The organism is Mariniphaga sp. (assembly GCF_041687215.1).
Classification (GTDB): domain Bacteria; phylum Bacteroidota; class Bacteroidia; order Bacteroidales; family Prolixibacteraceae; genus Mariniphaga.
The window spans coordinates 57,672-115,342 of record NZ_JAWLCI010000002.1; the positions used below are offsets into that span (position 1 = coordinate 57,672).

The following is a 57,671-nucleotide window of genomic DNA, read 5'->3' on the forward strand; positions in this document are numbered from 1 at the left end:
GCTTTTTCAGGATGTGAACCTGAAATTTACCGCAGGAAACTGCTACGGTATTATTGGCGCAAACGGGGCAGGAAAATCAACTTTTTTAAAAGCCATTTCAGGGGAAATCGATTCTACGTCGGGAAATGTCAGTTTGGGCCCCGGCGAGCGGCTCTCTGTGTTGAGCCAGAACCATTTTGCGTTTGATGAAGATTTGGTTATTCACGCCGTTATGAAAGGCCACTCCCAACTTTGGGAAATTATGCATGAAAAGGAAGCTTTGTATTCCAAACCCGACTTTTCGGATGAAGATGGAATGAAAGCCGCCGACCTCGAACAGAAATTTGGTGAAATGGACGGCTGGAATGCAGAAAGTGATGCTGCCATTTTGTTAAGCAACCTGGGAATAAGCGAGGAGTTTCATCACACGCTGATGAAGGACATGAGCGGGAAACAGAAGGTGCGGATTTTATTGGCCCAGGCACTTTTTGGAAAACCGGACAACCTGCTGCTTGATGAACCCACCAACGATCTTGATTTGGAAACGGTGTCGTGGCTGGAGAATTATCTTTCGGAATATGAAAATACCGTGCTGGTGGTTTCGCACGACCGTCACTTTCTGGATGCCATCAGCACACACATTGTAGATATCGATTTCGGTAAGATAAAATTATTTGCCGGAAATTACAGTTTCTGGTACCAGAGCAGCCAGTTGGCGCTGCGGCAACAAAAAGCACAGAACAAAAAAGCGGAAGAGAAAAAGGCCGAACTGCAGGAGTTCATTTCCCGGTTTAGTGCAAACGTGAAAAAATCGAAGCAGGCCACCAGCCGTAAAAAAATGATTGAGAAACTCAATATTGAAGAAATTGAGCCGTCAACACGGAAATACCCCGGCATTATTTTCACCCCGGAACGTGAAGCGGGCGATAAAATTCTCGATGTGCATGGTTTGAGTGCCAGTTTTGATGGCACCGTGCTTTTTAAAGATGTGGAATTTGTGGCAAACAAAGGAGATAAAATCATTTTTCTGTCGAAAGATCCCCGGGCAATGACAACACTTTTCGAAATCATCAACGGAAAACAACAGGCCGATTCAGGAACGTTTCAATGGGGGCAAACCATTACATCAGCCTATTTACCTTTGGATAATGCTGAATATTTCCGAAGCGAATTGAGCCTTTTTGACTGGTTCTGCCAGTTTACAACCGATACCACGGATTATTACATCATGAGCTACTTGGGAAAAATGTTATTTGCCCGCGATGAGGTGCATAAAAAAGTGGAAGTATTGTCGGGTGGTGAAAAAATGCGCTGTATGATTTCAAAAATGATGCTGCTCAATCCAAATGTTTTAATCCTTGACACTCCGACCAATCACCTCGATTTGGAATCGATTCAGGCATTTAACAACAACCTGGTAAAATACCCGGGAAATGTCTTCATGTCGTCGCACGACCACGAATTTATTCAATCTACCTGCAACCGCATCATCGAACTCACGCCAAACGGCATCATCGACAAACTGATGGATTACGACGATTATGTTTCAGATGACAGAATTAAGGAACTGAGGGAGAAAATGTACAGGTAAAACAGTTTTTCTGTCCATGTTCTGGCGTAATCCCAACCGGTACAGGGAATATTTTGAGGGTAATAAAACATTCCTGAATGAGGTCTTCCACTTCACTTTCGTTTGGCACAAACAGTTTACAATACCCCTTTAACCGTGGATAGAGTAAACGGAAAACCTCTTTATAAGCTTCCGGATTTCCTTTTTGGAGTTCTCTCTTTGTTTCAATGCTGAACATCAATTCAAAATTAGAAGAAAATCCGGTAAAAAAAATAAGTGTGGAGCTGGCGGGGTCCTATCCGGGTCCAAACAAGGAAGCAAAAAACTTTCTATATGATTAGCCCCAGAATTAATTTTCGTGCACCGGTTTGATCATCGCCAGCGAATTGTGGTAAGTTTCCTGAAAACCATCGCAAAAGGAAGTATTGAAAGATTTTCATCTAGTAAATTGTTCAATAAACGTAAATATGTTCTGAAAAATACAGTCATTTGGTTGGGATTCGGCTTAATTAAACCAACATTTTTCAAAATATTTCCCCATATTTGAATTCAATAAGAACAACTTCAATCTGAAATTTATGAAAACCCAATTAATTTTCATTTTAACAATTAGTTTTATGGCAATAGCATGTACCCCGCAAAAAAGCAAAACACCCGACCAATGGAGTGAAAAAGAACTCAATGAATGGTTTACTCAAGGAGAATGGAAACAGGGTTGGGAAGCCCGGCCCGATAAATCGGTGAATCAGAAAGAGTTTGCCCGTTTGTATTATGAAAATCAGTACCGCTGGAATAAAGCATTTCAGTTTTTGAGCGAACAAAATCTGGCAGAACTTGAAAAAGGAAGGTACGAACTGGAAGGCGCTGACTTGTTCGTAAATGTTGACGAATATGTTACGCGAAACGAGGAAGATGTTTTGTTTGAAGCGCACAAAAAATATGCTGATATTCAGGTTTTAATTTCCGGAGAAGAAAAAATTGGTGTTCTGCCACTGGAAAGCACTACTGTTTCCATTCCGTATGACGAAGAAAAAGACATCATGTTTTTAACTGCGGAGGATGAAAACTACCGAATTGCAGAGCCTGGAAAGTTTTTCCTGTTTTTCCCGCAGGATGCGCACCGGCCAACGGTGAAATCAACCGAAAATATCCCGGTCAGGAAAATTGTGGTGAAAGTCAGGATAAACTGAAAAACCGACTGCCATGAATCCGGAAGAATTTTACTGGATTAACCCGTCGCAGAAATTCACGCTGAATGATGGTGTTTTGAAAATTCAAACTGCACCCGAAACGGATTTCTGGCAGCGAACGCATTACGGATTCAGCAAAACAAATGCCCCGGCCTTTCTGAGAAAGATTGAAGGCGATTTTACATTCAGCGTTAAAACAAGTTTTTACACCCAAAACCGTTACGACCAATGTGGCGTGTTACTTTTCATTGATAACGAAAACTGGGTGAAAGTTTCGGTGGAGTACGAAAACGAACAATTTGCCCGGCTGGGGTCGGTTGTCACCAACCTGGGTTTTTCCGACTGGGCAACCACCGACATCCCCCTTCCTGTTAACGAAATGAGCTACAGACTCAGCCTCAAAGGGCAGGATGTTTATATTGAATATGCTGAAAAAGATGCCGTTTTTAAACAGATGCGGATTTTACATATACACCAGCCGGCTCAGAATCCGGGAATTGGCGTTTACGCCTGCAGCCCGTTGAAATCAAGTTTTGAAGCCGTATTTACCCATCTTAAAATAGAACCCTGTATGTGGATTGGGCAAAACGAAGAATAGATTATTCTATTATTTACAATGTCAGGCAGACGCCAGTTTTTTGTTGTCAGAAGAATTAATATCGTGTATTTTATTTTCGTTCCGGGATTTTATGTTCTCCATCATTTTTTGGGCCTTCCTGTTCAGTATTTCACGTGCCTGGGCAAATGAAGATAGGTTCCGGTAAATTTTCAAAATATTTATTTTCGGATCAGGTTTATCAACCGACTCGTTAAAAACAGGTGTATTTACTTTTGGCTTATCGTGCGGAATAAGTTTATCATTTTCAAAATCATACGAAAATTCATTATGTTCGGCAAACACGTATTCGAGATAAGTACGATCGTATTTAACTTCATAAAAGCGGGTGTAAATCAAATAGACTTTCCCATCAGGTAATCCGTAAAACTGCACCGGGGTTTTAGATGGAAGATATGTCATGCTGGATTGGTGGATTAATTTGACAAACATTTCCATAGTAACCAAATTTAAGGTTTATAAACACGTTCCTTCTCTCTTAAAAAGCGTTCTAAAATAATACTTTTTTTTGTTGAAACATCAAAAAAAATGAATTTCAGCAATTTAGCAATTCAGATCAGCATATTTCCCGAAACGATTCAGCAAAAATCTCACTTGTCATTTTATTTACCCAATTGGTATTCAATACTTTAATTTCAAAATATCAAAATCCGGATTTTTTATGGTTTTGCTTTCCATACTTTATCAGAGTACTGTAAATATTCTGGTAAAGCGGCCGAGCCATACCAATTGTACAATTCCACATCGAGCAATCCTGATTTTATGGCCGGATCGGTTTGCAGGATTTCATTTGCCTCTTCAAAACCTGCCACATTATTCAAAATAAAAATGCCACGGTAATTATTTTCATTTTTGCCCAGCGGGCCGGCAACTATCAGCTTATTTTGCTCTACCAACCTGTTTATATTGTCCATATGTCCCCGGAAACTTTCGCTGATAAACTCCTTATCCGTTGCTTTGTTTGTTCCTGTTTTAAGAATTACCAGCACGTAACTTTTCATTCCGTAATCGTCAGCTCCCAGTTTTTCAGCCAGTGCCCTGTCATAATTCGGATTGGCAATGGTGCTGTCTTTTAAAGTAAATTCTTCATGCTGCTTTTTCATTTTATATTCAAAACTATTTTGGTTGCCACCGGAAATCTGAACCAGCATATCCGTTTCAGATTGTTTTCTGTAAACAATTCTTTGGGGAAAATCATGGTCTGGATTTTCAAATACATAAATGCTGTCCGATTTTGTTAATTTAAAATCAATGCCTTTCCCCTGGTTTTGATTTATTACAGTAGCGGTATAAATTACATTATCATCAGTTCCTGTAATATCCAGGTATTCTGAAACGATCATTTCACCGTTTTTTATTTTATAGGAAAATCCTTTCAACGTTTGGTTATTTAACAAATTCCAATGCTCGCAAACCTCGCTGTTTTCAGATTTCCATGTACTTTCAAGAAACTTTGGAATGCCCGATTGACCGGAAACAAAATAAGCCGGTATCATCAATAATACAGTTATCCATTTTTTCATTTTTTAATTTTTTTAATTACAAGGTTAATTCAAACTCAGGAATCACCTCAACTTTGGTTATCGATGTAAATATCGTATTTTTCCAAAAGCCCCGGAAGACCGGAAACAGAGAATTTTGCTTTTTTTACCCGGTTCAATTCCGGGTTGATGGAATAATTGTAAGAAGTTCTCAAATCAGCGTTTTCAATATTGGTGCGTTCAAATTGTGCTCTTGCCAAATCGCACCTTTCAAACAAAGCGCCAGTCAGGTCGCATTCGGCAAAATCTGTTTCATGCAATTGTGTGTTTATAAAAACGGTCTTTTTTATTTTTGTTTTGAAAAAAGATGCATGATTCAAATTACAGTTTTCGAATGAGAATGCAAGCCCGAATTCATTGCAGGTTTCGAACCGGAGGCCAAGCATTTTACAATCTTTAAATTTAATGTCGCGAAAAGCTGTTTTGTCCAGGCGGGCCAGGCTCAGATTGCACCCTATAAAATCGCAATCAATGAATTGAAATCCGGAAAGTATGCAATTATTAAAATTGCAGTTGCTGAAAACGCAATGTTCATATTCTCCTTTTGCCAGCGATTTATCAGTGAAATCGTTGTTATTAAAAGTTTCGTCGTGAATGTAAACTTCAGTCATGTAATCTGTTTTTAAAGAGCAGAAATATAAAAAAATGTATCGGGATAATTTTAATTGTTGTAAATTAAACCCAAAAATCAAAATTATGAAACGAACTGTATTACTCATTCTGGTAAGGCACCGCCAGGAAACCGCAGAAAAGGTGCAGAAAATTTTAACCGGCTGGGGATGTTTTATCAAAACCCGACTGGGCATTCACGACGGCGTGCTTGAAAACTGTTCCGACAGTGGGCTGATATTCCTCGAACTTACAGGTGAAGAAATTAGCAAACACGAAGAAATTACGCGCAAACTCAACCTCGTAAAAGGAGTAGATGCAAAACTGGTAAGTTTGGAGGTGTAAAATAATCAATTCTGCCGGTTACATTTCACCAACATTTTTACCACTGTGCCTACCATAAATTGCAATGCTTTCGATCTGAAGGAGAAGTCGTTGAAAGTGCCGATAATAATGGATTCGGTTTTGGGATGGTAAAACATAAACGCACCGGTTGCGCCCACACATCCCCAGCAAACATATTTTTCGGGCATCAGCACCGGAATGGTTTTGAATTTCCAGATGGAATACCCGTAATTAAAACCGGGAGTGGGAAAACCCATGGGTATGTCGTCGGTTAACATCTGGTCCAATGTTTCTTTTTTTACCAGTTGATTGTTTACCAACTCTTTCATCAAAAACGAAAAATTCTTCACCCATGATGTTGCATTTTTGAATAGCCAGTTGAAACAGATTCCTTTTTTTACCCGGTGATGTTCTCAGGCGGAAGAAAAATCTGTGAAAATATTCTTCAAATTGAATTTAACAGGGCTACTTGCAACAAAATCTCTATTTTTACGGAACTAAAAGTTGAACCGTATGTTATCCGTTTTCAATAATCTAAAATCCCAATTGGAGGGCGATTTATTTACCGACAATGTTCAGCGCGTGCTCTACTCCACCGATGCATCGCAATACAAAGAACTGCCGCTGGCGGTTACCCGCCCGAAAAACAAAGAAGATATTCAGAAAATAATTGCCTTTGCCCGCGAAAACGGAACCTCGGTTATTCCGCGTGGCGGAGGCACATCACTGGCAGGTCAGGTTGTGGGTCCCGGAATTGTGGTGGATATATCAAAATACATGAACAAAATTCTGGAGTTGAATGTGGATAAACATTATGTGATTGTGGAACCAGGCGTGGTGCTGGCCGAACTCAACCAGGCGCTGGCACAGCACGGACTGCAATTTGGCCCCGAAACGTCAACTGCCAATCGTTGTGTAATTGGCGGTATGCTGGGAAACAACTCCTGCGGACTCCATTCACTCATTTATGGCAGCGTGCGCGAACATATTCTTGAAGTGGACGCCATTCTCTCCGATGGTTCGGAAACCACATTCAAACCGCTTACAAAAAAAGAATTTCAGCAAAAAATGAATGGCAATCCCAACCAATTGGAGAAAGCCATTTACCAGAATATTTTCGGTATTCTTTCCAATCCTGAAAACCAGAAGGAAATTCGCGACAATTTCCCTGACCCGAAACTTACACGCCGGAATATGGGTTATGCCATTGATGTACTGCTTGATTCAGAAATGTTTACCAAAGGAGATGAACAATTTAACTTTTGCAAACTCCTGGCTGGTTCGGAGGGCACTTTGGCATTTTCGCACCGTATAAAACTGAACCTGATTCCACTTCCGCCCAAATACAAAGGGTTGGTTTGCGCCCATTTTGAAACACTGGAAGAATCGCTCGAAGGAAATTTAATTGCACTGAAACATAAACCCGGCGCCATAGAACTGATGGACGACACGGTAATGCAGGCGGCCAAACAGAACATTGAACAAAACAAAAACCGTTTTTTCGTGAAAGGTGACCCAGGTGCGATGCTGATGATTGAATTTGCCTGCGAAACCGAAGAGGAACTGAAAAGGAAAGCCGCAGCATTGGAAAACGATTTACGTATTGCCAGACTGGGCTACCACTTTCCGTTGGTCACCGGAGCCGACAACATTAAACGGGTTTGGTCGCTTCGCACAGCCGGACTTGGTTTGCTGGCCAACATTCCCGGCGACCGGAAAGGCGTTCCGGGTATTGAAGACACCGCCGTTCATCCGGAATATTTGCCTGATTATGTTGCCGATATTAAAAAAGTGCTTAAAAAGCTGGGATTGAACAGTGTTTTTTACGCCCACATTGCCACCGGAGAAATTCACTTCCGTCCGCTCATCAATTTCAAAGACCCGGAGGATGTTAAACTTTTCGACACGTTAATGAACGAAACAGCAGAGCTGGTGAAAAAATACCGCGGCTCCATGAGCGGCGAACATGGCGACGGAAGGGTGCGCGGAAAATTTATTCCCTACATGCTGGGCGAACATAATTACAAATTGCTGAAAAGTCTGAAAAAAACCTGGGATCCTGAAAATGTTCTGAATCCCGGAAAAATTGTGGACACCCCGCCTATTACAGAAAGTCTTCGTGTAATTCCGGGAAAACCCACTCCTGAATATGATACGGTTTTCGATTTTTCAAGATACAACGGTTTCTTCAGAAGTATTGAAAAATGTAACGGCTCAGGCGACTGCCGTAAAAGCGAAGTGATTGGCGGCACCATGTGTCCCACTTTTATGGCTACCCGCGACGAGGACAAAACTACCCGCGGAAGGGCAAATATTCTTCGGGAATTTCTTTATTCCAACGAAAAAGAAAATCCGTTTGACCACCGGGAAATTTACGATATCCTCGATTTGTGTATTTCCTGCAAAGCGTGCAAAGCTGAATGCCCCTCGAACGTGGACATGGCTAAAATGAAAGCTGAATTCCTTCAGCATTACTATGATATTCATGGCATTCCGCTGCGATCACGAATGGTGGCTTATCTTCCCAGGCTAAACCCGTTGGCCATGCTGGTTCGGCCACTTTCCAATTTTATGATGAAAACACCGGTTTTCAAAAAAATGATTGGAATTGAAACGCGCCGCAATTTGCCTTCCCTTTCCAAAATTACACTAAACCGCTGGACTGTTAACGGAATTCCAGTGCCCGAAACGATAACCAAAGCAAAGGTTTTTCTTTTTAACGATGAGTTTACCAATTATAACGAAAGCGATATTGGGATTAAAGCCATCTTGTTGCTTACCAAACTGGGCTATGAAGTAAAAATTCCAATACACAAAGAAAGCGGACGTACTTTCCTGTCGAAAGGTTTGGTGCGGACTTCCATAAAAATTGCCACCGAAAATGTAAATCTTTTAAAGGATATTATTTCGGAAAAAACGCCACTTATTGGCATCGAACCATCAGCAATTCTGGCCTTCCGCGACGAGTACCCGGAACTGGTGGATAAAGATTTACAGCCGGCTGCCGCAAAACTTGGGCAAAATGCACTTCTGTTCGAGGAATTTATTTCAGCAGAAATTGAAAAAGGGAACATAACTGAAGAACAGTTTAGTACAGAAGAAAAACAGATTTTGCTGCACGGACACTGCCAGCAAAAAGCAGTTGCCAGCACCGAACCAACAAAAAAAATGCTTTCGCTACCCAAAAATTATTCGGTAAAAGAAATTCCATCGGGTTGTTGTGGCATGGCAGGTTCGTTTGGGTACGAAAAGGAACATTACGATTTGTCCATGAAAATCGGGGAAATGGTGTTATTCCCTGCCGTTCGCGAAGCAGAGGAAAAGGTAATTATTTCGGCTCCCGGAACCTCGTGCCGCCATCAGATTAAAGACGGCACAGGAAAAAAAGCCAAACACCCCGTAGAAATATTGTATGAAGCGCTCAAATGAATAAACTGCAATTATTTCCGGGTCAGACTTTCAAAAAAGGTCACAATTTTTGGTAATTATTGCCAATTATTACTTTTTACGAAAATGTGACATTTACATTTGGCACCGGCTCCAGTTTATTATTCCAGGGAAAATTCGACCAAAAGATTTTTATCGCTTCTGATAAAAGCAGTGCTAACTTTATACGTCAGGCTTTTTTGGTCAACAGGCGCAGTAATAACTTGCGCGGTTTGCGGGAAAAGGGTTACTTTTTCAGTTCCGTTGCCCGATTCCAGCTCCAGTTCAAAATACAAGTCGCTATTATTTTGAATTTCGAAATACTTTCTTTCTCCTTTTGTATGAAAAGAAGTTCCCAAATCAACACAAGCGTTGAAAAGATTACGCACATGTTCTTCTTTTCCGGCAATGTATTTACTAGCCCAGGCAACAGTTCGACCGGCATCGAGCGCTTCCCGCACCGATTCGGCAGTGCGATCTTTGGCAAAAACCAACGTCACAGTGCGGTGCACATAATCACCCAAATTGTAATCGTGAACAACCAGGTTGTGAATATCGAAAGTTCCCATTACGGTGAGGTTATTATCCACTGCCCAGTCCAGTGCTTTTTTGTGAAAACCAAATCCGTTAAACACCTCAATGCCATGCAGATTATTTTCCTTTTTCAGTTCGTCAATAAAATCAATCCATTCATACGAACCTTCAATGGAATTCACTTTCCAGCCGGGATGGTTCCAGAATATAAACGCATCTTGCTCAACGGCTTTCATCACAGCCTGTTTGTCCATTTCATTTCCCCTGTCTTCAATATACTCCGCAGCATCGCCAATAAAAAGTGCATTAAAATGCCCGGGCGGCGTATTTCGTGTTATTTCTGTTCCTTTAATAAAGACCAGATTATTTTCTACAGCCATATCTTTTGCCAGTTCCCAGGCTCGGTTGTGATTAACTTTTACATCTTCTGAATGCGGTGTGTATTCAATATGATCGGTAATTGCCATCACATCAAGTCCTTCCTGCCAGGCTTCCTGAACCCGCACACTTGGCCATACATGCCCGTCGGAAAAAACGGTGTGCATGTGCAAATCGCATTTTAAAGTTTGAAAGCCATCAATGTTGGGAATCTGAATTATCTGACGTTTCTTGGGATTCCTGAATTCATTCATCCGTAAAACGCCATCGTCTGTTTGAGCCTGTGATAAAATTGCTGTTCCAAGAAAAATCAGCAGGAATAATTTTAATTTTGACATTTGATTGATTTTTAACAATTAAAAAATTTTGACCAAATTAATCATTTTTAGTTTTCAATTTCATTACAGTTTTATAAAAAAGCAATAAATCTTTTTTCTTATTTTCACCGAAAAAATGAAATACACATCACTTTTTTTGCTTGTATTATTTTCATTTACAGCATTATTCTGTACTATTAATCAAGAAAAGGAAAAGGAGGAAAATTTGAGGCAGGGTGAATCGGAAAAAGATGAATCAACCAGTGAGCATGCAAAAACCTACCTTGCGTTGGGCGATTCTTATACCATTGGTGAAAGTGTGGATACGGATAAACGCTTTCCCATCCAGCTAACAAAAATGCTGAATGAAAGTGGACAATATGTTGCAGAACCAACCATAATAGCCCGCACTGGATGGACAACAGACGAATTGGAAACTGCAATTATCAGCCGCAATCTTGAGCCACCTTACGATTTGGTTACGCTTTTAGTTGGCGTAAACAATCAATACCGCGGAAGGGATACTGCAGAATATCGAGAACAATTTGTGCGGTTGCTGGAAAAATCAATTTATTTTGCAGGTTCAAAAAAAAACGTCATGGTAATATCCATACCAGACTACGGAGTTACTCCTTTTGGCCAGCAACAAAACCCGGAAAAAATTGCTTCAGAAATAGATGCATTCAATCAAATAAATTTTGAAGAAACCAGCCAGGCAGGTGCGTTTTACGTGAATATTACCCCAATCTCAAGAAGTGCAAAAAACAATTCCGGTTTGGTGGCAACCGACGGGTTACATCCTTCGGCAGAAATGTACCGGTTGTGGGTAAATGAAATTTTCCCTGTGGCTAAAAATATTCTTGAAAAAAATTACTGAAATGAATTTCAAATTTGATACTTCGGCAGAATTTGCCCTGAAAACAGATGAAAATGATTCGTTTAAACAATTTCGGGAGCGTTTTTTCATTCCGGATAAAAATACCATTTACCTGGATGGAAATTCACTGGGCAGACTTCCATTAAAAACAAAAACTTTAATTACAGAAATTACTGAAAAGCAGTGGGGTTCTGAACTCATTGAAAGCTGGAACAAACACTGGTATGAAATGCCTTCCCGGTTGGGCGATAAAATTGCACAGATTATTGGGGCTGACCCTGGTGAGGTAATCGTTTCAGACAGCACGTCAGTAAACCTTTACAAACTGGTTCATGCAGCATTAAATTATCAAAAGGAAAAAACCACAGTTGTCAGCGATGTTTTCAATTTTCCTACTGACTTGTATATTCTTCAGGGCATTTTAAAAGAAAAAGGACCGGATTACAAACTTGTACTGGCAGAATCGAAAGATGAGATTTCGATTGATATGCAGGATTTGAAAGAAAAAATAACCAAAAACACAGCATTGGTAGTCCTTTCACTGGTCGCGTTTAAAAGCTCGTTTTTATATCAGGCTGAACAAGTGGCCCAATGGGCGCACCAAAAAGGAGCTCTGGTATTATGGGATTTAAGTCATGCTGCAGGAGCACTTCCGGTGGAGCTGAATAATACCGGCATTGACCTGGCTGTGGGTTGTTCGTATAAATATTTAAACGGCGGACCCGGAGCACCTGCATTTTTATTTGTACGGAAAGAACTTCAGGAAAAGTTGTTTTCACCCATTCAAGGCTGGTTTGGACACCATCAACCTTTTCAGTTTAGCCTGAATTTTTCACCGGCACAAGGCATCAAAAAATATCTGACCGGGACGCCGCCTGTTTTAAGCTTAATGGCAATAGAGCCCGGACTTGATTTACTGCTGGAAGCTGGCATGGAAAAATTGCGGGTTAAAAGCATCAAACAAACTGAATATTTTCTTTTTCTTTTCCGGGAAAAGCTCGCAAAATATGGTTTTGTTTCAGGAACTCCCTCCGATTTTCAAAACAGAGGCTCGCATGTTTCGCTAAAACATCCGGAAGGTTACCGCATTTGTCAGGCTCTGATTCATCCTAAAAATAACGGAATAAAAGTCATCCCCGATTTTCGGGAACCAGACAACATCCGATTTGGAATCACACCCCTTTATACCACTTTTACTGAAATTTGGGAAACCGTTAACCGAACAAAAAAAATTATGGAATCAAATGAATTTCAACTCTTTTCAGACATCAGAAAACCAGTAACCTGAACTATTTTTTTCGGAATTTGGTCACCACTTTTGTGTTGTAAAAGTCATTAGACAGGGTAAGTTCCAGAATATTATCATCAAGCTTGTAGATGTATGGTAATAAAGAAGTTATTGTATCAAAATCAAGCTCAATTTTTAATGAATCTTCAATGGTTTCCCAGGTCCCCTTTTCAGATTCCATGGTCATATCGCGCTGCCGCATGTTAAAATCCTGGCTGAATTTTCCGTTTTTCGCGAATTTCATTTCCCAAACGGCTCCGGCATCTTTTAAAACCTTTTCGTTACTAACCGGATCGCCCCCTGTACCTATCAGTTTAAATTCAATAATTTCCCAGGTTCCCACCAACTCTTTGCTGCCCGTGGTTGCACATCCCATTAACGCTACAAATCCAAATAACACTAAAGTTTTTAAATTCATCTTAACCAATTTTATAAGGTTTGTTAAAGCGAACAAAGTTAAAAGAATTTTGAATTTATAAACCGAAAGAAAATCACGGAATTTACATTTGAGTGTGTCCAAAAAGAAGGATTAGTCCAGCTTTCGAAAAAAACCGAAAAATATAATTTTCCCCAATGTATCTTTTTTAAGTAATTTCAGGTTATTGTTTACAATTGCAAACTGAAACTCTTCGTTTTTTCTGAAATCAGCCGGATGCATAAACGTGATAAAATTTTTGGACAAACTCCATTGGTTGGCTTCGGTATTTTCAATAAAGCCAAATAGAGAATTGGTTTGCTGGCTAAACGTTCCTTTTTCATCAAATTCAATTTCCCAAAAAATATCCTGTTGCTTTAACTGAGCCTCTTTTATATTGACCAACTCACCACTCTTTTCGGTATAGTATTCAAAAAGCCACCATTTGCCAGGCAACTGCTTCGATGGCCGCATAAACAATTCAGTCGTTTTCAGCCAATGAATAACCGAAGAAAAGATAGCTCGTAGTCTCATAATTTTTGTTGCAACCGTTATTCGACCAAAATTATGCTTCTGCGTTTAATTCAAAAACAAATTTTGTTGTAAGATCAGCTTAAATTTTAGGTAATGTTTAAATCTTTAAAAGAAATCCCTGCAACAGCCTGACACATTTGGGTAGTGCCTCATTTTTTTATATACTAATGAAAAATGTAAACAGATTACGATGGAAAAATTATTTACAAATGAATTTTGGGAAACAGTTATTGCAAATCTGCAAGGTTGGTTAATAAACGAATTACCAGGGGTTTTAATTTTAATTCTGGTTTTATTGGTGGTCCTTCGCCTTGTGTCTTTCTCATTAAAACGATTAAAGAAGACCTTGGTTTCCAGGTCGCAAAAATCGGAAAAAGGAGATGCTGCAGAAGTTGAAAAACGAATTATTACCCTAGTTGGAATAATAAATGGTTTGGTTAAAATTGTGCTTTGGGTTATTGTCATAATGATTCTTCTGAAAAAATTTGGTGTTGATATTGGCCCTATTCTGGCAAGTGCAGGGATTATTGGAGTAGCCATTGGTTTTGGTTCTCAGGAATTGGTGCGTGATTTTATTTCAGGTTTTTTTATTTTACTCGAAAACCAGGTTAGAACAGGCGATGTGGCCGTAATTAACGGAACCGGAGGGTTGGTTGAAAAAATTGAAATGAGAACCATTACGTTGCGTGATTTTTCAGGAGTTGTGCACATTTTCCAGAATGGGAAAATCAATACATTGTCTAACATGACCAAAGAATGGTCGGCCATGGTTTTTGACATTGGAGTAGCTTATAAGGAAAATGTGGACACCGTAATAGAAGTTATGCGCGAAGTGGGTAACAGCATGCAAAACGACGAAAATTTCAAAAATGACATTTTGGAACCCATTGAAATTTTTGGGCTCGACCAGTTTGGCGACAGTGCTTTGGTTATAAAGGCAAGAATTAAAACGAAACCCATTCAGCAGTGGACCATTGGCCGCGAATACCGGAAAAGGCTAAAAGTAGCTTTTGACAAACGGAATATTGAAATACCATTTCCACATACTACTATTTACTGGGGCGAAGAAATCAGTCCGTTAAAATTGAATGTTTCCGATTCGCCGCTAGTGAAAACTAAGGAAAATTAATGTAACTTGTGGTTTTTAAACGACAATTCCATGGAACAAAACAGACGTGAATTTGTAAAAACCACCCTGAAAGCAGGAATGAGTGTTTCACTCGCTCCTGCTTTTTTGTTACCTGACAGCCAAAATTTTACAGCTCAGGTATTGAATCCGCGAAATCGGGTGCCGGTAAGTTTAATCATTGATGATTCAACCTGCCTGGTTAATATGGCACATTTTGGAATTCCGCAGTTTGCAGAAGTTTTTCCTGAGAATTACAAACAAGACTGGCGAAAACTTCCACGGGAAATTCCCGATAGTTTTGTCCGCGAATTCGGGGAATGGAGCATCGAACACGGTGTAAAAGGAAAATACAGCATCGTTCCGTATCCTGCTTGCACGGGTTGGGTCAACCGTTTTATACCGGGCTGGACAAAAAAAGAACTGGAAAACAGCCTGAACGTGGTTCGGGAAGTTATTCTCTCCAACTGGGATATCCACCCTGAAATGGTAAGCCATACACGTGTAATTGACATAAAAACCGGAAAACCTTACGAAAAGGCCATTCCTGAATTTATGGAAAACTGGGAATGGAGCCAGAATAAAAGTGCCGACGAATTGGCTGTTTACCAGGCTTATGCCTTGCAAATTTTAAAAGATGCCGGCCTTCCCTGCGAAGGAATTACCACGCCGGGAGGTTACGGCAGCCGAAATCATGAGAATCTGGCCATCAGTGCATTCCAATCTGTACGGGATGTTTACGGTTCAGAAATTCCCCATTACTTCCGCGATTTATTCACCGAAAAAGAGAAAAGTGTTGCTCCAAAAGTGATTTTTCCTGATAATGGAAATAAATCAGATTGTGTAGTTTCCATCATTGGTTGTACCGGCGATTGGTTTGGAGGCTGGGATGGCTTGGTTCGCGGTGATGCTGATAAATTTATTACCGAAGATTTGCAAAACGGACGGATGGTGGAAGTTATTGAAAGTGGTGAACCGGCCATTATGGTTTGCCACTGGCCGGGAATATATTTCAACGGTGAAAAGGTGGGTTTCAACATTCTGAAAACTATTGTGAGCCGGTTGAATCAGAAATACAATCATTTAACCTGGATGAAACTGAGTGAAATATCAAGGTACTGGGCGGCAAAAGAAACAACAGAAATCGCTGTTTCCGAAAATGCTCTTCAACTGAATGCTCTTTTTTCCTGCCATGATTTTACACTGAAAATTGATAAACCTATTCAGAAGTTGAAGTTAAAAACCGGTCAAGCATTCAATAAAATTTCAAACCCGGGAGAATTAAAAACCAATACCTTTTTTTCAGATGAAACATCAACCATTTTGTGTTTTAATCTGGAAAAAGGGGAAATGAAAATTGCAATGGATCAGAGTTGATTTTTTTTCACAAAAAAACAGGAGCAACTTCTCACTCCTGTTTTTCTAACCTAACCAAATCTATTCTCTATGAAAAAACACTTTTACTTTTTCTTGTTGAAACAAAAGTACGAACAAAAACAGTTAACTAATTTCAATCTAAGTTAAAGAATGTTAACTCTTCATAATCAAAAAGATAAACAATGATTCTAAATCTTGAACTTAGGCTTAATTTTATATATTTGCATTGCATTAAAAAGAATTGAAAACATAAAGAATGGAACATAAAAAAAGAAAATTCAAAAATTCAACAACAGGTACTTCAGATTATTTTAACATACCACCTCCCATCTCTAATATTTTCAGGCACATAGCCACTTGTAATCATCAACTCTAATTTGGCTTATTTATTACATTCTAAAAAAATAGAGTTATTTTTGCAATCCAAAATTTAAAGATTTCTTTTTATTAATAATTATAAAAACACTATTTATGGCAAAACATGTATATACTTTTGGAGCTGGAAAAGCCGAAGGTAAAGCTGACATGAAAAACCTTCTGGGTGGCAAGGGTGCTAACCTGGCAGAAATGAACCTGATTGGGGTTCCTGTTCCTCCGGGATTTACCATTACTACCGAAGTTTGTACCATGTATAACGAAGAGGGTCAGGAAAAAACGTTTAACCGGATTAAACCGGAAGTTGAAGCAGCAGTTGCATTGGTTGAAGAACTTACCGGAACTACATTTGGTGATAAAGACAATCCCTGCTTGTTATCAGTTCGTTCAGGCGCCCGTGCTTCCATGCCGGGAATGATGGACACTGTTCTTAACCTGGGTATGAACGACGATGCAGTGGAAGGCATTGCAAAAAAATCTGGCAATCCTCGTTTTGCATGGGATTCATACCGCCGGTTTGTACAAATGTATGGCGATGTGGTTATGGATATGAAACCGGCCAGCAAAGAAGAACATGATCCTTTTGAAGAGATTATCGATGAGTTAAAAGAAGAAAAAGGCATTCAACTGGATACAGATTTTACTACTGAAGATTTAAAGGAATTGGTAAGACGCTTTAAAGCGGCCGTAAAAAAAGTTACCGGCAAAGATTTCCCAACCGATCCGTGGGAACAACTTTGGGGTTCTGTTGCTGCCGTTTTTAACAGTTGGGAAAATCCGCGTGCCATATTTTACCGCAGGATGGAACAAATCCCTGACGAATGGGGAACTGCAGTTAACGTTCAGGCCATGGTATTTGGTAACATGGGCGAATCTTCCGGCACTGGCGTTGCCTTTACCCGCGACGCAGGAACAGGCGAAGATGTATTCAACGGAGAATACCTGATTAACGCGCAGGGAGAAGATGTAGTTGCAGGTATCCGTACTCCTCAGGAAATTACCCTTTCCGGTTCAAGAAAATGGGCTGAATTACAAGGCGTAAGTGAAGAAGAAAGGGCATCGAAATATCCTTCACTGGAAGAAGCCATGCCCGAAATTTATAAACAACTGGAAGAAACCCAGCAAAAACTGGAAGACCATTATAAAGATATGCAAGACCTCGAGTTTACCATTCAGGAAGGTAAATTATGGTTGCTGCAAACCCGTAACGGAAAACGTACCGGGGCTGCCATGGTAAAAATTGCAGTTGATTTGCTGGAACAAGGTGTAATTGATGATAAAACTGCCTTAAAACGCATTGATGCCAATAAACTGGATGAATTGCTTCACCCGGTATTCGAAGCATCGGCCATCAAATCGGCCAACGAAATTGCAAAAGGATTGCCGGCATCTCCGGGTGCTGCAACCGGCCAGGTTGTATTTTTTGCCGACGAGGCAGCAAAATATCCTGTATCCATTCTGGTACGCGTTGAAACTTCACCCGAGGACCTTGAAGGAATGCACATTGCAAAAGGAATTCTTACTGCACGCGGTGGTATGACATCGCACGCAGCAGTTGTAGCCCGTGGTATGGGAAAATGTTGTGTTTCCGGTGCAGGTGCGGTAAAAATCAATTATAAAACCCGCATAATGACCATTGACGGAAAAGAGTTCCAGGAAGGTGACTGGATTTCGCTGAACGGTTCAACCGGTAAAGTTTATGAAGGAAAAATTACCACAAAAGATCCGGAAATGAGCGGTGACTTTGCTAAAATCATGAATCTGGCTGATAAATTTTCACGGATGAAAGTGCGTACCAACGCCGATTCTCCGAATGACGCAAAAGTTGCCCGGAAATTTGGGGCGGAAGGTATTGGTCTTTGCCGCACAGAACACATGTTCTTCGAAGGTGACCGCATAAAAGCTATGCGTGAAATGATTCTGGCAAACAACGAAACCGAAAGACGTAAAGCATTGGAAAAACTGCTTCCATATCAGCGTGAAGATTTCGAAGGAATTCTTGAAGCTATGGCCGGTTTTGGGGTGACCATCCGGTTGCTTGACCCGCCGTTGCATGAGTTTGTTCCGCACGAAGAAGCCAACCAGAAAGACATGGCTAAGGAAATGGGGATTTCGACTGAAGCAGTTAAGGCACTTGTTGAGGACTTGCATGAATTCAACCCCATGCTCGGACACCGCGGTTGCCGTTTGGGAAATACCTACCCTGAAATAACCGAAATGCAGGCCAGGGCTATTATTGAAGCAGCCGTTAACCTGAAACAAAAAGGTGTGGATGTATTGCCCGAGATTATGGTTCCGCTTATTGGAACTGTAAAAGAATATAAAATGCAGGCCGATATCATTCATGCAACTGCCAAAAAAGTTTTCGAAGAGAAAGGTTCAAAAGTTGATTACCTTGTTGGTACAATGATTGAAGTTCCGCGTGCGGCATTAACCGCCGACCTGGTGGCAAATGAAGCTGAATTCTTTTCGTTCGGCACCAACGACCTCACCCAGATGACTTTTGGTTATTCGCGTGATGATGCCGGCAAATTCCTACCAATCTATATTGAAAAAGGAATCTTGAAAAACGATCCGTTCCAGGTACTTGACCAGGAAGGCGTTGGACAGTTGGTAAAAATGGGCGTTGAAAAAGGCCGTAGCGTAAAATCTGATTTGAAAGTGGGTATTTGCGGAGAACACGGAGGAGAACCCTCTTCTGTTATGTTTTGCGACAGTGTTGGAATGGACTACGTAAGTTGTTCACCCTACCGTGTGCCAATTGCACGCGTTGCTGCCGCTCAGGCAAATATTAAATAAGAAACTGAATTTCTGACAGATAAAAAGTCATCCGACGAAGTCGGATGGCTTTTTTTATGCGTAAAACTACGCAAAAACCAACACGTAATTCTACGTATTGGCTATAGGTAGAATTACTCTTTTTTAGTATTAAATAATTTCAGAATATTGTATTGGAAAATTTTATAAAAACTAATGAATATACTCAGAACAAATAACGACATTACCCCATACCTCAATCCAGTATTCTTTAGCACACTGGATTTGACCTTTCCTGATAGCCATCATTTCATTCTCTCCTATCAACACGTTCTCTCTATTCCTGAAATGATAAAGGCATGAAGGGTTACGGATAATCCGTAAAGGGGTTCTGGCCAGAACCCCTTTTTTATTTTATAAAAACCAGGTTATTTTTCAATGCAAATACAACCAGCCCCGCAATATTTTTTGATCCCGATTTTTCAAGCAACTTACGCCTGTGCCCTTCCACAGTCCTCGGACTGATTTCCAGTTTTTCTGCAATTTCGGGCGCAGTAAACTCACGGCAAATCAAATCAAGCACTTCCAGTTCTCTATCAGAAAATTCAGGTAAATCTTGCTTTAAGTTATGTTTTTGTCTGGTACTTTTTAGTACCAATTGCGCCAGACCCGGAGGAAAATAAAAATCATTTTTCACCACTTTTACAATCGCTTCTTCCAGTTCATCCGGTTCGGCATCTTTTAGCAAGTATCCGCTTACTCCTTCAGAAATCATGTGCATAATAAATTGTTCGTCGTCTTCCATGGTAAGGATTATCACCTTTTGTAAAGGATAAAGTTGTCTGATTCTTCTTTGGGCGTCAATGCCATTCATTACCGGCATTTGAATATCTAAAAGTATAATTTCAGGTAAAGTATCCAACTGTTTCAGCAATTCGAGTAATTCTATTCCATTTCCTGCTTCATATATTTTATTAACCAATGGAAATTCCTCCAATAAAGACCGGATTCCCTTCCTGAAAAGTTTGTGGTCGTCTGCAATTACTACATTTATCTTTTTATTATCCATAAATTATTCCAATGAGCTAATTAGTAAAATTGCTGATGTACCTTTTCCGGGACTGGAGTTTATTTTTATACGGGCACCCATGATTTGAGCACGACTTTCAAGGTTTTTTAATCCCAGACCGGTTTTAGTCATTTTATCCATCTCAAAACCAACCCCATCATCAGTAACGGAAATGGCAATGGAAACCGGAGTAAATCGGGCTTTAATTAAAATTTTGGAAGCCCCGGCATGCTTTATGGCATTGTTTACCAGCTCCTGAATAACTCGAAAAACTGCAAGTTCTTTTTTTGAATTAAGCCGGAGTGGTTGGCCACTTTTCCAGTATTCCACCTCAATTTGGCCCGATTTATTTGCCCAGTTTACAAATTCTTCAACAGCAAAATCCAATCCCAGTTTTTCAAGTGAAGGTGGCATTAAAGCTCTTGAAATTCGTCTTACCTGTGTAATTACATTTTCAAGGTATGTTTTTGTTTCATTTGCAAGTTCTTTGGCACTGTCATTCTCTGATTTGCGCTCAAAACGTGAAACATTTAATTTAACAACAGAAAGCATTGCTCCCACTTCATCGTGCAAATCCTGTGCAATACGTTTCCGCTCTTTTTCCTGAGCAAGTATGGTGTTTTTTAAAATTTCCTCTTGCTGATCAGATTTTATTTTATTGATTTCCAATTCTTTCTTTAACAGTCGTTTTTGGTACGTTACAAAAAAGAAAAAAACAGCACCGGCAAGAATAATCATACCTAAGGTTCCTACAATATAAATAAGTACAATTTCTGCAGTTCCCTGAACAGCCATTTATCCGGTTTTAGTTTTTGTAAATTAAATAAAACGGTCACGAAATTAGTCAACAAAAATGAAATTTGCGCAGTTCAGGCAAATATTTGGGATAAAAAAAGAAAGGGCAGCTCTATAGCCGCCCTTAAGTTAACCCCCAAACACACAAGCAATACAGAATGTATTGCGTTGCAAATGTAAAAAATATTATTTCTATACAAAAAATTCAGCAAAAAAAATAAAAGAAAATTTATTAATGTACGAGATCGAATCAGAAGAATTCTAATTCATGGTAAATTCCTTTTTTTGTAACATTCTGTAAATGGTTGATTTACCAATTCCCAGTTTTTTGGCTACTAATCGAACATTTTGATTGTATTTATTCAAAAAATGTTTTACTATATCGTAGTTATATTCGTCCAACGATTTTTCATTGGAAAGCAAATTCTGAACATTTTCGTCCACACTCATATTCAAATGTGTAGGTTTAATAGAATCTCCGTTTGTCATAACGCACGCGAGTTCCATAACAGCCTTCAATTCCCTTATATTTCCCGGGTAATGATAAGTCCGTAATAATTGCTTGGATTCATCTGTAATATTTTTAGGAGTCATTTTGTTTTCTTTGCAAAATTCATTTACAAAATGTTTGGCCAACAAAATGATGTCGTTCCCTCTTTGCCTTAAAGGCGGAAGTTCAATAGGCAAACCAAGCAACCGGTAATAAAGGTCCTGCCTGAATTTTCCTTCGTTAACAAGGGCCGACAGGTTTTTATGGGTGGCGGTAAGAATTCTCACATTAAGTGAAATGTTTTCAGTACCTCCCAGACGCATTAGCTCACGTTCCTGTATAACCCTAAGCAGTTTGGCCTGAATATTAATGTCCAGGTCTGCTATTTCGTCTAAAAACAGTGTACCTGAATTAGCCATTTCAAATTTTCCAATTTTTTTGAAATCGGCCCCGGTGAAGGCTCCTTTTTCATGACCAAACAGTTCACTTTCAATTAATCCTTCAGGAATTGCCGAAACGTTAACAGCAACAAATGGTTTGTTACTCCTTGGCGAATTGTAATGAATTCCTTTGGCAACCAGCTCTTTTCCGGTTCCGGTTTCACCATAAATAGATACCGAGATATTCGTTTGACACGCTTTTTCCATTAAACTGAAAACATGATCAATTTCACGGCTGTTTCCTTTAATAAGCTTCCTGAAATTGTAATGATCCTTGATGGCGTCTTTAAGCCTTGTATTTTCCTGTTTTAGCTGATCTGACTGGTAAATGTTTTTAATAACATTTGTAAGCTTTTCCCTTGTGTCCGCAGCTTTCATAATATAATCATAAGCTCCGTCCTTCATTAGTTCAATGGCCGTGCTTATGCTTTCCTGGGCTGAAATTATGATTACATGAGTGTCAGGTGCTTTTTTCTGAATTTCTTTTAAAACTTCATGGCCTGTCATATCAGGCAAAGTATAATCCAGGGTAATTACATCGGGCTGATCATTAAGATGTGATATACAGTCTTTTCCATTATAAAAAACCTTAACCTGGTATTGTTGATCAAGGAGCTGTTTCTTTAGAACCTGGGCATAAAGTTTATTATCTTCAACAATAAATACTTTATAATTGTTGTTGTTATTATTATTTTGGCTGGTCATTTTTAAGTTTTTTTTAGTTGATCGTCCATAATCCTAAAAACTGTGCCAAAATAGGAAGAATTTTTTAATATTTTCCCTATTTGAAACAAAAAGTTGAATTTGGGATGAAATAATTCAAGTTAATACCTGTAACCTGCCTTTTGCAAATCTTGTAAATTGGTAAATGGGTTGATGGGTTTTAAATGTTTAGCCAAATGATTATGTATTTTAAATCTGATTTCTTTAGCCTTTTTTGTATCCATTCTGTCGAATGAATGGCCTCCGGGCAAAGCATCAAAAATCTCGTAATCGAATGGTTTACCTTCAGCTTTTAACGATTTTATCAAATGTTCCACTTCCAGTACATTCACATCGTCATCGTTGGTATTTGTATGAATAAGCAATGGAGTTCCTTTGTATTTATGGGTATTCCATGCTGGAGACCGCCGGCGGTATTCTGCAACATTGTCGTTGGCATTTTGTCCAATATGGTAATCCGCTTCAAACAAATCGCGGTAACTTTGGGTGTGGTACCCCATCCGGGCAATTAAATCGCTAACCGGAACACCGGCAAAAGCCACCTGGTAATCGTTTGGGTGATCAAAAATGTTCATCAGCGCAATTAATCCGCCGTGGCTCCATCCAACAATTCCCACGCGCTTTTCATCAATAAATTCATAATTTTCGATCATATAATTCCGGCTGTAAAAAACATCTTCAGTTTCAAGTCCACCATAATCTATTTTTTCGTAATGCGCTTTTCCATAGCCGGTGCTTCCCCTGTATTCGGGAGCTACAATAACATATCCCTGACATAAAAATTCACGCACAATATGGGAGTAGTAGGTTGTAAAATCAGCATGTACACCACCGTGGGGCAAAACAATCAGCGGATATTTTTTTGAAACATCAACATCTTTAGGAATAAACACATAGGTCCAAAATTTTACAGGATTACCTGCACCTTTGGCTGTGGGATTTTCTTCTTTCCATTTTGGAGGTCCGTAAATATATAGTTTGTCAACATGGGCAACATCACCCACTTTTTGATACCAGAGCAAATCGTCAATCATTTTTTCAACCACATCAAGCCTGTGATTCAGATTTTCATCTTGCGTTTGCAGTTGTTTCAAATTCTCTTCCAGTAATTCAAAGTTCTGGGCAAAAACGGTTGAAAAGAATGTTACAAAAAAAAGAGTCAAAATGGTAGTTTTTCTCATGGTTCCTTTATTTTTATTGCTTTCATTGTAAAGATGAAAGAATTATTATAAACATGGTTTTTCGAAATATTATTAATTTTATAAAAGTATAAAAAAAGGTATCATATGAAATACAAAGCTTTTCACAAATTATCTTACGGGCTCTACATTATTACCACCCGGGCGAACAACGAAAATGCAGGTTACATAGGAAACACTGTTTTCCAGGTAACATCAGAGCCTTCACAAATTGCCATTAGTTGCCACAAAAACAATGCTTCACTTGAAAAAATTCTTGAAAGTAAAATTTTTTCTATTTCGGTATTAGGAAAAAATGCAAGTACGTCGCTTATTGGTGAATTTGGTTTCATGTCGGGAACTGACGTTGATAAATTCCGGAATGTGGAAACCAAAACAGCCCAAACCGGTGCTCCAATCGTTCTCGATTCGTCAGTGGCCTGGTTCGACTGCAAAGTTGTTGCCACCCAGGATGTGGGTTCGCATATTCTGATTATTGGTGAAGTTCTGGAAAGTGATGTTCTTTCAGACGAAGAACCGCTTACTTATGCTTATTACCGTGAGAAATACAAAATGCTTTCGCCGAAAAATTCACCCACATATATTGAAAAGGCCAAACTCGAAAGCGAAAAAGAACCAGATAAAAAACAAGAGTCTGAACCTCAAAAAGCAGAACAGGAAAAAGGAGACAACATGGATAGTTTTACCTGTCAAATTTGCGGTTTCCAATACAATCCTGAAGAAGGAGACCCCACAGCAGGAATTCCTCCGGGAACTTCGTTTGAAGATTTACCCGATGATTATAAATGCCCTATTTGTAATGCATCGAAAGAATATTTTAAAAGAAACTAACAAAAAACAGCCGGTTGACGCCGGCTGTATTCTATTTACAATTCCTTATGCGTACCATCGCAAAATGGTTTGTTTTTCGAACGCTTACACTGACAGAGCCAGGCATCTTTTTTTTCTTCTATTTCGAATGCAAGCGGTGTAAACCCTGTTCCCTGATGGGAGCCGTCGCAAAAAGGCTGATTATTACTTCGGCCACAAGCACACCAGTAATAAGTTCCTGGCTCAAGGGTGACCATTTTGGGAAATTTTGCTGCAATTTTAGGTTCTTCCATTTCAATTTTTTTATTTAAAATTCTGTTAGCCTCTAAATTAGTCAACAATTTTGTATGCCACAACCTTATTATCAAAAAATGTAGGTACCAGAACCAAATCAAGTTTAAGTGCAAAATCCAAATCTGCAGTATTAATTTCCTGGGCAGTGGTATCGAGTAATTTTACATTTTTGCCGTTACGGTTTACAAAAACCCTTCCCGGCCAGTTGGAAAACACAAATTCTCCTGCGTTGTTTTTCTCCAGTCCGTCAACTCCTCCGGCATCAGCAATTATTTGTTTAATTTCTTTTGTTTTGATATCCACTTCATAAATATTTTTATCTCCGATGTAAAGTTTACCCATTTCGGTGAACAGTCCGTTGGGCGTTTCAAGTGGTTCACCTTCCATCCAAAGAGTTAAAGAGCCGTTTACAAGCGCATGAATTTTTGCTGTTCTGGTATCTGACACCAAAATCATTCCATTGCTACAAGCAGCTACATCATTCAGAAAAACCGCATTTGTTGCATGGTACCTGCTGATTATTTTACCCGATTGAACATCAATTTCAACCAGCCTGTCAATATCAGAAACATAAAGTTTTCCATCGTGCAAAGCCATTCCTTTGGGTGCATCGAGGCCTTTCACCCATTCCAGGTTCTTTTCGCTTCCATCAGCATTTAAAATACTTATAAAACCGTTCCCATCCTTTTCCGACGGATCACCGTTAATATTTGCCACGTACATAATTTCCTTTTCTTCATCAAAAAGAACTGATTCCGGTGTTTTTAAATCAGCCGAAGTTTCCCACACTTTTTCAAGCTTTTGTGCATTTACTGCACTCAAACCAGAAATAAAAATCAAAAGCAAACCAATCATTAAAGTTTTCATAATACAATCGTTTTAAATTTATGCATAAAAAGTTACCATAAAAAAAGCGTTTATTGCAAAAAAATGTTCAATTTGGTAAATAATTCTTTCATCAAAAACAAAATTTAAAACTATGAAACAAAAAATACTTGGCGGAATTATTAGTCTTTTGCTGGTTTTTCAAGGCTTTTCACAAGTTTCTAATTCAGGCAAATTATATGTTGGCACTTTTACTTCGGAAGGCGCAGAAGGCATTTATCTTTGCAGTTTTGACTTTTCAAACGGAGAAATTGAGCTGATTAATACGTTCAAGGGAATTGACAATCCTTCGTTTTTAAAAATTTCACCAAACCGAAACTATTTGTATGCAGTTACCCGGCATCCGGAAAAAATTGAAAAATCTGGAGGGCACATCCAAGGATATAAAATAAAAGATGATGGCGATTTGGAATTTCTGAACAAGCAGGTATCTCATGGTTCAGACCCGTGTCACGTCGATGTTTCGCCCGATGGAAATTTTGCAGCCATTGCAACATACGGTGGCGGAACTACATCGTTATACAAAATAAATGACGATGGAAAGCTCAGTCCTGCAAGTTCAACAATTATCAATGAGGGTTCTGGTCCAACTTCACGACAAACTGCACCTCATGCCCACGCCATTAAATTTTCGAAAAACGGCAAACAGGCTTTCAGTGCCGATTTGGGTACCGACCAACTGAATATTTTCGACCTGAAAAAAGATAAACTAATACCAGCGAAACAACCATTTGTAAAACTTCCTCCCGGTTCCGGTCCACGGCATTTTGATTTTCATCCGAATGCTGATGTCACTTATGTGATTAATGAGTTGAATTCAACCATTAGTGTGATCGAAAAAAAGGGTCGCAACCTGGAAGTGGTGCAAACTATTTCCACCTTGCCTGAAAATTTCAGCGGGACAAGCTACTGCGCTGATATTCATGTTTCTGCCAACGGAAAATATGTTTATGGTTCGAACAGAGGTCATAATTCTATTGCTGTTTTTAAAACTGATCCTGTTTCAAAACAACTGAAATTTCTAACAACGGTTCCAACTCGTGGCGAATGGCCAAGAAATTTCACTTTAACTAATGACGGTAATTTTTTACTGGTGGCCAACCAGCACAGCGGAAATATTGTGGTTTTCAAAATAAATACAGAAACCGGAATTCCTGAATTTTCGGGTAAAGAATTAAAACTGCCAGCCCCGGTTTGCCTCGAATTTCTGTAACAAAATCAGCTAAACTTTGTGCTTATAAGTTTAATGAACTCGTCGCGGGTGGCATTTTTCTGAAAAGCTCCGGTAAAATCGGAAGTTGTTGTAATGGAATGTTGTTTCTGAATTCCGCGCATTTGCATGCAAAGGTGCTGTGCTTCAATAACCACGGCAACTCCAAGCGGTTTTAACGTGTCATGAATGCACTCTTTAATTTGCGAAGTAAGCCGCTCCTGAACCTGAAGCCGGCGTGCAAAAACATCAACCACGCGGGCAATTTTGCTCAACCCGGTAATTGTTCCGTTTGGAATATATGCAACATGCGCCTTCCCAAAAAACGGAAGCAAATGATGCTCGCACATCGAATAAATTTCAATATCTTTTACAATAACCATTTGACGGTAATCCTCTTTAAACATAGCAGATTTTAAAATTTCCACCGGGTCGGTTTTGTAACCCTGCAACAAAAACTGCATGGCTTTGGCAACCCGTTCTGGTGTTTTATCCAATCCTTCGCGTGATGCATTTTCGCCTAAAATTTCCAAAATACTTTTATAATGTTCCGAAAGATTATTGGTTATGTTTTCATCATAAACATCAATACGTTCGTAAACATTTGCATTATTTATTTCTGGTGTGCACATAGTGTAAAATCTTTAAATTCATACAAAGATGGATTTTTTTTTCAGAAAGGGCACCCGAATGATTTCACTGTTTTACAGAAAATTGATGTTAACGAGCAATCAGGAAGTAATAAGCAACCTTTTTTATCTTATTGCTGTCTATCATCAAATAAACAGATGGCCAGAGTAAAATTCAGTTAAAATTTTTTTGTGAATTATACAATATTCGAAGTAAAAATAAGTTATAGCAATGACCACTTTGACGGGTGAACTCTTTGATTTTACTTTGCCAAATTAAACCACTTTGAAAGAATGATAGTAATTACAGGTGCTGCCGGTTTTATAGGCAGTTATTTAGCAGGAAAGCTGAACCAGGCGGGTTACAATGATTTGATTCTGGTTGACCGGTTTGATGATCCATCTAAAGACATCAACCTTTTCAGCAAAAAATACAGAAAATTCATCGACAGGGATAAGTTTTTTAAGTGGCTTATTAAACATGCAGAAAATGTAGATTTCATTTTTCACATGGGCGCCCGTACCGACACTGTGGGGCTTGAGCCAGAACTTTATCAGCAACTCAACTTGATCTATTCGCAAAGACTCTGGAATATTTGTTCTGAAATTCAGGTACCACTTGTTTATGCCTCGTCGGCAGCCACATACGGAAATGGTGAATGGGGTTTTTCTGACACACACATTAATCTGTCAAATCTTCGCCCTTTAAATTTATATGGTTGGTCGAAACACAATTTTGATGTTTGGGCATTGAAACAAACCCGGACTCCCCCATTTTGGGCGGGCTTAAAGTTTTTTAATGTTTACGGTCCCAACGAATTTCATAAAGGCAGAATGGCTTCAGTTGTGCTTCATGCTTTTAATACCATAAATAAAACCGGCCAAATGAAGTTGTTTAAATCGCACCACAAAGATTACAAAGATGGTGAGCAATGCCGCGATTTTGTTTATGTGGACGACATTGCCGATGTGATGCTCTATTTTATGCACAATCAGGAAAATTCAGGAATTTATAATGTTGGAACCGGGAAAGCCCGATCATTCCTTGACTTAACCAGGGCAGTATTCAGGAGTCTCAAAATAAATCCGGAAATTTCGTTTGTTGACACACCGGTTGAATTACGCGGGCGTTACCAGTATTACACAGAAGCTGAAACAGACAAACTCAGGGAAATTGGTTATTCCAAACCTTTTGTTGAACTCGAAGATGGAATTGAAACTTATGTTGGAAAATACCTGGTAAAAGAAGCCTGTTTTTAAAAACAAAATCCCGGCAAGTAGCCAGGATTTCAAGTGTGTGTATTTTTTAAAATCCGTTTTTACAGTATTGCGTGCCGGCGCGAACCCAGGAATTTTTCAAGCAATAAAAGCAGTGAAGCTCCCATAAAAATTCCGGCAATTCCGGCTGGCAGACTGGCAAACTTATCGAAAAACGCACGGTAACCTGTAAGCATGGCATCGGTATTTACCTGTTGAAGCAGCGCAGGTGTTTGTTCTGAAGCCGAACCGCCGCCCGAAACCAAAACCACTGTTGCCAATAAAGCTGCAAAAAGAGCCAGAATAATCCAAAAACCTTTCCCTAAAACGGGTAAACTTTTAACCTGCTCAAGCGCTGGCTGCTCGGCAAAAACCCTGTTCATAACCTGGGCAGAAAAATCTGCACCCGGCGATTCGAGTTTTACACTTTTAAGCAGTTGTTTTAATTCCTTATCTTCTTCAAACGTTTTCATCTCATTAAAATAATTAATTTCTTTTGTATTCGATGGAACTCTCGATGAATTTTAATTCTTTTTTTTGTGAATTTGAAGAATTAAAATTCATGTTCGTTTCATAGTATCGTATATAAATCTTCCTTCAACATGTCATTTAAAATAGTATAGAGCTTTTTACGTGCCCTGTGCAGCTTAACCTTGGTATTACTTTCGCTCAATCCGGTAACTTTACTTATCTCTTCTACCGATTGATCTTCAAAATAATAAAGCACAACCAGTGTATATTCATCTTCAGGCAGTTTATCCAAAGCTGCTTTTACATACTTTTCGCGGTTTTCAGCCGGAATGCCGTCAAGATTCATTTCCTCTGCTTCGTCGCTAATCTGAACCTCATCGGTAGAAGCAAAATATTGTTTTTTCTTCCGGGTTTCCGAAATACAGGTATTATACGTAATTCGGTACAACCACGTAGAAAATTTTGCTTTCCCCTGAAAAGTATGAAGCGATTTGTAAGCTTTAATAAAACTTTCCTGGGCCATTTCTTCAGCATCTTCACGATTTTTAAGAACTTTTAGTGCAATGGAAAAAACGATATCCTGGTATCTTTCAACGATATACGAAAAGTAATTGGTTTGCCCGGCAATAACCTTTTCGATGTAATAATTATCGTCTTTATTTTCCATCTGTACCTTTGACGAGATTATTTTGTTCTGGTTACAAATTTATTTAAAAGAATAACTAAAAAAAGTGTAACCAGAAGAAAAACCCGGCGTCAAAAGGTCAGAAAACAAAAAACAATTTAAAATTTAATATCATGGAAGGAATTTTTGTACCAATCGGATTTTTTCTGGCAATTTTTGCCATACTGTATGTTTACTGGACTACACGGACTAAGGAACGGCTCGCTTTGATTGAAAAAGGAGCAGATGCCAGCATTTTTAAAACGGAACCATCAAAATATGCCTTGCTTAAATGGGGAATTTTCCTCATTGGTTTGTCTGTTGGTGTAATTACCGGTTTTGCTTTGGCCAATGTTGTAAACGAAGTAGTAGCCTTTTTTACTATGATTTTCTTCTTTGGTGGAGTTGGTTTAATTATTGCCTACTTTGTAACCAGCAAATTAGCCAAAAAAGAATAAAATTTTTGCTAAAATAAGAAAACGGATTTGGTAAACCAGGTCCGTTTTTTTATTTACAATGAAAATCAATCACTTGCTGTATGGCACGAGTACAAACCGGACAAAACTCTTTGGCATTGTTGCTTTTCATGCGGCAATCCATAACCGGACTGTAAATTCCCTTAGCTAAGTAACCACCGCCTTCGAAAACCCCAACTGTACCCGAAAATTTTGATTCACGTGGCGTTGGAACCGGAGTTGCCAAATCGAGCATCTGTTTCCACTTATTATCAAACTCTACCAGTGTGGTAAGATTGGGTTCCCAGGGTTCAATTTCAAGGTTATAAAAGTCTTCATAAGCCACCGAAGAATTGTAATATTCATCTCCTAAACCAGCAAACCCATGGCCAAACTCATGTACGAAAACTTCTTTTGTTAACTGATTATTTGATGTACAAACACTTAAAAAATTGTAAAAACCTCCGCCACCATACCTTTCACTGTTTACCAAAATATAAATATGATCGTACGGAACGCTGGCAGCAGCATCGTAAATCGACTTCATATCGCTGGTGGTGAGGTACCGATCGAGATCAAAAGTATAAAAAGTAGCATTGAACATGGTATTTTTATAGATATTTTCGCCGGGAATATCAGTGCCAGAATCTACCGAAGGAGTTAACAATGCTGTTACATTAAACTTTTCCCTGTTCGATTTAAAAGGCTCTTCATCGAACAAATAACCGCTAACCCTTTTTGCATCATCCACAAACTTGTCCATTTCTTCGGCGGTATAACCTTCGGCCAGAATAACCAAATCTACTTTCTCTTCCGGTTTTCCATTCTTTTCAATTACAACAAAATCATACGGACACGGGTCTTCTTTCAAAATAAAATAATTTGCCGGATCAATTTCTGTTTCAAAAATTGATTTAAAATTTCCCTCCCATTGCCGCGCTTCAATGCTAAGCCGAACCTTATTATTGGGAAAAGGGAAAATGGCAGCCTGGTAAAATGTTCTGTCTGTTATTTTAGCTTCTGCTGTTGTTTGCCATTCCTGAAAAAGTGTACTAAAGCCTTTGGAATACAGCAGGTTTCCGGTTTCAAAATCATAAACCTGGAAACGGTACGAACCATAATTAAAAGTGTCGGTTAAATTTATCAGAGAACCTGCCCAATGCGGTTCCTGCTTTATTTGTTGTGGATACACTGTGACCTCCTTTGAATTTCCTCCAAGCAGAAAATCAAATCTCATTGATTTTTTCTGAAAATATTTTGAAAAGCTTTCCTGTCCGATGGTTATCATAGGAAACAGAAAAAGAATAAACAGAAACTTCCTATTCATAATTATTTGCATTTGTTATTTTTGGCTAAAATTAAAAATAACGTTCAGAATAATGAGAACTGTTTACAAATTTCTGCTTGATACCATTCGTTCTGTTGAACATTTAGAATTTTTCGCTAAGCCAGGAGCAGCCTTCGCTACTTTAATTCTTCTTTTTGTAATGGCCTGGCTTGGACATTTTTTAACCCGACAAATTATTATAAAAATTGTTAACCGGATTGCACTTCGCTCAAAAACATCATGGGACGATATGTTGGTAAACCGGAAAGTTTTCAGAAATCTGGCACATTTGATACCTGCATTTATACTGTACCACTCAGCCGATTTTTCCTATCCAATTATTCACCAGGAACTTACTGAATTGAGCGAAGCTACATTAAGCATGCTTGCAAAAGATTACTATTTTTCGCTGGCAGGTTTTTTGACCAAAACTGCACAAATCTATTTTGTATTTATTTTCATTTTCGTCCTAAATTCACTGCTGAATGCCGGACTCGACATATACAACACTACGCCTTATGCCATGCACCGGCCCATAAAAGGATACTTACAACTTTTTAAAATTCTGATTTTTTCCTTGTCCGGTATTCTCATTATTTCAATTTTACTTGAACGCGACCCGACAGTTTTGCTAGCCGGATTAGGTGCAATGGGGGCTGTTTTACTTCTGATTTTTAAAGATTCCATTTTAGGATTTGTGGCATCCATTCAACTCTCAGGAAACAATATGGTAAAAATTGGCGACTGGGTTGAAATGCGCAGCAGGGGCGCCGATGGCACCGTAATTGACATTTCCTTAAATACAGTTAAAGTTCAAAACTGGGATCGCACTATATCTACCATTCCTACCTATTCCATGGTTTCCGAATCGTTTATTAACTGGAAAGGGATGGAAGAATCAGGTGGACGTCGGATAAAACGAGCCATTAACATTGATATGAACTCGATTAAACTATGCGACAGCGCATTGATGAACCGGCTGGAAAAATTCCTTTTAATTCGTGATTATGTAAGGAAAAAAGAGGAGGAAATCAGGGAATATAACAAGGAAAGAAATATTTCTGATGAAGATATAATTAGTGGCAGGCGGCAAACAAACATTGGTGTTTTCAGAAAATATTTAGAGGTTTATTTGCGCCAACACCCTATGGTTAATAACGATATGACTTTTCTGGTTCGCCACCTGCATCCTACTGAAAAAGGATTACCAGTTGAAATTTATGTATTTTGTAAAGACAAAGCCTGGGCACGCTATGAATCTATTCAGGCAGATATTTTTGACCATATTCTTGCCGTCATTCCCGAGTTTGATTTACGGGTTTTTCAGGAACCATCCGGTGCAGACATCAAACAAGGTTTGGCAAATCTCTATAATCCAAATAGTTTCGAACAAAAGTCTGCACGGGACTAATTTTCCAACGAGATTTTAAATGTAATGTTATAAAGCATTCCTGATTTGCAATTATAAATTTTTCATACTTTTGTTTTATAATTTGAAACTCAAATGGAAAATTAGAAGCATGGATAAAGCAGATTACCTCGAGCAAGCAGCCGACATTGACCAACTGGATGAAAAAATCCTGAAATTGATAACTAAAAATGCACGTATTCCATTTTTAGAAGTAGCCAGGGAATGTGGCGTATCCGGAGCGGCCATACACCAGCGTGTTCAGCGGCTTTTGAATATTGGAGTGATTACCGGAAGTGAATTCATTGTGAATCCTCAAAAACTGGGATATAACACCTGTGCATACATGGGAATTTATCTTGAAAAAGCAAAATACCACCGCCAGGTTGTAGCTGCAATGCGCGATATTCCTGAAATTGTAGAATGTCATTACACCACAGGTCAGTATGCCATTTTTATTAAAATTCAGACAAAAACCAACAAACACCTGAAGAAAATAATAGATGATAAACTTCAGGAAATTGAAGGCATTGCGCGCACCGAAACCTTTATGTCTCTTGAGATGGACTTTAAACGGCAAGTGCCGATTCAATAAATAAAAGCCGGTTTTTGCCGGCTTTTTTGTGCGCATTATTATTCCCTGTAAACAAAGTCATACGATTCATCGTGCTGGCTAATATCTAAACCAACTTTTTCACCATGGGGAGAAATCCGCATGGGAATAATCAAATCGGTAATTTTATACATTAGCAATGAACCCCCAAAAGTAAAAATGCTAACGATTACCAGCGCAAGTAAATGGTATAGAAAAGTTGTTATTTCTCCGTGAATAAGTCCAACATCATTGGCAAAGATGGCCGTAGCCAACATTCCCGTAATTCCACCCATACCGTGCGCCGGAAATACGTCCAGCGTATCGTCAAGCATTGATTTTGTTCTTAATGCAATAGCATAATTACTGATTATTGCAGCAATTACGCCAATAAAAATACTAGATCCGACATCTACAAAACCGGCAGCAGGCGTTATGGCAACCAAACCAACCACCAAACCAATGGAAGCACCAACAGCCGAAGGTTTAATTCCTTTTGCGGCATCGAAAAAAATCCAGGTTAGCATTGCCGCGGCAGAAGCAGTATTGGTATTTACCAGGGCACGGGCAGCAACCGAATCGGCAGCAAGGGCTGAACCTGCATTAAAACCAAACCAGCCAAACCAAAGCATCCCTGCCCCAAGAAGTATGTAAGGTATATTGGCAGGTTTGAATTTTTTCATTGCATCTTTCCGTCGTCCAAGAAAAATGGCCCCTGCCAAAGCAGCAAATCCGGCCGACATGTGTACCACGGTTCCACCGGCAAAATCGAGCACGCCCCAGTTTCTTAAAAAACCGTTCGGATGCCAGGTCCAGTGAGCCAGCGGCGAATAAATAAAAATCACAAATAAACAGATAAATAGCATATATGCCCTGAAACGCACTCTTCCGGCAAAAGAACCGGTAATAAGTGCAGGGGTAATTATTGCGAACTTTAACTGGAACATGGCAAATACCGCTAACGGGAAAGTAGGTGAAAAATCAGGATGAGTTCCGCCACCCACTCCTTTAAACATGAAAAAAGTAAACGGATTTCCAAAAATACCATATCCCTCTCCTCCTATACTATCGCCAAAAGCGATACTAAAACCGATTACCACCCACAACACGCTAACTATACCCATGGCAATAAAACTCTGCAGCATGGTGGAAATAATGTGACGGGGTTGAATCATTCCACCATAAAAGAAAGCGAGACCGGGTGTCATTAATAAAACCAGTGCAGTTGCAGTGAGCATCCAGGCTGTATCTCCGGCAACAAGGCCAGAGTAATCCTGTTCAGTTGATCCTGCAGGAAGAATCACTCCCACTAAGCCTGCAACAATTAGTAATCCTAAAATGAACCACCATTTTTTTGTACTTTTCATAACTTTGCCTTTTAGTCTAAAATTTGTCTTATTGATACTATTCAGGTTGCAAATATATCAATTTGATACTTATTTGTAATTTTAATATCAAAAAAATATTAAAATATAAAATTTATTAACATTTGGATAAACAAAATTATGTGATTAAAAAAACAGGAAAACAAAAATCAGGAAATTAAAACCAGTACTCATTTGAATAACTCCGTTTTTAATATGTTTTTTTCTATTTTTGATTGAAAATTTAGTGCACGATGACCTTAAAAAGCAGCTTAGACGATATTGATTTGAAAATTCTGGATATAATTACCCAAAACGCACGCATTCCGTTTAAAGATGTAGCAAAAGAGGTAGGTATCTCCCGGGCAGCAGTTCACCAAAGAGTGAACAGAATGATTGACCTTGAAGTAATTATTGGTTCGGGGTACCATATTAACCCAAATAAAGTTGAATTCAAAACGTGTAGTTATATTGGTGTTTTTTTGGAAAAAGGGGGACTTTTTTCTGAAGTAGTTGAAAAGCTGAAACTAATTCCTGAAATTGTTGAATGCCATTACACCACAGGGCAGTATGCCATTTTTGTAAAAGTTTATGCCAAAGACAACGAGCACCTGAAAAAGATTCTAAGCAACCAGGTTCAAAAAATTCAAGGAATTGCCAGCACTGAAACGTTTATTTCGCTTGAACAAACTTTCAAACGAACCATCCCTGTAAACAGCTAATTCCGTTGCCTGATGGCTTCGTAAATCATTAGTCCGGCTGCAACCGAAACATTTAAAGACTCAATCTTTCCAAACAACGGAATTTTAACCTGTTCATCCGTTAACTGAAGAATGGATGAAGAAATACCTGCATCCTCCGAACCCATTATGATTGCAAGAGGAGAATTCATTTCAGATTCAGTAAAAATTTTAGTTGCTTTTTCAGTGGCAGCAATAATTCTTATCCCGGAATTTTTCAGGAAATGGATTGCAGTTTGCAAACTTTTTACTTTGCAAACCGGAACAGCGTGCAAAGCCCCTGCCGATGTTTTTATTGCGTCGGCCCCAATTCGTACCATTCCTTTTTCAGGAATTACCACGGCATGAACTCCGGCACATTCTGCGGTTCGCACAATTGCTCCAAAATTTCTGACATCGGTTACCTGGTCGAGAATTAGGATTAATGGATCAACTCCTGCTTCGAATAGTCCGGGAATTAGAGTTTCCAGATCGAAATACTCAACAGCAGAAATATAGGCTACAATTCCCTGATGATTTTTTCTGGTTACCCGGTTAATTTTTTCGATCGGTACAAACTGAAACGGAATATTATTTTCTTTCAATAACAGAAACAGTTCTGCGAACAAATCATTATCAAGTCCTTTTTTAATCAGAACCCTCTCTATATTTCGCCCGTTTTTGATGGCTTCAATAACGGCCCTGGTTCCAAAAATATAATCTTCTCTATTCATTTGCAGCTTTTTTTTCTTTCCAGGTTTCCAGTTCTTCGTGCATTTTTTCCCATTGTTCCATGGTTTGGGCCAATTCAATTTTTAACGTGTCGTACCGATTGTAAATTCCTTCATCTTCCAGATTTTCCGGATTCGCTAAAAGTTCATCCATTTCCGATATTTCATTTTCCAAAGACTCAATCGTTTCTTCTATTTCAATCACTGTTTTTCCCAGCTTTGAAACATTCCGGTTTATTTCCTTTCGTTCCTCAAAACTAATTCCCCGGTTTTTGGTTTCAATTTTTGCCTTATTATTTTTTTGTGTGTTGCCATTTACCGAAGGTATTTCCAGCTCTTTCAACGATTCCATCCTCTTTTTCTGAAGAAAATTGTATATACCTCCCAGATGTTGTTTTATTTTTTTGTTCCGGAATTCATAAACACAATCCACCATTCCGTCCAAAAATTCGCGGTCGTGCGAAACTACAATAACAGTTCCGGAAAAGAGAGCAAGTGCCTCTTTCAGAATTTCTTTCGATTGCATATCGAGGTGATTGGTCGGCTCATCGAGTACCAGCAGATTTACCGGCTCCAGCATTAAGCGAATCATAGCAAGCCTCGACTTTTCACCTCCGCTTAATACTTTTACCTTTTTGTCCACAACATCGCCCGAAAACAAAAAAGCACCCAGAATGTCCCTGATTTTTGTTCTTACTTCGCCCACCGCAATTTCATCAATGGTATCAAAAACAGTTAATTCACCATTAAGTAACTGCGCCTGATTTTGCGCAAAGTATCCTATTTTAACATTGTGCCCAATGTTTAATGATCCTGAAAAATCAATTTGTTGAAGAATAATCCTGACCAAAGTGGTTTTACCTTCTCCGTTTCGACCAACAAAAGCCACTTTTTCCCCGTGTTCTATTTTCAGATCGATATCGTTCAAAACCAAAAGCTTATCGTATATTTTTGTAATATTTTTAGCCTCCACCACCACTCTGCCAGATCGCGGAGCTGGTGGAAATTTCAATTTCAGGCTGGCATTATCCTGCTCTTCAATTTCAATCCTGTCAAGTTTATCCAACTGTTTTATACGAGACTGAACCTGAACTGCTTTAGTGGCTTTGTACCTGAATCGTTCGATAAACTTTTCAGTGTCTTCAATCATTTTCTGCTGGTTGCGATATGATGCCATACGGATTTCGCGCTGCTCTTTTTTCCATTTCACAAAGGCAGAATAATTCATATTCTGATCTGTAATTTTCCCGAGCGAAATTTCAAGTGTCCGGTTACAAACAGCATCAAGAAAAGCTTTATCATGAGAAACAAGCACAATTGAGCCTTTATAATTTTTCAGGAAATTTTCAAGCCATTGAATCGACTCAATGTCAAGATGATTGGTAGGTTCGTCGAGCAAAATAATATCTGGTTTTTTCAACAACACCTTGGCCAGTTCAACGCGCATACGCCAGCCACCGCTAAATTCTGAAGTGGGACGGGAAAAATCTTTCCGCTCAAAACCAAGGCCCAAAAGCGTTTGTTCTATTTCAGCCTGGTAGGAGTCACCTCCCAAAATTGAATACCTTTCATTTAAATCAGAAATCAGGTTTAGTTTATTGAGATATTCCTCAGAATGAAAATCGGCAGATGCCGAAATTTCAACATTAAGATTTGCAATTCTTTTTTCCAGGGAAAGTAATTCATCAAAAGCAAGCATGGTTTCGTCCAACAATGTGTTCTTGTCTTCCAGTTTCATTTCCTGTGGAAGATAACCAATTGTGGTGCCTTTGGGAATATTCACCTCCCCTTCTGAAGGTTGTAACATTCCTGAAATTAATTTCAACAGAGTTGTTTTTCCTGCACCGTTTTTCCCAATTAATCCAATCCGGTCATCCGGACGAACCAAAAAACTGGTTTCCTTTAGTAAATCAAAACCTCCAAAGCTAACTTGTATCTTGTCTAACGAAATCATTTCCTTTTTACAACGTGGCCAAAGATAATTATTAAAGCAAAACGAAAAATTAAAAAAATTGGATAAAAAAAATACCCTTTCGGGTAAAAAGAGAAGGGGAAAGCTATGGACGCTTTTTGAAGATGATTGATGATTTACAAACCCCTAAACACAAAACCAATCATAAATACAGAAGATGCTTTCCCCTTTTTAAGTTCTATTTCTGAAAATAAAACCAACCATTAAATCGTAACAAATATAATTAAAAAACTTTCTATTATAAAAGTAATTAATTGACAAAAAATACATTATTCTTCCAAAATTCATTATTTTTCCCAAAATGGGAAAACGTGTTTACTATCGGGAATCAGAAAAACGCCTGTTTTCCTCAGCAATCGCCTATAAACATTATATTTGCAAAAAAAAAGTGGGAAGAAACAAGAAAAAACCATTTTACGAAAAGGTTCAAATAGAAGATATTGGTTCAGAAGGAAAAGCACTGGCCCGCATAGGAAACATTGTTGTGTTTACTAAACTGGTAATTCCAGGAGATGTTGTTGACCTTCAGGTAATTAAAAAAAGAAAAAAATACCAGGAGGCTATTGTTACCCAAATACATGAATTTTCCAAAGACAGAACTGATGCTTTTTGTCAGCATTTTGGAATTTGCGGTGGTTGCAAATGGCAATTCCTGCCATACCCAAAACAATTAAATTATAAACAAAAACAAGTAGAAGACCAGTTAAAAAGAATTGGGAAAATAGAACTTCCGGGAATTTTTCCTATCAAAGGTTCAAAAAAAGATACTTTTTACAGAAACAAACTTGAGTTTACTTTTTCTGACAAAAGGTGGTTATCGGCTGAAGAAATTGAATCAGGGGAAGAAATAGCGAACCTTAATGCGTTGGGTTTTCATGTTCCCGGAATGTTCGACAAAGTTATAAACATTGAAAAGTGCTGGCTGCAACCTGATCCATCAAATAAAATTCGCAATTTTATTTACAACTTTTCATTGGAGAATGGGTATAGCTTTTTTGATATAAAACAAAAAACAGGACTTTTAAGAACCCTCATCATTCGCACAAGTTCAATTGGTGAAACAATGGTTATTCTCTCCTTTTTTCAGAATGACAGAAAAAAAATAAAGCACCTTTTGGAGGCCGTTAAAAATCAATTTCCCGAAATAACATCACTTCTATACGTAATTAACCAAAAAGGCAACGATACAATTCATGACCAGGAAATACTACAGTTTTACGGCCGCGATTATATTTTTGAAGAAATGGAAGGCCTGAGGTTTAAAATCGGCCCCAAAAGCTTTTATCAAACCAATTCTGAACAAGCTTTTGAATTATACAAAGTTGCAAGAGAATTTGCCGGGTTAAACGGAAATGAAATTGTTTATGATTTATATACCGGAACCGGTACCATTGCCAATTTTATTGCCAAAAATGCTAAAAAGGTTGTGGGGTTGGAATATATTCCGGAAGCCATTGAAGATGCCAAAGAAAATGCACTTTTAAATCAGATTGAAAATACTTATTTTTTCTCAGGAGACATTAAAGATTTACTTAACGAAGAATTTATTGAATCGCATGGACGTCCTGAAGTTATTATTACTGATCCACCGCGTGCCGGAATGCATTCGGATGTATTGAAAACTATTTTATCGATTTTACCAGAAAAAATAGTTTATGTAAGCTGCAATCCGGCCACACAGGCCCGCGATATTTCAATACTGAATGATTATTACAAAACAACTAAAGTTCAGCCTGTTGATATGTTTCCGCACACCCATCATGTTGAAAATGTTGTACTTCTGGAAAAACGAAATTCTCAGTAGTTTATGGCTGGAAACATTTCAAAACAAAAAACGGCGACCATCATCTGACCACCGTTTTCTATATACGTTTAATAAATTAACCCAAATACGTTTTTAGTAATTTACTTCTTGAGGTATGACGCAACCTGCGAATTGCCTTTTCTTTTATTTGGCGAACCCGCTCGCGTGTTAATCCGAAACGCTCACCAATCTCTTCAAGAGTCATCTCCTGGCAGCCAATGCCAAAAAACAGCCGAATGATGTCTGCTTCTCTTTCAGTTAATGTTGCCAATGCACGATGAATTTCACGTGCAAGCGATTCCTGAATGAGTGCACGGTCGGCGTTAGGAGAATCGTTATTCACCAAAACATCCAGTAAACTGTTATCTTCACCATCAACAAAAGGAGCGTCAACAGAAACATGCCTTCCGGAAACCCTTAAAGTATCGGCAACCTTATCGGCAGGTAATTCCAAGGAATCGGCCAGCTCTTCAGGTGAGGGTTTTCTTTCGTGTTCCTGTTCAAATTTTGAAAAGGCTTTATTTATTTTATTTAGGGACCCAACCTGATTTAACGGGAGGCGAACAATACGCGATTGTTCGGCCAACGCTTGTAAAATAGATTGCCTTATCCACCACACAGCATATGAAATAAATTTAAAGCCTCGTGTTTCGTCGAATTTTTCAGCGGCTTTTATCAGGCCAAGGTTTCCTTCGTTAATTAAGTCAGGAAGACTAAGTCCCTGATTTTGATACTGCTTTGCAACAGAAACAACAAACCTGAGGTTTGCTCTTGTTAATTTTTCCAAAGCAGCCTGGTCACCCTTTTTAATTCGCTGGGCCAATTCAACTTCTTCCTCAACTGTAATAAGCTCTTCTTTGCCAATTTCCTGCAAATACTTATCCAGTGAGGCACTTTCACGATTCGTGATGGACTTTGTGATCTTTAGCTGTCTCATAAACTCTCCTTAAAAAAACGTGCAAATATAGAACATTAATTATTAGCGAAAAAGGAGCAGGCTACTCAAAAATTGATTTTTAATAGTTTGTTAAAGGTATTTTTTACAATTACTAATCCACACCAAAAACAAAGTAAGCCAGTTCACCATTTGGATAAACTCCTTCAACCAAAATTCCTCCCCTCGCATTTCCAATCTCTCTCTTAAAATCATTGACCTCATAAATGGGTTTTTTGTTCACGTGGGTTATAATAAACCCCTCATTCAAACCTGCATCTTTGAGTTTACCCTTTTCTAATTTTTTAACTTGTATTCCGAATTCAATACCTAAATTTTGTTTGTCGTTGTTGCCAACGGTTTCAAAACTTGCGCCCAAAACAGTAACGTTATCACGCACAATTTGTGTATCACCGTGTTTATTACGCAAGGTTACCGTAAATTGTTTCCTGTCGCCATTTCTTTTTACAACAATTTTTACATCGTCACCCGGCCGGAATTGGCTCACTTTTTCCTGTAACTCGGCTGAAGAATTGACCGGACTGCCTGCCACGCTCATTATCACGTCGCCTTCTTTTATACCGGCTTCCCGTGCTGCTCCATTCTCGGTTACGGCAGCAACAAAAACACCCTCAACTTTATCGAGGCCTTTTTCATCAGCCAAAGTACCGGTAACATCCATAATATTTACTCCAAGCAGAGCACGTTGAACTTCGCCAAACTCTTTAAGGTCTGCTACTACTTTTTGCACAATAGAAACCGGCACAGCAAATGAATATCCGGCATAGTTGCCTGTTTGTGAAGCGATGGCAGTATTTATTCCTACCAGGTTTCCCTGTTGGTTTACCAGCGCTCCTCCACTGTTTCCGCGGTTAACCGCAGCATCAGTCTGAATAAATGATTCAATGGAATATTGATCGGTATTTATTCCAAGGTTTCGTGCCCTGGAACTCACTATTCCGGCAGTAACAGTAGAGGTAAGGTTAAACGGATTTCCCACGGCCAGTACCCATTCTCCAAGTTTCAGTTCGTCTGAATTTCCGTAAGTCAAATAGGGTAAATCTTCTGCTTCTATTTTTAGCAGTGCCAAATCGGTAGAAGGATCTGCCCCAACCAAACGTGCGTCGTATTCGCGTTTATTATTTAAAATGACTTTTATTTTCTGTGCCTGTTCAATAACATGGTTGTTGGTTACAATAAATCCGTCTTCGGAAAGAATAACACCCGAACCAAAACCCGTAGCTAACTGTGGTTGCTGTGGCCGAATTCCAAAAAACTCATCGAAAAACGGATTTCCACTTGACCAGCCGCCGCCCCTAACTGACTGAGTTGCGATGTGCACCACGGCATGTATTGAATTTTCGGCAGCAAAAGTTAAATCAGGAAGTTGCTGCTGGCTGTTTGCAGGCAAATTAACAAAACTCATCGGACGTTGTTCCGTAACAGTTATTACCTGTGGTTTATTAAAAAACGAACTGTAAATCCATACAGCCAAAAAGGCACTGGCCAAAACCAGCAGAAATGTCAGAGTATATTTTTTTGTATTTTTCATGGTTTAAAAATTAAAATTAAAAGTGTTGACTATAACGCAAATAATTTGCCAGTTGTTTTTGTTATAACGCACAACACACTTCATTTTGCATATTTTAACAACCAAAAGTCCATTTTGTTAAAAAGTGAATATTCCCGGACAAAAAGAACATGCAACATTGTCAGAAATATCATTCTAATTTATTTATTTGGCACAACAAACCACTTCGAGTCGAGTTCATTTGGTTGGTAAAATGTGATATACTCCAGCGCACTTTCTGCATGTTCGGCAGAAAAATAGAGATCGCGGTAAATTTCTTTTGCAAACTGTTCAGCAAATGCCTGTTCAAACTGCTTAAAAAGAAATTGATAAAAATTATTTGTATTGATAAATACGATTGGTTTGGTATGATAGGAAAGTTGCCTGAGCGTTAAAACTTCCAAAATCTCCTCCAATGTTCCAAAACTTCCCGGCAGAGCAATAAACGCATCAGAAATTTCACGCATTTTTGCTTTTCTTTCCTGCATGTCTTTGGTGCTGATAACTTCATGAGAATTGGTTGAAGCCAGCGATCGTTGTACAAATCGTTCAGGAATAATACCAATTGTTTTTGCACCTGCATCAGAAGCAGCAATGGTTACTGCTTCCATTAAACCCACATTTGCGCCGCCATTCACCAGGGTGTGCCCTTGTTCGCCAATAAGCTTTCCAAGCTTTCTGGCTTCATCAAAATAAACTTTTGAAATGGCATTGCTTGAAGAAGAAAAAACACAAATATTCATATATTTTCAAAAATTGAAAATCCGGGCCCTAAAAACCCGGATTCTTATTAAGATTCTAATTTCTCTCATCATTAAGCATCTATATTTGCATAGGTAGCGTGATCTTCTATAAATTTCCGGCGTGGCGGAACATCATCGCCCATAAGCATAGAAAAAATATGATCGGCCTCGGCTGCATTTTCTATGGTTACCTGTTGTAGGGTACGGTTTTCGGGATTCATGGTAGTTTGCCATAATTGTTCAGCGTTCATTTCTCCCAAACCTTTGTACCGCTGGGTGTGCAAATTGCTTTCTACACCATCGGCCCATTCTTCAATAATTTGCCGGCGTTGTTGCTCAGTCCAGGCATAGGTTTCTTTTTTACCTTTCTTAAGTAAATAAAGCGGAGGGGTGGCAATGTACAGGTAACCAGCTTTAATCAGGTCCTGCATATACCTAAAAAAGAAAGTCATTATTAAAGTGGCAATGTGGCTCCCATCCACATCGGCATCAGTCATAATTATAACTTTATGGTACCTGAGTTTTTCCATATTCAGTGCCTTTGAATCATCTTCGGTACCAATAGTCACACCCAGTGCAGTATAAATATTTTTTATTTCATCGCTTTCGAAAACTTTATGAACCATGGCTTTTTCCACATTCAGAATTTTACCACGAAGTGGAAGAATGGCCTGGAATTTCCTGTCGCGCCCCTGTTTGGCAGTTCCGCCTGCCGAATCGCCCTCAACCAAAAATACTTCTGTTAAAGCAGGGTCTTTTTCCGAACAGTCGCTTAATTTCCCCGGTAAACCACCGCCCGACAAAGCACTTTTACGTTGAACCATTTCGCGAGCCTTACGGGCTGCATGGCGTGCCTGGGCTGCTAAAACAACTTTATTCACAATGGTTTTAGCCGATCTCGGATTTTCCTCAAGATATATTGAAAGTGCTTCGCTTACTGCCTGGTCAACAGCTAAACTAATTTCGGAGTTCCCCAGTTTGGTTTTTGTCTGACCTTCAAACTGAGGTTCAGCTACTTTTACTGAGATAACTGCTGTTAGTCCTTCCCTGAAATCATCGCCGCTAATATCGAATTTTAGTTTTGATAACATTCCCGAGTTTTCAGCATAATTTTTTAATGTACGGGTTAACCCGCGACGAAAACCGGTAAGATGAGTACCTCCTTCTATTGTATTGATATTGTTTACATAGGAATGAATGTTTTCTGAAAAAGTTGAATTATACTGCATAGCAATTTCAACTGGAATATCATTCTTGTCGGTAACAATATGAATTATATCCTGGGTAAGTTTAACTCGTGTATCGTCAAGATAATTAACAAATTCTTTTAGCCCTTCTTCTGAATAAAACTCTTCAGACTTGAATTCACCATTTTCATCTTTTTGCCTTTCATCAATTATAGACAGTCGGATTCCGGCGTTCAAAAAGGAAAGCTCGCGCAAACGGGCAACCAGTATTTCATATTTGTAAACTGTAGTTTGAAAAATGTTTTCATCTGGTTTAAACGTAACGTAAGTTCCGGTTACATTCGTATCGCCAACTACTTTCACATTCTCTTTGGGTTTCCCTATGGAATATTCCTGTACCCAGACTTTCCCGTCACGATGAACTTCAGCTTTCAGGTATGATGAAAGTGCATTAACGCAGGAAACACCCACACCATGCAAACCACCTGAAACTTTGTATGAATCTTTATCAAATTTTCCCCCAGCGTGAAGAACGGTCATGACCACTTCAAGCGCCGATTTCTTTTCTTTGGTATGTATTTCGGTAGGAATACCACGCCCGTCGTCTTTTACGGTAACGGAATTATCTTCGTGAATTATCACATCTATATTGCTGCAATATCCTGCAAGTGCTTCATCAATTGAATTATCAATCACCTCGTAAACCAAATGGTGTAATCCTTTTTCATTGGTGTCTCCAATGTACATCGAAGGTCTTTTTCTCACAGCTTCCAGGCCTTCGAGCACCTGAATACTTTGCGCAGAATAGTTTCCGTTTCCTTCAGAGGGATTCACTTTTTTTTCAATCTCGCTCATATTTATTCTTTATTTTCTTTCTACCTGTTAATTAAAAAAAATCAGATTGCATTCGGGTAAAAAAAACATTCCTACCAATATAAAACAATCTTAAATACAGACACTTAATCAAACATTCTCGATTCTCAAAAAGTGTCGCGCAAATATAGCAAAATTAACCGAAGACACAGGTATTTTCCGGCGTTTTTAACCCCTTTTTTTCAACAAGATATTAACCTGGAAATGAGCACAAAAACACTTTAAGAAATCGTTAAAAAAAGTATTTTTTACCACACAAAAAATTCAGATAAAACTAAGGTTAAAAAGCATAACTCAACCCACCCAAAATGTTGAAACTCTGAACCGGGTAACCCAGCCACCGTTGGTACTGCTGAAAACCGAAATTATTTAACTGGGCAAAAACCGAAAATTGATTGGTTATTTTGTATGTGGCATTAAAATTAAGGTCGAAAACTGTTGAAAGATTGTAGGATTCCGTTAGCAGATCTTCATGCTGCAGTAATTCACTGTTTGTGAGCGGACGCGAATCATCTCCGGGAATGCCCATAATCAATGCCTGCCGGTTGCCGGTAAAAAACAGATCAGACGACAAACTTAACTGGTCAGAAACCTGGTAAGACAGTGACAATTTGGCATCCCAATCAGGTAAATTCCACGGCTCGTCCAAAGTTTCCATTTTGTAAACGTAGTAGTTTCCTGAAAGCAATAAGTTCATCTTTTCCGAAGAAACATGGAAAATCTCAAGGTTAAACTTCAGCAAATCAAGATTATCGTACAATACATCAAAATCATTATCCACAATGGACGAACTTAAATTCGTTTCTGTAAAATTTCCATACCTGAACTGATAATAGAGTGGTTGATCTTTAATCATGGAATAATCTACCGAAAATTTGAAATTGGTTTTGGTGGCAAGTTTCCCATCAAACCCTCCAAAAAACCGAAACTGTTCAAACGTGTTTTTTACTAAATGTTCAGGGTCAACAAACGGGTTTTCGTATGCAATTTTGGAATAATTATTCTGAATAAAATTCCCGTCAATACCTGCAAATATTTTAATGATTTCTTTTACCGGAACCAGGTTTGCACGTATATTCGGCGACAACCTCAGCTTCATATCGGTGCTGCTGTCAATCACAATCCACGAATTCACGCCCAGTTGAACATTGGCTACATCGCCTCCCAATAAATAAGAAGGTTTTGCAGTAATCCAGGTTTGCGAATTTTTGCCCGGAGTAATTTGATTGCGGCCAAAAGTCGTCATATACTTATCTGAAATTTCACTGGCCTGCGCGTAGGTAATACCTGCCTCAAGGAAACCTGTTCCGTTATAAAAAGGCTTTTTCACATCGGCCATAAACTCGCCAAAATGCTCGCGCTGACCGGTTTTTGTTCCAAAATAGTGGTATAGAAAATTAAAGTCGAAGGTAAAATCATTTTTCCGTGCAGCCGTATTTTCAAGTCCAATGTTAAAACTTCCTTTGGAAAAAGTTTGCCTGCTGCCCCAGTAATTCACCTCTTGCTCTTCCACTTTCAGTAATTCAGGAACTGACTCAATAGGATATCCATAATAATTAAACCCGTCGTGTTCAAATCCGAGATTAACGGACAAAACAGAACTCCTGAAAAGGTGTTTCAGAAATAATTCTGCTTCGTTTTCAGAAAACGGAGCATCAACCCGTTCCTCCTCCCCTTCAAGTTTTAATTTACCATGAGAAGAAAGGTGTTTTCCATGCAATCCGAACAAAGTACTGCGGGAATTCTGGCTGTTAAAAAAAAGTTCAGCATAAGGCTTGTTGTAGTTGCCAACACCTGCCCGAACCAGTCCAAATCCGGTATCTTCCCTGGGGGCAGATTCAAATGTAGCCGCTTTCAGCGTGTTTACCGAAAACGTATTGTAAATGGGCTGACTGAAAATGCTGTAGCTAAAATTTGGTTTTTCATGCGTAGTTTCTTCAATACCCGGCATACTGCTAATTTTATTGGCATCAGAAATAGTTGGTTTAAAGGCTTTCACTACTTCCACTTCCTGCGTAAGCGTAGTATCTCGCTGAGCAAGTGCATTACCCGATGTTGCTGCCAATGCTGTCAGCAAAAAGTATTTTGTTGTTTTCAAAAACATATTGTTGCTTTTTAATTTTCATTAATTTTTAACTGAAAAGAGCTGTCTTTGGCGCGTTGTTGTTCAGTTTGCTCAAGAGCTTCAATTTCTGCCAGTTTTCTTGCGGCTTCGGCTTTCACTCCGTCATTATCGGCACCATAATTTTCGACAACGCTGCGCAAGGTGTGTTTGGCCTGGAAATCGTCGCCTTTGTCGAGATAAATATCAGAAAGCAGCAAAAATGCTTTCCCCAGCCAAAACTGAAAAGGCGTGCCTTTGGAAATAAAATCCATTATTTCTTCTTCAGCCTGCTGTTTTTGGTTTTGTTTATAAAGAATTTCTGAAACAAGAAATTTGGCTTCAGCGCCCTGTTCAAGTTTGGTATCGGTTGCCACGGCTTTTAAGGATTCAAGCGCTGCATTTTGATTTCCTGCGAGGTAATTCGACTTCCCTGAAACAAAGTTTGCTTCCCGTATCCAGGCTTCGTTGGCAACATCCGATTTTTTCACTTTTGCAGATGCCAAAATGGCTTCATTGTATCGTTTCAACTGAAAATTGCAGCGCATTTGCCCGGTATATGCTTTTAACAAATTCCATTTACCCCCTGCAATTTTTTCCAGCCGGTTAAAGAACTCAAGTGCATTTTCATAATCGCCGGCGTTAAAAGTGAGTTCAGACGCCCGTGACAAAGCTTGTTCGCTGAAAATATTGTTGGGCTGGCGGGCAACAAAAGTGTAATGCTCGTTAGCCTGCGAAAAACTTCCTTCTTTATATAAGATTTCAGCCAGATAAAAATGGGCATTGGTGGCAAAACTTCCGTTAGGAAATTGTTGCAGATACCTTTGTAACTGTGCAGAAGCCTGTGTTTCGCCAGACAGGTATAGCCTTTCGGCTGCCATGTAAGTAAGCGAGTCTTGTTCTGAAGTTGTTACATTTACACCACCTCCCAGTGACCGGGTGTAAGCAAAATAGCCGTCCACATTATTCATTTCCACATAGCTGTTTTTAATTCCCAGCAGTGCAGCCTGAGATTCCGGAGTGCCGGAAAATTTTTCAGCCACTTGTTTGTAGTAAGTAAGTGCCTGATTAAAATCTCCGTTATTGAAATTTATAAGCCCCAATTGCAACAATGTTCTTGGAAAATATGCGCTTTCAGCATGATTGTCAACAATTCTGCGGTAATTTCGTGTTGCTTCTGCAGACTGGCCAAGTCGCTCGTAAGCCCGGCCCAGTTCATACAAAGCATCATCCAGGTATTCAGAATCGGGGAAACCTTCCTGCAGTCTTTGTAACGAATTAATTTTCCCCTGCTGGTTATGTTGAAGTCCCTGACAAAAAGCAATTTGGTAAAGAGAGTAATCTGTATCGAAAGTATTCATTTCAAATGCTTTCTGATAATTTTGGAGGGCCAGCGAATATTCTGCATTCGAAAAATAATAATCGCCCAACCGGTTATAAGCATCGGCCAGTTTTTCGGTTGGCTGACCTTGCAAACTGTTAATGTAATTACGGAAATGTAATGATGCCTGGTTGAAATCTTCCAGTTTGAAATAGGCGTAAGCCAGATTATACTCGGCATCTTTGTATTCGGGGAGTGAAAATGCACCGGCAGTTCGTAAAAATTGGGAATAGGCTTCAGCTGAACTGCCGTATTCACTAACACGGTAAAGTGCTTCCGCTTTCCAGTAAAGGGCACGTGCATTCAATTCACGGTCGTAACTTCCGTTTTGCAGCGACTGGTTAAAATGGTCGATTGCCTGGTTATAAGACAGGTTGTTGAATAATTCAAGCCCCCGGTAAAATGTTACACGCTGATAGGCCCTCAAAATTTCAGATGTTTTTACTTCAATTTTTTCGATTGAACTAATGGCATCGCGGTAATTGCGGGTAACCATAAAAACTTCGGTTAAATAACGGTAAGCTTCTGTATTTCGCTGAGAATTCGGGTACAGGGTAATGTATCTGTCGAAAGCTTTAATGGTTTCATTAAACGGTGAATACGAAAGTTCGTAAGTAAGTTTGGCGAAGCTGAACAAAGCGTCTTCCTTAATTCTTTCATTAAAATCGAATTCTGAAGCCGCTTCAAAAGCCACCCGTGCTTTTTCCTTTTCATTTATTTTTATGTAACTGTCGGCCAAATGGTAATATGCATTTTGAGCCATTTCATCTTTTCCTCTTGAAGCATTTTCAAGCAATGGAACTGCTTTTTCAAACTGTTCTGTGTTGTAATAGCAATAACCCAGCAGATAATTATCTTCGCGGGTTTTTGGCCTGGTGGTCTGATAATAGGTTTCGAGATACGGTAAGGCTTTGGAATATTCGCGAAGATGAAAATAGGAATCGCCAATAATTTTAGACAATTCGCTTTTGTGCTCTTCTTCCACCTCATCAATTATAGAAACGGTATAGTTTATTACCTCGTTATACCGCTGCTGCTTATAATATATATGACTGACATAAAGTGGAATAACGCGTGAATAGGTCGGGTCTGATTCAAGTTGCCGGAAGCCGTCGAGCGCCGACTGAAAATTTTCCTGCAGGTACATAATATGCGCCCAATAGTAAGTTGCAGGGCGGCTGTATAAATTGTTCCTGTCCTTAATTTCTATAAATTCTATTAAAGCCTGGTCGGTATTTTCGGTCATTAAATTTGAATACCCGTTCTGGTATTTCAGTTTTACAAGTTCAGAATCACTCAACGATGCCCGGTCAACCTCGGAATAGGTGCGAATAACTGCAGCATAATGTCTTCGTTCAAACTGATTATCGCCAAGGTTTACCAGGGCGTTGTTCATGTACGGACTTTCAGGGTATTCGTCGATAAACCGCTCCAACATTCTGCTTCCTGAATTATGACCGGCTTTCATGGCAGAAACTGCCCTAAAATAAAGAGCTTCTGAATAAAGTTCAGATTTTGGGTCCACCTGTTTCTGCACTATTTCAAATTGCCGGAAAGCGGCATTGTATTTCCCTTGATGATAAAGATTTCGTGCCATTTGGATAGCCTCACTAACATCTCCATAATATGCTGTTTGCTGGGCATTAAGCGTAAGCGATAAATAAAAGGAAAAGGCAAAAATGAATAAGACTTTTATTTTTTTCATGTTTCTGTTGTTTCATTATTTTCGTTACAGACTATCGGCTCCGTTAAATATCGTGCCAAAGATAAACCTGATATCCGAAACCAAAGTTCTAATTTAGACATAATCAATCTTTCAAATTGCTTTGGCATGTGTAATTTTCTTAACATGAAACTGTTTATTTCTTTTCTTTATTATATGAACGGGTAAAAAAATTAGACATATATTCGAAACGAATTTGATAAAAATGACAGATAATAAAATAATTGAACTTGTTGCTGCCGACATTCATCAGCGTGATTCACTGATACTTTCTGACGTTAATCTGGAAGTGCAGGCAGGAGAATTTGTTTACATAACCGGGAAAGTGGGAACAGGGAAGTCGAGCCTGATAAAAATTCTGAATGCCGAACTTCCGTTAAATAAAGGTTTTGGCGAAGTTGTCGGTTTTAATTTAAAAAATATTAAGCACAAGGATATTTCGCTGTTACGCCGGAAACTTGGCGTAGTTTTCCAGGATTTCAGGTTATTGCCCGACCGAAATGTTTACCAAAATCTTGAATTTGTTTTGAAAGCAACAGGTTGGAAAAATAAATTGGATATACTGGAACGTATTGAACAGGTGCTGAAACGTGTGGGCATGACCGAAAAAAAACAAAAAATGCCCCACCAGCTTAGTGGCGGCGAACAGCAGCGCGTGGTAATTGCAAGAGCAATTTTAAACAATCCTCCTGTTATTATTGCCGACGAGCCAACCGGAAACCTCGACCCCGAAACTTCTTCAGAAATTATGAACCTGTTTTTGGAATTAAACAGGGAAGGAAAAACCATAATAATGGCAACCCACGATTTTGCGGCTATTGCCAGTAAACCTGCCCGCACACTGGTTTGTGCCAATGGTTTTATTACCGATTCGGCCAAAGAAAAGGTGCTTCTCGACTTTGAAAGCCTGCTTGGATTTTAATTACAAAAACGGTTGAAAAATCTCCCTCAATACCTTTTTTTCATTTTCCCATGTGAGCTCAGTGGCGGCGATTTCAAGATTCTGCTCCCAGATTTTACGACTGTTTTGGTCCGTCAGCATTTCCAAAAAAATCTTTGCAAGGTGGTTTGGTACCAGCGACGAGGTTACTCTCCCTATGCTGTATTTATTTACAACCGCAGCCATTTCAGGCAGATTGGTAACCAAAACAGGAATTCGCGCCTGAATGTAATCGAACAGTTTGTTGGGCAAAGCGTAGCGGTAATTCAATCCAATATCTTCTTCAATGGAAAGACCAAAATCGGCTTTGGGGGTAAGTTTTACTAACTCATCAATGGAAAGCCGTCCCAAAAACTGCACCTTTTCCTGAAGCCCCTCTCTGGCGGTTAATTCTTCGAGTTCTTTTCTGATATCTCCGTCGCCTGCAATTACCAGTCTGGCGTTTTGCACCATTTTCATGGCCCGGATTGCCTGTTCCAAACCACGGCCAACATTCACTGCCCCCTGGTACAAAATTATTTTTTCAGCATCCACTGAATGTTTTTTGTCATTCTGGTTTGAATTCGCGACAACCGGAACATTTCGCACCACCCGGAAATGAACATTGTATTTTTCAGTATAAATTTTTGCAATGGAATCGCAAACCGTATAAGCATATTTCAGCTTTGGAACCGTTTTTTGTTCCAGCCATTCCCATATTTTTTTCACCCGCGGACGATTTACCAGTTCCGGTACTTCAGTAAAAAACTCATGACTGTCGTAAACCAGTGGTCTGTTTTTCAGTTTTGAAATCAGAAAATTTGCCGGGAGGGTATCGAGGTCGTTGGCCAGCAGTAAATCGAATTTCAAAAAAAGCAGCAAACAAAAAAGCCGGAAGTTGAAACAGGCGTAAAACAAAGGTCCTTTAGTAAAAAGAAGATACAGTCGCTGGGTTTGGTAGTTTTGCGGCGAAACCGCCCGGCTGCCGGGTAATTTTCTCCCCACAACCAACACATCAAATCCCATTTCAGTGAGTGTTGCACAAGTTTTATGTACCCGGTTGTCGGAAACCAGGTCGCTGGTTACCGAAACAATAATCCGCTTTTTGGCTTTTGGCTTCAATACTTTTTCTTTTGTAAACTGTAAAAATCGGAAAAAATTTTGGGTGCGATGAATTCAACCTCCCGAAAAGTTAAATATTGGTTGGCAAAAATCAACATATTCATTTAATATTTGCTGAAACAGATGAAAATGTATTTATTTTGCTTTTAATTCAGACTGAATAAAAATAAAAGGATTTGGCACATTCGCATGAACATAATCATTCAACCCCACATGGCAGAGCTTTTGCGATTGGCATTGTCCTCAATCTTTTTTTTGTGGCGGTGGAGGTTTTTTACGGCCTTCTGGCCAACTCTTCAGCACTTTTGGCCGATGCCGGTCACAACGCCAGCGATGTATTGGGCCTGGCGTTTGCCTGGACTGCTGCCTGGCTGGCAACCATCAAACCAAAAGGAAAATACACATACGGTTTGCGAAAAACAACCATCCTGGTTTCTATTTTAAATGCCCTGCTTTTGTTTGGTGCAGTAGCCGCTATTGGATGGGATGCCTTTGAAAAACTGCAAAACCCGCAGCCAGTTGGAGGAAAACAAGTGATGATTGTTGCCGGAATTGGTGTAGTTATTAACACTTTCACTGCGCTTTTATTTATAAAAGGGCAAAAACACGATTTAAATATTCGGGGTGCGTTTTTACACATGGCAGCAGATGCAGCCGTTTCGCTCGGAGTTGTGATTTCGGGATTTCTCATTTTACAAACTGGCAAAAACTGGATTGACCCCATAATGAGTTTCATCATTATTGCTGTTATTCTTTGGGGAACCTGGCAGTTGTTTTTCGACTCTATAAGCCTGGCGCTTGATGCGGTTCCCAAAAATATTGATGTGGAAAAAGTACGCCGGTTTATTGAATCGAAAAACGGGGTGGAAAATCTGCATGACCTCCACATTTGGGCCATGAGCACCACCCAGATTGCACTTACAGCTCACCTTGTTATGCCCAATGGCAACGACGACAATTTTATAACTTTGCTTCAAAATGAACTGAAAAAAAAGTTTAACATTGTACATACTACATTTCAAATTGAAACCAGAAACCTGCAACAATCTTGTGATACCGATTGCTGACACAGAAATAAAACACCATGGAGATTTTTAAAAAGACCGACAAACTTTCTTACCTCATTCACCGGAATTACCATTTACTTCCTGTTTTAAACCGTTTTGGAATAAAACTGGGAATAAAAGACAAAACAGTTGAAGAAATTTGCCGGGAAAGAAAAATCAGTACAGGATTTTTTCTGGCCATTGTAAATACTTATCACAACGAGGAGTATTTCCCCAGAGAGGAGCTGCTTTCGTTTTCGCCCCTTGAAATTACACACTACCTGCGGAAAACACACCAATATTATTTCCAATACATTGTTCCAAAGCTCGATGATTTGCTTGAAAAACTTATAGCAAGCAGTCACCACGATTTTAAAGGGTTGCAAATGGTTGATGTTTTTTATAAAAAATACAAAAAAGAACTTACCCAACACATCGACTACGAGGAAGAACGGGTTTTTCCCTACGTAATAAATCTGGTAAAAAACCACAAACTCGATCCCAAATATACCATCCGCTCTTTTGAACAGGAACATTCGAATGTGGATGAAAAGCTCAACGATTTGAAAAACTTAATCATTAAATACGTTTCACCCGATTATGATGAAAATATTTGCAACGATTTTTTAATCACCCTCTCCCTGTTCGAAAAAGATCTGGAAGACCATGCACGAATTGAAGACAAAATCCTGATGCCCATGACCATTGAAATTGAAAATAAACTTGGGAGATAAAAATGAACAGGAAAATCTTCGTTATACACTCCTCGGAAATCATTCGTAAAGGAATAAATGCGATTTTACGCAGTTATTTCAATACCGAAATTATTTTACTTGAAAAGCAAGAAGAGTTAAAAGGTTTCTGTGAATTAACCGGGCAGGAAATTGTAATTATTTATGAATATAATGAGACTGAAAAAACTGTCAATTATCAGCAAATTCAAAAAAATAACCAGGTTAAATGGATTGCTTTTCTGAACGACCACGAAGAACCGGCTGAGCCTCTGCCCTTTTGCAAATTTTACATCACCACAAAAACACAGGCGCCGCAACTTCAAAAACTGGTTGCGCGTTGCTGGGACAAAACCCGGAAACAACCCAAAAACAGCGATAGCGAAGAACTTACCACACGTGAAAAAGATGTACTCAAACTGGTTTCTCTCGGCCACTCCAATAAAGTAATTGCCGAAAAACTGTTTATCAGCATTCACACAGTCATTTCGCACCGGAAAAACATAACCGAAAAAACAGGTATTAAATCTATCTCTGGATTAACCGTTTACGCCATTCTGAATAACCTGCTCGACACCGAAACCATCAATCCCGAAGATCTCATCTGAAAAAAAATCCCAACATCTTGGGATTTCCTGCACCAAATCGTTCATGTATTTTTGCTTCAGATATTTATTTTTATTAAATCTAAATAAAACAACATGAAGCGGAATTTTATTTTACTTTCTTTATTTATATTCTCCGGATTAGTAAAAGCCCAGGTAACTGACAGTTTGCCAAACAACCTCTATTTTAATATTGCAGAACGCCTTTTACAAACCGACGGCAATCTTAAAATTGGCGGTTACGGCGGTATTCACTACAACCAGCCGGTTGGCGGTGAAATAAAACAAAACGGAAAAATGGATGTACACCGGTTTATCATGTTGCTGGGTTACAGTTTCAGCAACAACACCCAGTTTATTTCTGAAATTGAGTTTGAACACGTAAAAGAAGTTTACATTGAACAAGCGTTTTTACAACACAAAATCAATAATTACATCAACTTCAGGGCCGGACTGATGCTCACACCAATGGGAATCACCAACGAATATCATGAACCAAATCTTTTCAGGGGAGTGGAGCGCCCGCTCATTGACAACTACATTACTCCAACCACATGGAGGGAAATTGGCGCCGGTTTTATGGGGTACATTTTGCCGGCCTCAATAAAATACCAGGCTTACCTGATGAACGGATTTATAAGCTACGACGGAAGTGCCAAACTAAACGGCAGCGGACTGAGAAGTGGCAGGCAAAAAGGTGCAGAAAGTATTTTCAGCTCGCCAAACTTTGCAGGAAAAGTGGAATACTTCGGTATTCGGGGACTCAACCTGGGTGCATCGGTTTATGCCGGAAACACCCAAAGCACCCTTTATAATGGTGTGAATAAAAACGACCAGGCCGCACTTGCTGCTGCCGATTCATCTGTGGTTGGAGTTGCCATGTTCGGCTTCGATGCGCGTTATTCGGTAAATGGACTGGAACTTAAAGGCCAGTATTACCACGCAGGAATTTCAAACTCGGAACAGTACAACCGGTTTACAGCAAAAACCGACGGCACTCCAAACGATTTGGGAAGTTCGCTTAATGGATTTTATGTAGAAGCTGCCTATAACGTTTTCAGACCTCTCGAAAATGTTCATTCAGAGTTGACCCCGTTTATCCGTTACGAAAAATGGAATACGCAGAATACAGTTGAACAAGGCAATACAAATCCAGCCTACGACAAACAAGCTATTGTTAGCGGACTGGAATGGGAAATGGCGCAGGGAGCTTTGCTGAAAGTCGATATGCAGTTTGTAAAATCAGCCACCCAGAACGAATTTGTAAAAACTTTTAATGCAGGCGTAGGCATCATGTTCTGAAAATATGAAAAAAATAGCAGTCATAGGTTTTTTATTTACTTTTCTGATATCGGTTGGGCAGGGCATTCCGGGTGACCTGCCCCGCCCGGTTTTAAAAGAACTGAACAGTCAGTTTGGGAAAGATGAGTTTGAATTGGTTGAAAAACGTTTGGTGAACCAGCCAGATACGGAAGAAAAGTTTTATTTGGTTGAAACACCCGGCCAGCCTGGTATAAAAGCATACATCCATTACGGAAGGGTAAAAACCTGCCGGGCAGGAGGTTGTTCTCTTCCCGGAAATTCGGCCTCCGTGGATTTTGATAGTGAATATTTCGATTATTTCATCCTGTTTAATGTCGACTTTAGCGTTGAAACCGTAAAAGTTTACAATTACCAGGCCAGCTACGGCCATGAAATTTCGGCCCGCGGCTGGCTGAAACAGTTTGAAGGTTTTCAAGGAAACAGAACGCTGGAAGTAGGTAAAAACATCGATGGTATTACAGGCGCAACCGTTTCGGTAATTGCCATTACTGACGATGTAAAATGGAAAACCAAATTGCTGAAAGAGGCAGTGCAGAATTAATTTTCCAACCGGTCAATCCCCGCTGTTTCCATATTCCGGTCAACCTTTTTTACCAAACCCTGCAACACTTTGCCCGGACCGATTTCAGTAAATGATGCAGCGCCATCGGCAATCATGTTTTTTACGGTTTGGGTCCACCTCACCGGTGCAGTTAACTGGGCAATCAGGTTTTGTTTTATCTCCACCGGATCAGTTACCGGCAGGGCATTTACATTTTGATAAACCGGACAAACCGGAGTTTTGAATGTTGTTGAATCAATGGCCGCCGCCAGTTCTTCACGGGCCGGCTCCATCAGTGGAGAATGAAAAG

General features: G+C 39.3%; 53 protein-coding genes (2 of these 53 cut by a window edge). 24 read left to right on the forward strand and 29 right to left on the reverse strand.

Annotation, left to right across the window (positions count from 1 at the left end; translation table 11 throughout):
- Positions 1-1,570, forward strand: the 3' portion of a protein-coding gene (locus ACESMA_RS01510; protein ID WP_372946982.1) for an ABC-F family ATP-binding cassette domain-containing protein. It extends 44 nt beyond the left edge of the window; the window shows 1,570 of its 1,614 coding nt (coding positions 45-1,614); the start codon falls outside the window, past its left edge; it ends in the stop codon at positions 1,568-1,570.
- Here the strand turns inward: ACESMA_RS01510 and ACESMA_RS01515 are convergent.
- Positions 1,539-1,787: an RNA polymerase sigma factor gene (locus ACESMA_RS01515; protein ID WP_372946983.1), complete on the reverse strand. Its 249-nt coding sequence runs from the start codon at positions 1,785-1,787 to the stop codon at positions 1,539-1,541. The genes ACESMA_RS01510 and ACESMA_RS01515 overlap by 32 nt on opposite strands.
- A gap of 340 nt (positions 1,788-2,127) precedes the next feature.
- Between ACESMA_RS01515 and ACESMA_RS01520 the strand changes: the two genes are divergently transcribed.
- Positions 2,128-2,739, forward strand: coding sequence for a YhcH/YjgK/YiaL family protein (locus ACESMA_RS01520; RefSeq protein WP_372946984.1), 612 nt, complete (start codon positions 2,128-2,130; stop codon positions 2,737-2,739).
- A gap of 13 nt (positions 2,740-2,752) precedes the next feature.
- Complete coding sequence (locus ACESMA_RS01525) at positions 2,753-3,337, forward strand: DUF1349 domain-containing protein (protein WP_372946985.1); 585 nt, start codon at positions 2,753-2,755, stop codon at positions 3,335-3,337.
- 21 nt (positions 3,338-3,358) lie between these two features.
- Here ACESMA_RS01525 and ACESMA_RS01530 read toward each other — a convergent pair whose 3' ends face one another.
- From ACESMA_RS01530 to ACESMA_RS01540, 3 genes are all read right to left on the reverse strand, one after another.
- Positions 3,359-3,793, reverse strand: a complete 435-nt coding sequence (locus tag ACESMA_RS01530; protein WP_372946986.1) for a hypothetical protein — start codon at positions 3,791-3,793, stop codon at positions 3,359-3,361.
- A gap of 221 nt (positions 3,794-4,014) precedes the next feature.
- On the reverse strand, positions 4,015-4,878 hold the full coding sequence (locus ACESMA_RS01535; RefSeq protein ID WP_372946987.1) for a DUF6265 family protein: 864 nt from the start codon (positions 4,876-4,878) through the stop codon (positions 4,015-4,017).
- 47 nt (positions 4,879-4,925) lie between these two features.
- Positions 4,926-5,507 carry a pentapeptide repeat-containing protein gene (locus tag ACESMA_RS01540; protein WP_372946988.1) on the reverse strand — a complete coding sequence of 194 codons (582 nt, stop codon included), beginning with the start codon at positions 5,505-5,507 and terminating at the stop codon, positions 4,926-4,928.
- Between the two features lie 85 nt (positions 5,508-5,592).
- Between ACESMA_RS01540 and ACESMA_RS01545 the strand changes: the two genes are divergently transcribed.
- Positions 5,593-5,850, forward strand: a complete 258-nt coding sequence (locus tag ACESMA_RS01545; protein WP_372946989.1) for a hypothetical protein — start codon at positions 5,593-5,595, stop codon at positions 5,848-5,850.
- 5 nt (positions 5,851-5,855) lie between these two features.
- On the opposite strand, the gene ACESMA_RS01550 is transcribed toward ACESMA_RS01545, so the two are convergent.
- Complete coding sequence (locus ACESMA_RS01550; RefSeq protein ID WP_372946990.1) at positions 5,856-6,200, reverse strand: hypothetical protein; 345 nt, start codon at positions 6,198-6,200, stop codon at positions 5,856-5,858.
- 163 nt (positions 6,201-6,363) lie between these two features.
- Between ACESMA_RS01550 and ACESMA_RS01555 the strand changes: the two genes are divergently transcribed.
- Positions 6,364-9,279, forward strand: coding sequence for an FAD-binding and (Fe-S)-binding domain-containing protein (locus ACESMA_RS01555; RefSeq protein WP_372946991.1), 2,916 nt, complete (start codon positions 6,364-6,366; stop codon positions 9,277-9,279).
- A gap of 119 nt (positions 9,280-9,398) precedes the next feature.
- Here ACESMA_RS01555 and ACESMA_RS01560 read toward each other — a convergent pair whose 3' ends face one another.
- Entirely contained in the window at positions 9,399-10,526 is a 1,128-nt protein-coding gene (locus tag ACESMA_RS01560) for an Sb-PDE family phosphodiesterase (protein ID WP_372946992.1), read from the reverse strand.
- A gap of 115 nt (positions 10,527-10,641) precedes the next feature.
- Between ACESMA_RS01560 and ACESMA_RS01565 the strand changes: the two genes are divergently transcribed.
- Entirely contained in the window at positions 10,642-11,382 is a 741-nt protein-coding gene (locus tag ACESMA_RS01565) for an SGNH/GDSL hydrolase family protein (protein WP_372946993.1), read from the forward strand.
- A 1-nt stretch (position 11,383) separates the two neighbouring features.
- The gene (gene kynU, locus ACESMA_RS01570) at positions 11,384-12,670 is read left to right on the forward strand and encodes a kynureninase (RefSeq protein WP_372946994.1); all 1,287 of its coding nucleotides are present in this window, start codon (positions 11,384-11,386) and stop codon (positions 12,668-12,670) included.
- 1 nt (position 12,671) lies between these two features.
- On the opposite strand, the gene ACESMA_RS01575 is transcribed toward kynU, so the two are convergent.
- Together ACESMA_RS01575 and ACESMA_RS01580 are read right to left on the reverse strand one after the other, a co-directional pair.
- Positions 12,672-13,088 carry a lipocalin family protein gene (locus tag ACESMA_RS01575; protein WP_372946995.1) on the reverse strand — a complete coding sequence of 139 codons (417 nt, stop codon included), beginning with the start codon at positions 13,086-13,088 and terminating at the stop codon, positions 12,672-12,674.
- A gap of 111 nt (positions 13,089-13,199) precedes the next feature.
- Positions 13,200-13,619 carry a hypothetical protein gene (locus tag ACESMA_RS01580; protein WP_372946996.1) on the reverse strand — a complete coding sequence of 140 codons (420 nt, stop codon included), beginning with the start codon at positions 13,617-13,619 and terminating at the stop codon, positions 13,200-13,202.
- Between the two features lie 190 nt (positions 13,620-13,809).
- Here ACESMA_RS01580 and ACESMA_RS01585 point away from each other — a divergent pair, with 190 nt between their 5' ends.
- From ACESMA_RS01585 to ppdK, 3 genes are all read left to right on the forward strand, one after another.
- Positions 13,810-14,748 carry a mechanosensitive ion channel family protein gene (locus tag ACESMA_RS01585; protein WP_372946997.1) on the forward strand — a complete coding sequence of 313 codons (939 nt, stop codon included), beginning with the start codon at positions 13,810-13,812 and terminating at the stop codon, positions 14,746-14,748.
- Positions 14,749-14,778: 30 nt separating this feature from the next.
- Entirely contained in the window at positions 14,779-16,122 is a 1,344-nt protein-coding gene (locus ACESMA_RS01590) for a hypothetical protein (RefSeq protein ID WP_372946998.1), read from the forward strand.
- A 471-nt stretch (positions 16,123-16,593) separates the two neighbouring features.
- Entirely contained in the window at positions 16,594-19,296 is a 2,703-nt protein-coding gene (gene ppdK, locus ACESMA_RS01595) for a pyruvate, phosphate dikinase (RefSeq protein ID WP_372946999.1), read from the forward strand.
- A 367-nt stretch (positions 19,297-19,663) separates the two neighbouring features.
- On the opposite strand, the gene ACESMA_RS01600 is transcribed toward ppdK, so the two are convergent.
- From ACESMA_RS01600 to ACESMA_RS01615, 4 genes are all read right to left on the reverse strand, one after another.
- Positions 19,664-20,323, reverse strand: coding sequence for a response regulator (locus ACESMA_RS01600; RefSeq protein ID WP_372947000.1), 660 nt, complete (start codon positions 20,321-20,323; stop codon positions 19,664-19,666).
- 3 nt (positions 20,324-20,326) lie between these two features.
- Positions 20,327-21,118 carry a sensor histidine kinase gene (locus ACESMA_RS01605; protein ID WP_372947001.1) on the reverse strand — a complete coding sequence of 264 codons (792 nt, stop codon included), beginning with the start codon at positions 21,116-21,118 and terminating at the stop codon, positions 20,327-20,329.
- A 261-nt stretch (positions 21,119-21,379) separates the two neighbouring features.
- A complete protein-coding gene (locus ACESMA_RS01610; RefSeq protein WP_372947002.1) occupies positions 21,380-22,753 on the reverse strand; it encodes a sigma-54-dependent transcriptional regulator in 1,374 nt (457 codons plus the stop codon).
- Between the two features lie 119 nt (positions 22,754-22,872).
- Positions 22,873-23,952: an alpha/beta hydrolase family protein gene (locus tag ACESMA_RS01615; protein ID WP_372947003.1), complete on the reverse strand. Its 1,080-nt coding sequence runs from the start codon at positions 23,950-23,952 to the stop codon at positions 22,873-22,875.
- A 105-nt stretch (positions 23,953-24,057) separates the two neighbouring features.
- Between ACESMA_RS01615 and ACESMA_RS01620 the strand changes: the two genes are divergently transcribed.
- Entirely contained in the window at positions 24,058-24,801 is a 744-nt protein-coding gene (locus tag ACESMA_RS01620; RefSeq protein WP_372947004.1) for a flavin reductase, read from the forward strand.
- Positions 24,802-24,836: 35 nt separating this feature from the next.
- Here the strand turns inward: ACESMA_RS01620 and ACESMA_RS01625 are convergent, their stop codons facing one another.
- Together ACESMA_RS01625 and ACESMA_RS01630 are read right to left on the reverse strand one after the other, a co-directional pair.
- Positions 24,837-25,073, reverse strand: coding sequence for a CDGSH iron-sulfur domain-containing protein (locus ACESMA_RS01625; protein WP_372947005.1), 237 nt, complete (start codon positions 25,071-25,073; stop codon positions 24,837-24,839).
- 37 nt (positions 25,074-25,110) lie between these two features.
- Complete coding sequence (locus ACESMA_RS01630; protein ID WP_372947006.1) at positions 25,111-25,941, reverse strand: hypothetical protein; 831 nt, start codon at positions 25,939-25,941, stop codon at positions 25,111-25,113.
- Between the two features lie 112 nt (positions 25,942-26,053).
- Here ACESMA_RS01630 and ACESMA_RS01635 point away from each other — a divergent pair, with 112 nt between their 5' ends.
- A complete protein-coding gene (locus ACESMA_RS01635) occupies positions 26,054-27,172 on the forward strand; it encodes a lactonase family protein (protein WP_372947007.1) in 1,119 nt (372 codons plus the stop codon).
- Positions 27,173-27,177: 5 nt separating this feature from the next.
- On the opposite strand, the gene folE is transcribed toward ACESMA_RS01635, so the two are convergent.
- On the reverse strand, positions 27,178-27,801 hold the full coding sequence (gene folE, locus ACESMA_RS01640) for a GTP cyclohydrolase I FolE (protein ID WP_372947008.1): 624 nt from the start codon (positions 27,799-27,801) through the stop codon (positions 27,178-27,180).
- A gap of 291 nt (positions 27,802-28,092) precedes the next feature.
- On the opposite strand from folE, the gene rfaD reads away from it, so the two are divergent.
- A complete protein-coding gene (rfaD, locus tag ACESMA_RS01645; RefSeq protein ID WP_372947009.1) occupies positions 28,093-29,058 on the forward strand; it encodes an ADP-glyceromanno-heptose 6-epimerase in 966 nt (321 codons plus the stop codon).
- A 59-nt stretch (positions 29,059-29,117) separates the two neighbouring features.
- Here rfaD and ACESMA_RS01650 read toward each other — a convergent pair whose 3' ends face one another.
- Positions 29,118-29,528: a hypothetical protein gene (locus ACESMA_RS01650; protein ID WP_372947010.1), complete on the reverse strand. Its 411-nt coding sequence runs from the start codon at positions 29,526-29,528 to the stop codon at positions 29,118-29,120.
- Between the two features lie 98 nt (positions 29,529-29,626).
- On the reverse strand, positions 29,627-30,193 hold the full coding sequence (locus tag ACESMA_RS01655; RefSeq protein WP_372947011.1) for an RNA polymerase sigma factor: 567 nt from the start codon (positions 30,191-30,193) through the stop codon (positions 29,627-29,629).
- 131 nt (positions 30,194-30,324) lie between these two features.
- On the opposite strand from ACESMA_RS01655, the gene ACESMA_RS01660 reads away from it, so the two are divergent.
- Positions 30,325-30,648: a DUF6249 domain-containing protein gene (locus ACESMA_RS01660; RefSeq protein ID WP_372947012.1), complete on the forward strand. Its 324-nt coding sequence runs from the start codon at positions 30,325-30,327 to the stop codon at positions 30,646-30,648.
- 49 nt (positions 30,649-30,697) lie between these two features.
- Here the strand turns inward: ACESMA_RS01660 and ACESMA_RS01665 are convergent, their stop codons facing one another.
- Positions 30,698-31,972, reverse strand: a complete 1,275-nt coding sequence (locus tag ACESMA_RS01665) for a M64 family metallopeptidase (protein ID WP_372947013.1) — start codon at positions 31,970-31,972, stop codon at positions 30,698-30,700.
- 52 nt (positions 31,973-32,024) lie between these two features.
- On the opposite strand from ACESMA_RS01665, the gene ACESMA_RS01670 reads away from it, so the two are divergent.
- Both ACESMA_RS01670 and ACESMA_RS01675 read left to right on the forward strand, forming a co-directional pair.
- Positions 32,025-33,383 carry a mechanosensitive ion channel family protein gene (locus ACESMA_RS01670; RefSeq protein WP_372947014.1) on the forward strand — a complete coding sequence of 453 codons (1,359 nt, stop codon included), beginning with the start codon at positions 32,025-32,027 and terminating at the stop codon, positions 33,381-33,383.
- Positions 33,384-33,492: 109 nt separating this feature from the next.
- Positions 33,493-33,975, forward strand: a complete 483-nt coding sequence (locus tag ACESMA_RS01675) for an Lrp/AsnC family transcriptional regulator (RefSeq protein WP_372947015.1) — start codon at positions 33,493-33,495, stop codon at positions 33,973-33,975.
- Between the two features lie 38 nt (positions 33,976-34,013).
- Here the strand turns inward: ACESMA_RS01675 and ACESMA_RS01680 are convergent, their stop codons facing one another.
- Complete coding sequence (locus ACESMA_RS01680) at positions 34,014-35,339, reverse strand: ammonium transporter (RefSeq protein ID WP_372947016.1); 1,326 nt, start codon at positions 35,337-35,339, stop codon at positions 34,014-34,016.
- A gap of 251 nt (positions 35,340-35,590) precedes the next feature.
- Here ACESMA_RS01680 and ACESMA_RS01685 point away from each other — a divergent pair, with 251 nt between their 5' ends.
- Complete coding sequence (locus ACESMA_RS01685; RefSeq protein WP_372947017.1) at positions 35,591-36,058, forward strand: Lrp/AsnC family transcriptional regulator; 468 nt, start codon at positions 35,591-35,593, stop codon at positions 36,056-36,058.
- On the opposite strand, the gene rlmB is transcribed toward ACESMA_RS01685, so the two are convergent.
- Both rlmB and ACESMA_RS01695 read right to left on the reverse strand, forming a co-directional pair.
- Positions 36,055-36,789 carry a 23S rRNA (guanosine(2251)-2'-O)-methyltransferase RlmB gene (gene rlmB, locus ACESMA_RS01690; protein WP_372947018.1) on the reverse strand — a complete coding sequence of 245 codons (735 nt, stop codon included), beginning with the start codon at positions 36,787-36,789 and terminating at the stop codon, positions 36,055-36,057. The two genes, ACESMA_RS01685 and rlmB, sit on opposite strands and share 4 nt — an antisense overlap.
- Complete coding sequence (locus tag ACESMA_RS01695; protein ID WP_372947019.1) at positions 36,782-38,740, reverse strand: ABC-F family ATP-binding cassette domain-containing protein; 1,959 nt, start codon at positions 38,738-38,740, stop codon at positions 36,782-36,784. The genes rlmB and ACESMA_RS01695 overlap by 8 nt, the downstream gene beginning before the upstream one ends.
- 319 nt (positions 38,741-39,059) lie before the next feature.
- Between ACESMA_RS01695 and rlmD the strand changes: the two genes are divergently transcribed.
- Positions 39,060-40,562, forward strand: coding sequence for a 23S rRNA (uracil(1939)-C(5))-methyltransferase RlmD (gene rlmD / locus ACESMA_RS01700; protein ID WP_372947020.1), 1,503 nt, complete (start codon positions 39,060-39,062; stop codon positions 40,560-40,562).
- A gap of 76 nt (positions 40,563-40,638) precedes the next feature.
- On the opposite strand, the gene ACESMA_RS01705 is transcribed toward rlmD, so the two are convergent.
- From ACESMA_RS01705 to ACESMA_RS01730, 6 genes are all read right to left on the reverse strand, one after another.
- Positions 40,639-41,499, reverse strand: a complete 861-nt coding sequence (locus tag ACESMA_RS01705) for an RNA polymerase sigma factor RpoD/SigA (protein ID WP_372947021.1) — start codon at positions 41,497-41,499, stop codon at positions 40,639-40,641.
- 112 nt (positions 41,500-41,611) lie between these two features.
- Complete coding sequence (locus ACESMA_RS01710) at positions 41,612-43,048, reverse strand: Do family serine endopeptidase (protein WP_372947022.1); 1,437 nt, start codon at positions 43,046-43,048, stop codon at positions 41,612-41,614.
- A 179-nt stretch (positions 43,049-43,227) separates the two neighbouring features.
- A complete protein-coding gene (locus tag ACESMA_RS01715) occupies positions 43,228-43,809 on the reverse strand; it encodes a TIGR00730 family Rossman fold protein (protein WP_372947023.1) in 582 nt (193 codons plus the stop codon).
- Between the two features lie 71 nt (positions 43,810-43,880).
- Positions 43,881-45,851, reverse strand: coding sequence for a DNA topoisomerase (ATP-hydrolyzing) subunit B (gene gyrB, locus ACESMA_RS01720; protein ID WP_372947024.1), 1,971 nt, complete (start codon positions 45,849-45,851; stop codon positions 43,881-43,883).
- Positions 45,852-46,149: 298 nt separating this feature from the next.
- Positions 46,150-47,973, reverse strand: a complete 1,824-nt coding sequence (locus ACESMA_RS01725) for a hypothetical protein (protein WP_372947025.1) — start codon at positions 47,971-47,973, stop codon at positions 46,150-46,152.
- Positions 47,974-47,984: 11 nt separating this feature from the next.
- The gene (locus tag ACESMA_RS01730; protein WP_372947026.1) at positions 47,985-51,056 is read right to left on the reverse strand and encodes a tetratricopeptide repeat protein; all 3,072 of its coding nucleotides are present in this window, start codon (positions 51,054-51,056) and stop codon (positions 47,985-47,987) included.
- A 223-nt stretch (positions 51,057-51,279) separates the two neighbouring features.
- Between ACESMA_RS01730 and ACESMA_RS01735 the strand changes: the two genes are divergently transcribed.
- The gene (locus ACESMA_RS01735) at positions 51,280-51,996 is read left to right on the forward strand and encodes a cell division ATP-binding protein FtsE (RefSeq protein ID WP_372947027.1); all 717 of its coding nucleotides are present in this window, start codon (positions 51,280-51,282) and stop codon (positions 51,994-51,996) included.
- Here ACESMA_RS01735 and ACESMA_RS01740 read toward each other — a convergent pair whose 3' ends face one another.
- Positions 51,997-53,115, reverse strand: coding sequence for a glycosyltransferase (locus ACESMA_RS01740; protein ID WP_372947028.1), 1,119 nt, complete (start codon positions 53,113-53,115; stop codon positions 51,997-51,999).
- 176 nt (positions 53,116-53,291) lie between these two features.
- Between ACESMA_RS01740 and ACESMA_RS01745 the strand changes: the two genes are divergently transcribed.
- The 5 genes from ACESMA_RS01745 to ACESMA_RS01765 all read left to right on the forward strand — a co-directional run bounded on the left by ACESMA_RS01745 (position 53,292) and on the right by ACESMA_RS01765 (position 57,361).
- Entirely contained in the window at positions 53,292-54,182 is an 891-nt protein-coding gene (locus ACESMA_RS01745; RefSeq protein ID WP_372947029.1) for a cation diffusion facilitator family transporter, read from the forward strand.
- 17 nt (positions 54,183-54,199) lie between these two features.
- Positions 54,200-54,895: a hemerythrin domain-containing protein gene (locus ACESMA_RS01750; protein WP_372947030.1), complete on the forward strand. Its 696-nt coding sequence runs from the start codon at positions 54,200-54,202 to the stop codon at positions 54,893-54,895.
- Between the two features lie 2 nt (positions 54,896-54,897).
- Positions 54,898-55,500: a response regulator transcription factor gene (locus ACESMA_RS01755; protein ID WP_372947031.1), complete on the forward strand. Its 603-nt coding sequence runs from the start codon at positions 54,898-54,900 to the stop codon at positions 55,498-55,500.
- A 93-nt stretch (positions 55,501-55,593) separates the two neighbouring features.
- Positions 55,594-56,799 carry a hypothetical protein gene (locus ACESMA_RS01760; protein ID WP_372947032.1) on the forward strand — a complete coding sequence of 402 codons (1,206 nt, stop codon included), beginning with the start codon at positions 55,594-55,596 and terminating at the stop codon, positions 56,797-56,799.
- A 4-nt stretch (positions 56,800-56,803) separates the two neighbouring features.
- Positions 56,804-57,361 (forward strand): FMN-binding protein, encoded by a 558-nt coding sequence (locus ACESMA_RS01765; protein ID WP_372947033.1) that lies wholly within the window; start codon positions 56,804-56,806, stop codon positions 57,359-57,361.
- Here the strand turns inward: ACESMA_RS01765 and fabD are convergent.
- A protein-coding gene (gene fabD, locus ACESMA_RS01770; protein ID WP_372947034.1) for an ACP S-malonyltransferase crosses the window boundary here: on the reverse strand, positions 57,358-57,671 show its final stretch. 574 nt of this gene lie beyond the right edge of the window; the window shows 314 of its 888 coding nt (coding positions 575-888); the start codon falls outside the window, past its right edge; its stop codon occupies positions 57,358-57,360. The genes ACESMA_RS01765 and fabD overlap by 4 nt on opposite strands.

What these genes read in the sequence shown, in the direction of transcription:
- ACESMA_RS01515 (WP_372946983.1), bottom strand. Translation starts at nt 1,787, where the DNA reads ATGTTCAGCATTGAAACAAAGAGAGAACTCCAAAAAGGAAATCCGGAA.
- ACESMA_RS01520 (WP_372946984.1), top strand. Translation starts at nt 2,128, where the DNA reads ATGAAAACCCAATTAATTTTCATTTTAACAATTAGTTTTATGGCAATA.
- ACESMA_RS01525 (WP_372946985.1), top strand. Translation starts at nt 2,753, where the DNA reads ATGAATCCGGAAGAATTTTACTGGATTAACCCGTCGCAGAAATTCACG.
- ACESMA_RS01530 (WP_372946986.1), bottom strand. Translation starts at nt 3,793, where the DNA reads ATGGAAATGTTTGTCAAATTAATCCACCAATCCAGCATGACATATCTT.
- ACESMA_RS01535 (WP_372946987.1), bottom strand. Translation starts at nt 4,878, where the DNA reads ATGAAAAAATGGATAACTGTATTATTGATGATACCGGCTTATTTTGTT.
- ACESMA_RS01540 (WP_372946988.1), bottom strand. Translation starts at nt 5,507, where the DNA reads ATGACTGAAGTTTACATTCACGACGAAACTTTTAATAACAACGATTTC.
- ACESMA_RS01545 (WP_372946989.1), top strand. Translation starts at nt 5,593, where the DNA reads ATGAAACGAACTGTATTACTCATTCTGGTAAGGCACCGCCAGGAAACC.
- ACESMA_RS01555 (WP_372946991.1), top strand. Translation starts at nt 6,364, where the DNA reads ATGTTATCCGTTTTCAATAATCTAAAATCCCAATTGGAGGGCGATTTA.
- ACESMA_RS01560 (WP_372946992.1), bottom strand. Translation starts at nt 10,526, where the DNA reads ATGTCAAAATTAAAATTATTCCTGCTGATTTTTCTTGGAACAGCAATT.
- ACESMA_RS01565 (WP_372946993.1), top strand. Translation starts at nt 10,642, where the DNA reads ATGAAATACACATCACTTTTTTTGCTTGTATTATTTTCATTTACAGCA.
- kynU (WP_372946994.1), top strand. Translation starts at nt 11,384, where the DNA reads ATGAATTTCAAATTTGATACTTCGGCAGAATTTGCCCTGAAAACAGAT.
- ACESMA_RS01575 (WP_372946995.1), bottom strand. Translation starts at nt 13,088, where the DNA reads ATGAATTTAAAAACTTTAGTGTTATTTGGATTTGTAGCGTTAATGGGA.
- ACESMA_RS01580 (WP_372946996.1), bottom strand. Translation starts at nt 13,619, where the DNA reads ATGAGACTACGAGCTATCTTTTCTTCGGTTATTCATTGGCTGAAAACG.
- ACESMA_RS01585 (WP_372946997.1), top strand. Translation starts at nt 13,810, where the DNA reads ATGGAAAAATTATTTACAAATGAATTTTGGGAAACAGTTATTGCAAAT.
- ACESMA_RS01590 (WP_372946998.1), top strand. Translation starts at nt 14,779, where the DNA reads ATGGAACAAAACAGACGTGAATTTGTAAAAACCACCCTGAAAGCAGGA.
- ppdK (WP_372946999.1), top strand. Translation starts at nt 16,594, where the DNA reads ATGGCAAAACATGTATATACTTTTGGAGCTGGAAAAGCCGAAGGTAAA.
- ACESMA_RS01600 (WP_372947000.1), bottom strand. Translation starts at nt 20,323, where the DNA reads ATGGATAATAAAAAGATAAATGTAGTAATTGCAGACGACCACAAACTT.
- ACESMA_RS01605 (WP_372947001.1), bottom strand. Translation starts at nt 21,118, where the DNA reads ATGGCTGTTCAGGGAACTGCAGAAATTGTACTTATTTATATTGTAGGA.
- ACESMA_RS01610 (WP_372947002.1), bottom strand. Translation starts at nt 22,753, where the DNA reads ATGACCAGCCAAAATAATAATAACAACAACAATTATAAAGTATTTATT.
- ACESMA_RS01615 (WP_372947003.1), bottom strand. Translation starts at nt 23,952, where the DNA reads ATGAGAAAAACTACCATTTTGACTCTTTTTTTTGTAACATTCTTTTCA.
- ACESMA_RS01620 (WP_372947004.1), top strand. Translation starts at nt 24,058, where the DNA reads ATGAAATACAAAGCTTTTCACAAATTATCTTACGGGCTCTACATTATT.
- ACESMA_RS01625 (WP_372947005.1), bottom strand. Translation starts at nt 25,073, where the DNA reads ATGGAAGAACCTAAAATTGCAGCAAAATTTCCCAAAATGGTCACCCTT.
- ACESMA_RS01630 (WP_372947006.1), bottom strand. Translation starts at nt 25,941, where the DNA reads ATGAAAACTTTAATGATTGGTTTGCTTTTGATTTTTATTTCTGGTTTG.
- ACESMA_RS01635 (WP_372947007.1), top strand. Translation starts at nt 26,054, where the DNA reads ATGAAACAAAAAATACTTGGCGGAATTATTAGTCTTTTGCTGGTTTTT.
- folE (WP_372947008.1), bottom strand. Translation starts at nt 27,801, where the DNA reads ATGTGCACACCAGAAATAAATAATGCAAATGTTTACGAACGTATTGAT.
- rfaD (WP_372947009.1), top strand. Translation starts at nt 28,093, where the DNA reads ATGATAGTAATTACAGGTGCTGCCGGTTTTATAGGCAGTTATTTAGCA.
- ACESMA_RS01650 (WP_372947010.1), bottom strand. Translation starts at nt 29,528, where the DNA reads ATGAAAACGTTTGAAGAAGATAAGGAATTAAAACAACTGCTTAAAAGT.
- ACESMA_RS01655 (WP_372947011.1), bottom strand. Translation starts at nt 30,193, where the DNA reads ATGGAAAATAAAGACGATAATTATTACATCGAAAAGGTTATTGCCGGG.
- ACESMA_RS01660 (WP_372947012.1), top strand. Translation starts at nt 30,325, where the DNA reads ATGGAAGGAATTTTTGTACCAATCGGATTTTTTCTGGCAATTTTTGCC.
- ACESMA_RS01665 (WP_372947013.1), bottom strand. Translation starts at nt 31,972, where the DNA reads ATGAATAGGAAGTTTCTGTTTATTCTTTTTCTGTTTCCTATGATAACC.
- ACESMA_RS01670 (WP_372947014.1), top strand. Translation starts at nt 32,025, where the DNA reads ATGAGAACTGTTTACAAATTTCTGCTTGATACCATTCGTTCTGTTGAA.
- ACESMA_RS01675 (WP_372947015.1), top strand. Translation starts at nt 33,493, where the DNA reads ATGGATAAAGCAGATTACCTCGAGCAAGCAGCCGACATTGACCAACTG.
- ACESMA_RS01680 (WP_372947016.1), bottom strand. Translation starts at nt 35,339, where the DNA reads ATGAAAAGTACAAAAAAATGGTGGTTCATTTTAGGATTACTAATTGTT.
- ACESMA_RS01685 (WP_372947017.1), top strand. Translation starts at nt 35,591, where the DNA reads ATGACCTTAAAAAGCAGCTTAGACGATATTGATTTGAAAATTCTGGAT.
- rlmB (WP_372947018.1), bottom strand. Translation starts at nt 36,789, where the DNA reads ATGAATAGAGAAGATTATATTTTTGGAACCAGGGCCGTTATTGAAGCC.
- ACESMA_RS01695 (WP_372947019.1), bottom strand. Translation starts at nt 38,740, where the DNA reads ATGATTTCGTTAGACAAGATACAAGTTAGCTTTGGAGGTTTTGATTTA.
- rlmD (WP_372947020.1), top strand. Translation starts at nt 39,060, where the DNA reads ATGGGAAAACGTGTTTACTATCGGGAATCAGAAAAACGCCTGTTTTCC.
- ACESMA_RS01705 (WP_372947021.1), bottom strand. Translation starts at nt 41,499, where the DNA reads ATGAGACAGCTAAAGATCACAAAGTCCATCACGAATCGTGAAAGTGCC.
- ACESMA_RS01710 (WP_372947022.1), bottom strand. Translation starts at nt 43,048, where the DNA reads ATGAAAAATACAAAAAAATATACTCTGACATTTCTGCTGGTTTTGGCC.
- ACESMA_RS01715 (WP_372947023.1), bottom strand. Translation starts at nt 43,809, where the DNA reads ATGAATATTTGTGTTTTTTCTTCTTCAAGCAATGCCATTTCAAAAGTT.
- gyrB (WP_372947024.1), bottom strand. Translation starts at nt 45,851, where the DNA reads ATGAGCGAGATTGAAAAAAAAGTGAATCCCTCTGAAGGAAACGGAAAC.
- ACESMA_RS01725 (WP_372947025.1), bottom strand. Translation starts at nt 47,973, where the DNA reads ATGTTTTTGAAAACAACAAAATACTTTTTGCTGACAGCATTGGCAGCA.
- ACESMA_RS01730 (WP_372947026.1), bottom strand. Translation starts at nt 51,056, where the DNA reads ATGAAAAAAATAAAAGTCTTATTCATTTTTGCCTTTTCCTTTTATTTA.
- ACESMA_RS01735 (WP_372947027.1), top strand. Translation starts at nt 51,280, where the DNA reads ATGACAGATAATAAAATAATTGAACTTGTTGCTGCCGACATTCATCAG.
- ACESMA_RS01750 (WP_372947030.1), top strand. Translation starts at nt 54,200, where the DNA reads ATGGAGATTTTTAAAAAGACCGACAAACTTTCTTACCTCATTCACCGG.
- ACESMA_RS01755 (WP_372947031.1), top strand. Translation starts at nt 54,898, where the DNA reads ATGAACAGGAAAATCTTCGTTATACACTCCTCGGAAATCATTCGTAAA.
- ACESMA_RS01760 (WP_372947032.1), top strand. Translation starts at nt 55,594, where the DNA reads ATGAAGCGGAATTTTATTTTACTTTCTTTATTTATATTCTCCGGATTA.
- ACESMA_RS01765 (WP_372947033.1), top strand. Translation starts at nt 56,804, where the DNA reads ATGAAAAAAATAGCAGTCATAGGTTTTTTATTTACTTTTCTGATATCG.